This is a genomic window from Streptococcus sciuri (genome assembly GCF_024814375.1).
Classification (GTDB): Bacteria; Bacillota; Bacilli; order Lactobacillales; family Streptococcaceae; genus Streptococcus; species Streptococcus sciuri.
In genome coordinates this window covers 1-57,671 of sequence record NZ_JANUXX010000007.1, presented here as the reverse complement: position 1 = coordinate 57,671, position 57,671 = coordinate 1, and the positions used below count along the sequence as shown (strand labels likewise).

General features: G+C 38.8%; 54 protein-coding genes, 1 other RNA gene and 5 pseudogenes (1 of these 60 running past the window's edge). 54 read left to right on the top strand and 6 right to left on the bottom strand.

Features of this window, described 5'->3' with window-relative positions; all coding sequences use genetic code 11:
- Nucleotides 1–423: the end of an aminopeptidase C gene (pepC, locus tag NXS10_RS06535; RefSeq protein WP_259138990.1), read on the top strand. 915 nt of this gene lie to the left of the window's left edge; only the last 423 of its 1,338 coding nucleotides appear in the window; its start codon lies beyond the left edge, outside the window; the stop codon is at nt 421–423.
- Nucleotides 424–579: 156 nt separating this feature from the next.
- Here pepC and pbp1a read toward each other — a convergent pair whose 3' ends face one another.
- Together pbp1a and recU are read right to left on the bottom strand one after the other, a co-directional pair.
- Nucleotides 580–2,775: a penicillin-binding protein PBP1A gene (gene pbp1a, locus NXS10_RS06530; RefSeq protein WP_259138988.1), complete on the bottom strand. Its 2,196-nt coding sequence runs from the start codon at nt 2,773–2,775 to the stop codon at nt 580–582.
- A pseudogene (recU, locus tag NXS10_RS06525) lies at nt 2,762–3,372 on the bottom strand (Holliday junction resolvase RecU). The gene pbp1a and the pseudogene recU overlap by 14 nt, the downstream one beginning before the upstream one ends.
- Before the next feature lie 81 nt (nt 3,373–3,453).
- On the opposite strand from recU, the gene NXS10_RS06520 reads away from it, so the two are divergent.
- From NXS10_RS06520 to NXS10_RS06500, 5 genes are all read left to right on the top strand, one after another.
- Entirely contained in the window at nt 3,454–3,975 is a 522-nt protein-coding gene (locus tag NXS10_RS06520) for an SLOG family protein (protein ID WP_259138986.1), read from the top strand.
- Between the two features lie 126 nt (nt 3,976–4,101).
- On the top strand, nt 4,102–4,443 hold the full coding sequence (gene gpsB, locus NXS10_RS06515) for a cell division regulator GpsB (RefSeq protein ID WP_259138984.1): 342 nt from the start codon (nt 4,102–4,104) through the stop codon (nt 4,441–4,443).
- A gap of 13 nt (nt 4,444–4,456) precedes the next feature.
- Nucleotides 4,457–4,824, top strand: an RNA gene (gene rnpB / locus NXS10_RS06510) — RNase P RNA component class B.
- 72 nt (nt 4,825–4,896) lie between these two features.
- A complete protein-coding gene (locus tag NXS10_RS06505; protein WP_259138982.1) occupies nt 4,897–6,057 on the top strand; it encodes a THUMP domain-containing class I SAM-dependent RNA methyltransferase in 1,161 nt (386 codons plus the stop codon).
- 11 nt (nt 6,058–6,068) lie between these two features.
- A complete protein-coding gene (locus tag NXS10_RS06500) occupies nt 6,069–7,508 on the top strand; it encodes a cell division site-positioning protein MapZ family protein (RefSeq protein WP_259138980.1) in 1,440 nt (479 codons plus the stop codon).
- A 34-nt stretch (nt 7,509–7,542) separates the two neighbouring features.
- Here the strand turns inward: NXS10_RS06500 and NXS10_RS06495 are convergent, their stop codons facing one another.
- Nucleotides 7,543–8,025: an S-ribosylhomocysteine lyase gene (locus NXS10_RS06495; RefSeq protein WP_259138977.1), complete on the bottom strand. Its 483-nt coding sequence runs from the start codon at nt 8,023–8,025 to the stop codon at nt 7,543–7,545.
- Nucleotides 8,026–8,219: 194 nt separating this feature from the next.
- Between NXS10_RS06495 and NXS10_RS06490 the strand changes: the two genes are divergently transcribed.
- The 17 genes from NXS10_RS06490 to NXS10_RS06410 all read left to right on the top strand — a co-directional run bounded on the left by NXS10_RS06490 (nt 8,220) and on the right by NXS10_RS06410 (nt 26,456).
- A complete protein-coding gene (locus tag NXS10_RS06490; protein WP_259138976.1) occupies nt 8,220–9,827 on the top strand; it encodes a ribonuclease Y in 1,608 nt (535 codons plus the stop codon).
- Nucleotides 9,828–9,958: 131 nt separating this feature from the next.
- A complete protein-coding gene (locus NXS10_RS06485) occupies nt 9,959–10,831 on the top strand; it encodes an ABC transporter ATP-binding protein (protein WP_259138974.1) in 873 nt (290 codons plus the stop codon).
- Nucleotides 10,828–11,568, top strand: a complete 741-nt coding sequence (locus NXS10_RS06480; protein WP_259138972.1) for an ABC transporter permease — start codon at nt 10,828–10,830, stop codon at nt 11,566–11,568. The genes NXS10_RS06485 and NXS10_RS06480 overlap by 4 nt, the downstream gene beginning before the upstream one ends.
- Nucleotides 11,565–12,659 (top strand): sensor histidine kinase, encoded by a 1,095-nt coding sequence (locus tag NXS10_RS06475; RefSeq protein ID WP_259138970.1) that lies wholly within the window; start codon nt 11,565–11,567, stop codon nt 12,657–12,659. Before NXS10_RS06480 ends, NXS10_RS06475 begins: the two co-directional genes overlap by 4 nt.
- A complete protein-coding gene (locus NXS10_RS06470) occupies nt 12,656–13,252 on the top strand; it encodes a response regulator transcription factor (RefSeq protein ID WP_259138968.1) in 597 nt (198 codons plus the stop codon). Before NXS10_RS06475 ends, NXS10_RS06470 begins: the two co-directional genes overlap by 4 nt.
- 555 nt (nt 13,253–13,807) lie before the next feature.
- On the top strand, nt 13,808–14,431 hold the full coding sequence (gene gmk / locus NXS10_RS06465) for a guanylate kinase (RefSeq protein WP_259138967.1): 624 nt from the start codon (nt 13,808–13,810) through the stop codon (nt 14,429–14,431).
- Between the two features lie 26 nt (nt 14,432–14,457).
- A complete protein-coding gene (rpoZ, locus tag NXS10_RS06460) occupies nt 14,458–14,772 on the top strand; it encodes a DNA-directed RNA polymerase subunit omega (RefSeq protein WP_259138965.1) in 315 nt (104 codons plus the stop codon).
- Between the two features lie 114 nt (nt 14,773–14,886).
- Nucleotides 14,887–17,232: a primosomal protein N' gene (locus tag NXS10_RS06455; RefSeq protein ID WP_373318048.1), complete on the top strand. Its 2,346-nt coding sequence runs from the start codon at nt 14,887–14,889 to the stop codon at nt 17,230–17,232.
- Between the two features lie 12 nt (nt 17,233–17,244).
- Nucleotides 17,245–18,180, top strand: a complete 936-nt coding sequence (gene fmt, locus NXS10_RS06450) for a methionyl-tRNA formyltransferase (protein WP_259138961.1) — start codon at nt 17,245–17,247, stop codon at nt 18,178–18,180.
- A complete protein-coding gene (gene rsmB / locus NXS10_RS06445) occupies nt 18,170–19,486 on the top strand; it encodes a 16S rRNA (cytosine(967)-C(5))-methyltransferase RsmB (RefSeq protein WP_259138959.1) in 1,317 nt (438 codons plus the stop codon). Before fmt ends, rsmB begins: the two co-directional genes overlap by 11 nt.
- Before the next feature lie 38 nt (nt 19,487–19,524).
- On the top strand, nt 19,525–20,265 hold the full coding sequence (locus NXS10_RS06440) for a Stp1/IreP family PP2C-type Ser/Thr phosphatase (protein ID WP_259138957.1): 741 nt from the start codon (nt 19,525–19,527) through the stop codon (nt 20,263–20,265).
- Nucleotides 20,262–22,202 carry a Stk1 family PASTA domain-containing Ser/Thr kinase gene (gene pknB / locus NXS10_RS06435; protein ID WP_259138954.1) on the top strand — a complete coding sequence of 647 codons (1,941 nt, stop codon included), beginning with the start codon at nt 20,262–20,264 and terminating at the stop codon, nt 22,200–22,202. The genes NXS10_RS06440 and pknB overlap by 4 nt, the downstream gene beginning before the upstream one ends.
- 82 nt (nt 22,203–22,284) lie before the next feature.
- Nucleotides 22,285–22,980, top strand: a complete 696-nt coding sequence (gene liaF / locus NXS10_RS06430) for a cell wall-active antibiotics response protein LiaF (protein WP_259138953.1) — start codon at nt 22,285–22,287, stop codon at nt 22,978–22,980.
- Nucleotides 22,977–24,011 carry an envelope stress sensor histidine kinase LiaS gene (locus NXS10_RS06425; RefSeq protein ID WP_259138951.1) on the top strand — a complete coding sequence of 345 codons (1,035 nt, stop codon included), beginning with the start codon at nt 22,977–22,979 and terminating at the stop codon, nt 24,009–24,011. The genes liaF and NXS10_RS06425 overlap by 4 nt, the downstream gene beginning before the upstream one ends.
- Complete coding sequence (locus tag NXS10_RS06420) at nt 23,998–24,639, top strand: response regulator transcription factor (RefSeq protein ID WP_308445764.1); 642 nt, start codon at nt 23,998–24,000, stop codon at nt 24,637–24,639. The genes NXS10_RS06425 and NXS10_RS06420 overlap by 14 nt, the downstream gene beginning before the upstream one ends.
- A gap of 50 nt (nt 24,640–24,689) precedes the next feature.
- Entirely contained in the window at nt 24,690–26,090 is a 1,401-nt protein-coding gene (locus NXS10_RS06415; RefSeq protein ID WP_259138946.1) for a Cof-type HAD-IIB family hydrolase, read from the top strand.
- Nucleotides 26,091–26,456 (top strand): S1 RNA-binding domain-containing protein, encoded by a 366-nt coding sequence (locus tag NXS10_RS06410; protein WP_259138945.1) that lies wholly within the window; start codon nt 26,091–26,093, stop codon nt 26,454–26,456. It begins immediately after the preceding gene.
- Between the two features lie 25 nt (nt 26,457–26,481).
- Here the strand turns inward: NXS10_RS06410 and cysK are convergent, their stop codons facing one another.
- Both cysK and NXS10_RS06400 read right to left on the bottom strand, forming a co-directional pair.
- Nucleotides 26,482–27,411 carry a cysteine synthase A gene (gene cysK, locus NXS10_RS06405; protein WP_259138943.1) on the bottom strand — a complete coding sequence of 310 codons (930 nt, stop codon included), beginning with the start codon at nt 27,409–27,411 and terminating at the stop codon, nt 26,482–26,484.
- A gap of 75 nt (nt 27,412–27,486) precedes the next feature.
- Nucleotides 27,487–28,143 (bottom strand): YigZ family protein, encoded by a 657-nt coding sequence (locus NXS10_RS06400; protein WP_259138942.1) that lies wholly within the window; start codon nt 28,141–28,143, stop codon nt 27,487–27,489.
- Nucleotides 28,144–28,196: 53 nt separating this feature from the next.
- Between NXS10_RS06400 and NXS10_RS06395 the strand changes: the two genes are divergently transcribed.
- The 7 genes and pseudogenes from NXS10_RS06395 (at nt 28,197) to nth (ending at nt 32,889) form a co-directional block, all read left to right on the top strand.
- Nucleotides 28,197–29,495: an ATP-dependent helicase ComFA gene (locus NXS10_RS06395; RefSeq protein WP_259138940.1), complete on the top strand. Its 1,299-nt coding sequence runs from the start codon at nt 28,197–28,199 to the stop codon at nt 29,493–29,495.
- A complete protein-coding gene (locus tag NXS10_RS06390; protein WP_259138937.1) occupies nt 29,495–30,157 on the top strand; it encodes a ComF family protein in 663 nt (220 codons plus the stop codon). The genes NXS10_RS06395 and NXS10_RS06390 overlap by 1 nt, the downstream gene beginning before the upstream one ends.
- A gap of 75 nt (nt 30,158–30,232) precedes the next feature.
- Entirely contained in the window at nt 30,233–30,781 is a 549-nt protein-coding gene (gene hpf, locus NXS10_RS06385; RefSeq protein WP_259138935.1) for a ribosome hibernation-promoting factor, HPF/YfiA family, read from the top strand.
- 125 nt (nt 30,782–30,906) lie between these two features.
- Nucleotides 30,907–31,318: pseudogene (locus NXS10_RS08725) on the top strand (IS3 family transposase); the annotation flags it as partial.
- A gap of 284 nt (nt 31,319–31,602) precedes the next feature.
- Nucleotides 31,603–31,871, top strand: a pseudogene (locus NXS10_RS06375) (hypothetical protein); the annotation flags it as partial.
- A 16-nt stretch (nt 31,872–31,887) separates the two neighbouring features.
- Nucleotides 31,888–32,145, top strand: a pseudogene (locus tag NXS10_RS06370) (IS3 family transposase); the annotation flags it as partial.
- A gap of 111 nt (nt 32,146–32,256) precedes the next feature.
- A complete protein-coding gene (nth, locus tag NXS10_RS06365) occupies nt 32,257–32,889 on the top strand; it encodes an endonuclease III (RefSeq protein WP_259138930.1) in 633 nt (210 codons plus the stop codon).
- Here nth and NXS10_RS06360 read toward each other — a convergent pair.
- Nucleotides 32,886–33,554, bottom strand: coding sequence for a prepilin peptidase (locus NXS10_RS06360; RefSeq protein WP_259138927.1), 669 nt, complete (start codon nt 33,552–33,554; stop codon nt 32,886–32,888). The genes nth and NXS10_RS06360 overlap by 4 nt on opposite strands.
- 134 nt (nt 33,555–33,688) lie before the next feature.
- On the opposite strand from NXS10_RS06360, the gene NXS10_RS06355 reads away from it, so the two are divergent.
- The 24 genes and pseudogenes from NXS10_RS06355 (at nt 33,689) to NXS10_RS06245 (ending at nt 57,413) form a co-directional block, all read left to right on the top strand.
- Nucleotides 33,689–34,222 carry a Dps family protein gene (locus tag NXS10_RS06355; protein WP_259138925.1) on the top strand — a complete coding sequence of 178 codons (534 nt, stop codon included), beginning with the start codon at nt 33,689–33,691 and terminating at the stop codon, nt 34,220–34,222.
- A 110-nt stretch (nt 34,223–34,332) separates the two neighbouring features.
- Nucleotides 34,333–34,557 carry a YqgQ family protein gene (locus NXS10_RS06350; RefSeq protein ID WP_259138923.1) on the top strand — a complete coding sequence of 75 codons (225 nt, stop codon included), beginning with the start codon at nt 34,333–34,335 and terminating at the stop codon, nt 34,555–34,557.
- Nucleotides 34,532–35,503 (top strand): ROK family glucokinase, encoded by a 972-nt coding sequence (locus tag NXS10_RS06345; RefSeq protein WP_259138921.1) that lies wholly within the window; start codon nt 34,532–34,534, stop codon nt 35,501–35,503. Before NXS10_RS06350 ends, NXS10_RS06345 begins: the two co-directional genes overlap by 26 nt.
- A gap of 9 nt (nt 35,504–35,512) precedes the next feature.
- Nucleotides 35,513–35,893 (top strand): rhodanese-like domain-containing protein, encoded by a 381-nt coding sequence (locus NXS10_RS06340; protein ID WP_259138919.1) that lies wholly within the window; start codon nt 35,513–35,515, stop codon nt 35,891–35,893.
- 180 nt (nt 35,894–36,073) lie between these two features.
- On the top strand, nt 36,074–37,921 hold the full coding sequence (gene typA / locus NXS10_RS06335) for a translational GTPase TypA (RefSeq protein WP_259138917.1): 1,848 nt from the start codon (nt 36,074–36,076) through the stop codon (nt 37,919–37,921).
- Nucleotides 37,922–37,993: 72 nt separating this feature from the next.
- The gene (locus tag NXS10_RS06330; RefSeq protein WP_373318040.1) at nt 37,994–38,215 is read left to right on the top strand and encodes a DUF3165 family protein; all 222 of its coding nucleotides are present in this window, start codon (nt 37,994–37,996) and stop codon (nt 38,213–38,215) included.
- A gap of 120 nt (nt 38,216–38,335) precedes the next feature.
- Nucleotides 38,336–39,700 (top strand): UDP-N-acetylmuramoyl-L-alanine--D-glutamate ligase, encoded by a 1,365-nt coding sequence (murD, locus tag NXS10_RS06325; protein WP_259138911.1) that lies wholly within the window; start codon nt 38,336–38,338, stop codon nt 39,698–39,700.
- A complete protein-coding gene (locus NXS10_RS06320) occupies nt 39,693–40,769 on the top strand; it encodes a UDP-N-acetylglucosamine--N-acetylmuramyl-(pentapeptide) pyrophosphoryl-undecaprenol N-acetylglucosamine transferase (RefSeq protein ID WP_259138908.1) in 1,077 nt (358 codons plus the stop codon). The genes murD and NXS10_RS06320 overlap by 8 nt, the downstream gene beginning before the upstream one ends.
- Nucleotides 40,770–41,852 carry a cell division protein FtsQ/DivIB gene (locus NXS10_RS06315; RefSeq protein WP_259138905.1) on the top strand — a complete coding sequence of 361 codons (1,083 nt, stop codon included), beginning with the start codon at nt 40,770–40,772 and terminating at the stop codon, nt 41,850–41,852.
- A gap of 186 nt (nt 41,853–42,038) precedes the next feature.
- A pseudogene (gene ftsA / locus NXS10_RS06310) lies at nt 42,039–43,233 on the top strand (cell division protein FtsA); the annotation flags it as partial.
- Complete coding sequence (locus NXS10_RS08655; protein ID WP_373318047.1) at nt 43,206–43,430, top strand: cell division protein FtsA C-terminal domain-containing protein; 225 nt, start codon at nt 43,206–43,208, stop codon at nt 43,428–43,430. The pseudogene ftsA and the gene NXS10_RS08655, both read left to right, overlap by 28 nt.
- A 21-nt stretch (nt 43,431–43,451) precedes the next feature.
- Nucleotides 43,452–44,738: a cell division protein FtsZ gene (gene ftsZ, locus NXS10_RS06305; protein WP_259138901.1), complete on the top strand. Its 1,287-nt coding sequence runs from the start codon at nt 43,452–43,454 to the stop codon at nt 44,736–44,738.
- Nucleotides 44,738–45,415, top strand: coding sequence for a YggS family pyridoxal phosphate-dependent enzyme (locus tag NXS10_RS06300; protein ID WP_259138899.1), 678 nt, complete (start codon nt 44,738–44,740; stop codon nt 45,413–45,415). The genes ftsZ and NXS10_RS06300 overlap by 1 nt, the downstream gene beginning before the upstream one ends.
- Before the next feature lie 8 nt (nt 45,416–45,423).
- Entirely contained in the window at nt 45,424–46,041 is a 618-nt protein-coding gene (locus NXS10_RS06295; RefSeq protein WP_259138896.1) for a cell division protein SepF, read from the top strand.
- A 1-nt stretch (nt 46,042) separates the two neighbouring features.
- The gene (locus tag NXS10_RS06290; protein ID WP_259138893.1) at nt 46,043–46,309 is read left to right on the top strand and encodes a YggT family protein; all 267 of its coding nucleotides are present in this window, start codon (nt 46,043–46,045) and stop codon (nt 46,307–46,309) included.
- Nucleotides 46,310–46,323: 14 nt separating this feature from the next.
- Nucleotides 46,324–47,097 (top strand): YlmH family RNA-binding protein, encoded by a 774-nt coding sequence (locus NXS10_RS06285; RefSeq protein WP_259138891.1) that lies wholly within the window; start codon nt 46,324–46,326, stop codon nt 47,095–47,097.
- A 49-nt stretch (nt 47,098–47,146) separates the two neighbouring features.
- Entirely contained in the window at nt 47,147–47,974 is an 828-nt protein-coding gene (locus tag NXS10_RS06280) for a DivIVA domain-containing protein (protein ID WP_259138888.1), read from the top strand.
- Nucleotides 47,975–48,220: 246 nt separating this feature from the next.
- Nucleotides 48,221–51,007, top strand: coding sequence for an isoleucine--tRNA ligase (ileS, locus tag NXS10_RS06275; protein WP_259138887.1), 2,787 nt, complete (start codon nt 48,221–48,223; stop codon nt 51,005–51,007).
- A gap of 115 nt (nt 51,008–51,122) precedes the next feature.
- Nucleotides 51,123–51,506, top strand: coding sequence for a RidA family protein (locus tag NXS10_RS06270; protein ID WP_259138885.1), 384 nt, complete (start codon nt 51,123–51,125; stop codon nt 51,504–51,506).
- A 168-nt stretch (nt 51,507–51,674) separates the two neighbouring features.
- Nucleotides 51,675–52,562, top strand: a complete 888-nt coding sequence (gene rapZ, locus NXS10_RS06265; protein WP_259138863.1) for an RNase adapter RapZ — start codon at nt 51,675–51,677, stop codon at nt 52,560–52,562.
- On the top strand, nt 52,559–53,533 hold the full coding sequence (locus tag NXS10_RS06260; RefSeq protein WP_259138861.1) for a YvcK family protein: 975 nt from the start codon (nt 52,559–52,561) through the stop codon (nt 53,531–53,533). Before rapZ ends, NXS10_RS06260 begins: the two co-directional genes overlap by 4 nt.
- Entirely contained in the window at nt 53,530–54,441 is a 912-nt protein-coding gene (whiA, locus tag NXS10_RS06255) for a DNA-binding protein WhiA (RefSeq protein ID WP_259138859.1), read from the top strand. The genes NXS10_RS06260 and whiA overlap by 4 nt, the downstream gene beginning before the upstream one ends.
- An 18-nt stretch (nt 54,442–54,459) precedes the next feature.
- Entirely contained in the window at nt 54,460–55,857 is a 1,398-nt protein-coding gene (locus NXS10_RS06250; protein ID WP_259138857.1) for a C69 family dipeptidase, read from the top strand.
- Between the two features lie 269 nt (nt 55,858–56,126).
- Nucleotides 56,127–57,413, top strand: a complete 1,287-nt coding sequence (locus NXS10_RS06245; RefSeq protein WP_259138854.1) for an LPXTG cell wall anchor domain-containing protein — start codon at nt 56,127–56,129, stop codon at nt 57,411–57,413.
- The last annotated feature ends 258 nt before the right edge of the window (nt 57,414–57,671 follow it).

The window sequence follows — 57,671 nt, the reverse complement described above, 5'->3', positions numbered from 1 at the left end:
GCTCAATTGCAATCAGGTGAAACAATCTGGTTTGGTTCTGACGTTGGTCAATCAAGCGATCGCCAAGCTGGTATCTTGGCAACAAATACTTATGACTTTGCCTCAAGCATGGACATCCATTTGATACAGGATAAGGCAGGACGTTTAGACTATAGCGAAAGTCTCATGACACATGCCATGGTCTTGACAGGCGTAGACTTAGATGTATCTGGCAAATCGCTTAAATGGAAAGTTGAAAATTCATGGGGAAACAAGGTGGGTCAAAAAGGTTATTTTGTCGCTTCTGATAGCTGGATGGATGAATATGCATATCAGATTGTCGTTCGAAAAGAGTTCTTAACTGCAGAAGAACTAAAGGCATATGAATCAGAACCACAAGTTCTATCAGCTTGGGATCCGATGGGTTCTTTAGCGAGTCGTTAATGTTGTTTTTAGATAAAAATAGCATCAACATAAATAAAAGACTAAAAAGAAATGACTTTATAGTCATTTCTTTTTAGTCTTTTATGTTATCAACCATTTGTTCTAATAGGAATGAATACTGAGAAAAGGTTTCTAAAAAACTCTAGAGTTGTTGTTTTAAGGATTATTCGAATGATTGTTATTGTTGCTTACTGTAGCATTACCCTCGCTATTTTCATCAGCATCTATTTGTTGAGAGTCTATGCTGGCTGAACTTTCAGTGTTTGTATGATCGTCATCCTTATCTTGACTCTCAACAGTAGAAGAATTGCTGGTTGTTGATGAATTAGAGCTACTGCTATAAGTGGTAGCTGTGCTAAGATAACTTGGTGTAGTTCCACTTAGGTAAAGGTAACCACCGCTACGATAGAGACCGCTTGGCATAGTGAAATCTGAACTGTAACCATTTGTGAGGTAAGTCATCATTGCTTTGTAGACATCTGTTGCAACATAGAGTCCGTTACCATAAATTGGTGTTAGGCGATCCTTATATCCTGTCCAAACAGCCATAGCGTACTTGTTGGTGTAACCGACAAAGTTTTCATCTGGTGCCATAGTACCAACAAAACTATTATAGATACCGGTGGAAGCTTCTATTTGAGATAATTCAGCATCACTATAATTTGAGGTTCCAGTCTTACCTGCCTGTATAACACCTGATATACTAGCACGCACTCCTGTTCCATAGGTTAGGACAGTTTTCATCATATCTGTCATCATATAAGCAGTTGTTTCACTCATTGCCTTGCTACCTTTAGCATCATAAGTCTCAGTAGTACCATCGCTAAATTCAATTTTATTGACATACTGTGGTTCGTAGTAAGTACCACCATTAGCAAAGCTAGCATAAGCAGCAGCCATTTTTTCTGAACTTGCGCCGTATTTTTGCTCTGTGCTACTTGTATTACTTGATATAGCATTGGAGTAGAGTAGCTCTGGATAATCAATACCCAAACCATTTAGGAATTTGAGAGCATAGTCAAGTCCTGTTGCTTCCAGAGCCCGCACTGCAGGGACATTTCGAGATTGTTGGATAGCTGTTTGCATGGTCATCCAACCAAGATATTGTCTATCCCAGTCATAGATTTGTGTGCTAGTACCTGGCCAGTAGTAGACGGAGTCATTGAGACGTTGAGCAGTCGAAGTGTACTTTTTACTCTCAATAGCTGGTGCGTAGTCTGTGATAGGTTTCATCGTTGAACCCCAATCTCGATCTGTTAGAACCGCTTGATTGGTACCAAAGGATACGTTGGTATCTTGATTACGTCCACCTAATTGAGCGATGACTTTACCGTTTGTTACATCCACAACAGTTGATGCAACTTGTAATTCATCATCTGGGTAGTCGACATAAAGATCGGTGTTATAAATATCATAGAGTTGTTGTTGCGCCTCTGGTATGATATTGGTGTAAACTTTGAGTCCAGCTGTAAAGATGTCTTGTCCTGTTTTATCTTTGACTTGCTCAATCACTTGCTTAAGGTAGTTATCCATGTATTTAGGATAGCTTGTGGATTCTTTTAGTTCTTGTAGACCATCTGTTACAGGTGTTGCGATGGCTGTGTCGTATACTGTTTTAGTGATACTGCCATCTTTGTACATCTCATGTAAAACAGTGTCACGTCTAGTCTTAGCTGCTTCTGGTTGATCATAAGGATTGTATTGACTTGGTGCTTGTGGTATACCAGCGAGTAGTGCCAGCTGAGCAATGGAGAGCTCTTTTAAATCCTTACCATAGTAAGATTTAGCAGCGGTTAGCATACCATAATTGCCATTGCCCATGTAGACCTTATTGACGTAAAAAGTAAGGATTTCTTCTTTGGTGTATTTGCGTTCCATCTGGATAGCCATCCAGACTTCTTGCGCTTTACGTTTTAGGGTTTGGTCGGATTCTTTTGTGGAGAAATAAGCTAGCTTAATTAACTGCTGATCAAGTGTAGACCCTCCTTGAGTACTTGAACTTGTCAAGTTATGAAAAGCTGCTCCTAAGATGCGATAAATATCAACACCTCGGTGCTTAAAGAAACGTTTATCCTCGATGGAGGTAATTGCTTTTACTAAATCGAGAGGAATATCACTTGTCTTAGCACTTTCACGTTTTTCAGAACCAAGATCAGCAATTAAGTTGTCATTGGCATCGTAGACCAAGCTAGAGTTTGCTGAGTTGAGCGATTTTTCGGACAATTTTGGTGCTGTACTTGCGTAATAAATAAATAGAGCAGTACCAGCCATAACTGCAACAATGAAGAGACTGATAGCAATACCAATACCGTATTTCAGCCATTTAAATACTGTTTTTTTAATGATAATCACCGCCTAAAATAAATGATTTTCCACAACTTCCAAATATGGGACTTGCGGATAGGCGCCCAAACCAATTTCAAATCCATTTTTTTTGATATAATCAAGAGGCATGGATTTGGTTCCTAAATCAATTTGATAAAAATCAATTAAGAGCTTGGCAGGCAGTAGATAGGTTTCTTTTAAAGTTGAAAAATGCAAAAGTACAAAGCAAATCCCATCTTGTTCGATAACATTGACCATGTGCTTAATCTGATGCTGATGAAAATTTTTCATAGGCATAACTGTCTTTTGCTGGGTCTCTTTGGCTTCAAAGTCAATATAGCGTCCTTTATAAACGCCGGAGTAGTCGGTTGTTGAGGCTTGTCTAAAATAAGCTTCGACAATCTTAGCACGACTGCGCTTTGGATAGTCAACCTTTACGATTTGAATAGGGGTTGGCTTTTTATGGATGACAGCTATTTTGCGCGAGAGATAGTAAGCATTGGTTGCGTTGATAGCTGCCTCAAAGCTCATACCACGATTAGCAAAATCAACTGTCTGACGCTCAGATTTATCAGAACGAAGAGGTGTGCTTTTACGAATAAGTCCATGAGGATAGTTCACCATTGTTGAAAACTCCTAGTACCATTTTCCTTATAAGTTATAAGCCATTCTATTATACCATACTTTTAGAGAGGATTACATCAAATGACTGCAGTTTTAATCTCAGGCTATAAAAGTTTTGAATTGGGTATCTTTACAGATACTGATCCTAGGATTGCTCTTATTAAGAGAGCGATACAAAGAGATTTTATTCGTTTTTTGGATAATGGGGTAGATTGGTTCATTTTTATGGGAAATCTTGGTTTTGAGTATTGGGCGCTTGAGGTAGCAAAAGGTTTACAAGAAGAAGGATATGTATTTAGTATGGCGACACTATTTCCTTTTGAAAATCATGGGCATAACTGGAATGAGCGAAATCAGGAAAAGTTACAAGCTTTTAAAAACGTTGATTTTATTAAATTTTCATATCCTAGCTATAACAACCCTGACCAATTTGCCAAGCACAATCACTTTGTAATTGCCAATACAGACGAGGCTTATCTTTTTTATGACGAAGAGTTAGAGACTAATCTCAAGTATCTCTTAGCTAGTATGAAAAATGAGGTAGATTATCCTATCACTTATCTCACTTTTGAGCGTTTAAATGAAATAGCAGCAGAAGATTAGGAAAAATATTTTTCGCCTAACGGTTTTATTTAGCTTGATTTTTGGAGCAAGTTTAGGTATCATTAAGAAGCGCTTAGTATACTTAGTGCGTGGATGAATTGAATGTGTAAGGGAGACTTGAGTTGTATGAATGTGAAATATGTCCCTAAGGATATCTTTGAAAAAGACTTTAAAGTTACGATGCGTGGCTATGATCGCCGTGAAGTAGATGAATTTTTAGATGTTGTCATTAAGGATTATGAAGCCTTTATGGCGGAGATTGAACGCTTGAAAGCAGAAAATTCTAGTCTTAAAAAAACAAAGTCTGAGCAAGCAAAAGAGACTGTTTCATCTTATCGTAAGACTAATTCTTTTTATGGCGCTCAACCTAAGGTTATTAAAAGTTCACAAACAGCTACAAATTTAGATATTTTGAAGCGTATTAGTCGCTTAGAAAAAGAAGTCTTTGGTAAACAAATCAAAGAATGACGAGAACTGTGCAATTTTTGGATAATCGCGTGGTGGTTAAACACTATGAGGAAAGTCCATGCTAGCACTGGCTGTGATGCTGGTAGTGTTTGTGCTAGGCGAAAAAATAAGCCTAGGGAGGTAGTGATGCCTTACGGCGATCAAACGGGCTAAGTCTTTTGATAAGCTCAAGTAGATCTGAAAAGTGCCACAGTGACGTAGTTTTTAGGGAAATCTAAAAAGTGGAACGCGGTAAACCCCTCAAGCTAGCAACCCAAACTTTGGTAGGGGCATGGGATAGTTGGAAACGAACAATCTATCCTGACTGCTTTTGCAGTAGACAGATGATTATCGAAGGTGGCAAGGCCTAGTTGCCACTGGAACAAAACATGGCTTATAGAAAATTGCATAATAGGTTTTTAGGAGTTGAGCTATAGGTTCAGCTCCTCTATTTTTGAAAGTAAGGATAAGAAGATGAAAGAGCATTTTAATTTAGTAGCAACAGCTGCGGCTGGTTTAGAAGCGGTAGTTGGGCGCGAGATAAGAGCGCTTGGAATGAATTGTCAGGTAGATAATGGTAAGGTTTATTTTGAAGGAGATGTCAAGACGATTGCTAAGACCAATCTTTGGCTACGTTCAGCAGACCGCATCAAGATTATTGTTGGGCGTTTTCCAGCCAAAACTTTTGAATCGTTATTTCAGGGTGTCTTTAAGCTAGATTGGGAAAATTATCTGCCACTTGGTGCGACTTTTCCTATCACTAAGGCAAAGTGTGTCAAGTCACAATTACACAATGAACCGAGTGTCCAAGCTATCACTAAAAAAGCAGTGGTTAAGAAACTACAAAAAATTTATCATCGTCCAGAAAATGTTCCTTTGCAAGAAATTGGCGCAGAGTTTAAAATTGAAGTATCTATTTTGAAAGATCAAGTGATGATTATGATAGATACCACAGGATCTAGTCTTTTTAAACGTGGCTATCGCATGGATAAAGGCGGTGCTCCAATTAAGGAAAATATGGCAGCGGCTATTTTAGAACTGTCCAACTGGTATCCTGATAAACCCTTGGTTGACCCAACTTGTGGCTCAGGAACCTTTTGTATTGAAGCAGCATTGATTGGGAAAAATATAGCACCTGGTTTGATGCGCCACTTTGCTTTTGAAAGTTGGGAATGGGTGGATCAAGCAGTTGTTGCTAGTGTTCGCACAGAAGCTCAAAGAGCCATTAATGAGGCTGTAGAGCTTGATATTTCAGGGTTTGATATTAATATTCGTATGGTTGAGATAGCAAAAGCAAATGCTAAAGCAGCCGGTGTAGATGATGTTATCACCTTTAAGCAGATGCGTTTGCAGGATTTTAGAACGGATAAGATTGGTGGTGTCATTATCTCTAATCCACCATATGGTGAGCGCTTACTTGGTGACAAAGCTGTGGATATTTTGTATAATGAGATGGGTAAAACCTTTGCGCCTTTGAAGACTTGGAGTCAGTTTATTTTAACTAGCGATGAGCAGTTTGAAAAAAACTTTGGACGTCAAGCAGACAAAAAACGCAAATTGTATAATGGAGCGTTAAGGGTTGATTTGTATCAATTCTTTGGACAAAGGGTTAAAAGACAAGGCAAAACGAACTAGGAGAGCTTATTGTGACAAAAGACACCGATAAACAACAAGAAAGCAAGCGACCTGACGGCATTGACTTTGAAAAAGCACAAAATATGACCGTTGGAGAGGCAGCTAGAGCAGAAGCGGATATGAAAGCTGGTATCACTGAGAAAGACGGTATTTTAGATCGCTACATCAAACAGCATCGAGATGAAGTGGTAGCAGAGAAGTTTGATACCAAAGTGGCTGAGCTTGAGCAGTTAGACACGGCATCGCTTGATGCGTTTATTGAAAAGAAAAAGCAAGAATTGCAAGAATTAGAAGAGATTGAAACACAAAACCAAAAAGAAGAGCAGCAATCTCTTGACGCAGAAGAAGTCAAAACAACGATTGAGAGCAGACCTGTTATTGACGAGATAGAGTTGTCACCTGTTGAGAAAAGGGAAGAAAAAAATAGTGAGATAGCTCAAGAGGTAGGATTTTTATCTGAGGAGAGTTTTGTTGAGAAAAGCAATCCAAAACGGATGCGTCGTATTGTCTGGGGTGTTTTGACAGTTGCTGTGTTAGCCATTATAGCTTTTTGTTTCACGTGGTTTAGTCACAATAAGAAGCAATCGCCAACAAATGTTAATAAGTCTTTAACGGTAAAGACCAGTAAATCAAGTACTACAACAAGTGCAAAGGCAGCTAAAGAGGCTAACAGCGTCTTTACTAAGGCTTATGACGCTTTCTTTACAGACAGTACACAAACAGCACTAAAAAACAGTCAATTTGATCAATTATCTGATTTGCAGACAAAGTTAGCTGCTTTGAAAAATACTAGTTATTATAAAGCAGCTAAAAGCAAGTATGATCGGTTAGAGGCGCAAATTAAAGCTATTCAAGCAGTCAATGATAAGTTTGATTCAGCCAAGGTTGTCGATGGGAGTCAAACGGATGCGGCGGTTAAATCGGATGCAAATTTTGATGACCTAGATAGTAAAACTTTAAATACAGGAAATAGTACTCTTGATAAAGTTTTGCAAGCAGCTGTTACAGAAGGACGTGGGCAATTGGCTAGTGGTCAGGAGACATCAGTTACTACGACAGCACCATCTCAAGCACAAACTGCAACAGATAGCAATCAAGTATTGAATGCTCAAGAAGTTTCAGCAGCTACCAGCTATGGTATTACGAACTATGACCCTGCTATCTTGCAGCGTGATCGCAGTCGCGTACCGTATGATTTTGGTAAGATTGCTGATAGTACAAACCCTGCTTGGACGTTTAATGCTGGTGTGCTTGAGAAGATTTTAGAGATTTCTCGTCAACGTGGCTATATCACAGGTAACAATTTTATTTTAGAGCGTGTTAATATTATTAATGGTAATGGTTATTATAATATGTTTAAGCCTGATGGCACTTATCTCTTTTCTATCAATGCTAAGACAGGTTACTTTGTTGGAAATGCTCCTGGTCATTCTGATGCGCTTGATTATTGACAAAAAATATCAGACGAATTTCGTCTGATATTTTTTAAACGACATGGCGGTTGAAAGGATCATCTGAAATTCCTTCAGAGAGAATGCGTTTTGCCCATTCCTTAGCGGAGAAGAGACTGTGGTCTTTGTAGTTTCCACAAGATTCAATGGTTGTTCCTGGAACGTCTTCCCAAGTGGTGGTGTTCGCAATTTCTTCTAGACTCGATGTGATGACTTTGGCAATGTCGGTGCTAGTATGTTGTCCCCACATAATCATATGAAAACCTGTACGACAACCAAATGGGGAGCAGTCAATCATACCATCAATACGAGAACGAATCAATTTGGCTAGTAGATGCTCAATTGTGTGAAGCCCAGCAGTAGGAATGGCGTTTTCATTAGGTTGAACCAAGCGAATATCAAAGTTTGTAATAATATCTCCAAGTGGACCCTTTTCTTCAGAAATAAGGCGGACATAAGGTGCTTTGACAGCGGTGTGATCAAGCTCAAAACTTTCAACGATAACTTCTTTTGACATATTTTCCTCCTGTGAAATGTCTCAGCAAAGCCTAGTAGCTTTGTTTTTATGAAAGGTTGTCTTTAAGCTATCATATCATAAAATCTTGAAAAATGCTTACTAATTTTAAATTGAGAATTGTAGAATTTTATGATAGACTGTTAGATGGGCTTTCGTTTAATGAAAGCTAGTAATATTTAGATTGAGGTATAAACATGCTTAATGTGATTATTGCTGTTGTTTGTGCCCTCATTGGTTTGATTATAGGCTATGTAGTGATGACGATGCGCTTAAAGGCATCTCAAACAGCTGCAGAGCAAACTCTTTTAAATGCTGAACAAGAAGCTGTTAATGTTCGCAGTAAAGCTGAGCTGGAAGCAGAACACATTCGCCAGTCAGCAGAGCGTGATAGCAGAGCTCAAAAAAAAGAATATCTCTTAGAGGCAAAAGAAGAGGCTAGGAAGTATCGTGAAGACGTTGATAAAGAGTTCAAATCTGAAAGACAAGAGCTAAAGCATATGGAAACACGTTTGACAGAGCGTGCAGCGACTCTTGATCGCAAAGATGAAAAGCTCTCAGATCGTGAAAAACTCCTCGGAAGTAAGGAGCAGAGTCTAACAGATCGCACTAGACATATTGATGAGCGTGAAAAACAAGTCGCAACTTTAGAGGAACAAAAGCATCAGGAGCTGGAACGCTTAGCCGCTCTCACGCAGAGCCAAGCACGACAACTTATCTTGGAAAAAACAGAAGAAGGTCTTACTCATGAGATAGCAGCACGTGTTCGTGAGGCGGAGCGTGATATCAAGGAACGCTCGACAAAGATTGCTAAAAATCTATTGTCTCAAGCTATGGAGCGTTTAGCAGGAAACTTTGTTCCTGAGCAAACTGTAACGACGGTTCATCTTCCTGATGATAGTATGAAAGGGCGGATTATCGGACGTGAGGGTCGTAACATAAGAACACTTGAGAGCTTAACTGGGATTGACGTTATTATTGATGACACTCCTGAGGTAGTTATCTTGTCAGGGTTTGATCCTATTCGTCGGGAAATCGCTCGCATGACACTTGAGATGCTTATTCAGGATGGTCGCATTCACCCAGCTCGTATTGAAGAGTTGGTGGAGAAGAATCGTTTGGAGATGGATGAGCGCATTCGTGAATATGGAGAATCTGCAGCCTTTGAAGTGGGGGCTCCTAACTTACATCCTGATTTGATCAAGGTAATGGGACGTTTACAATTTCGCACTAGCTATGGGCAAAATGTCCTTCGTCACTCAGTTGAAGTTGCCAAACTAGCAGGCTTATTGGCTGGTGAGCTTGGTGAAAATGTGGCTCTTGCTAGACGAGCAGGTTTTTTACATGATATGGGAAAAGCTGTAGATAAGGAAGTCGAAGGCAGTCACGTTGAGATTGGTACTGAATTGGCACGCAAGTATAAGGAACATCCTGTAGTGGTCAATGCTATTGCTAGCCACCATGGAGATGTTGACCCTGAGACGGTTATTGCAGTGCTTGTAGCTGTTGCTGATTCACTTAGTTCAGCTCGTCCTGGTGCTAGAAATGAATCTATTGAAAATTACATCAAACGTTTGCGTGACCTTGAGGACATTGCTAATAGCTTTGATGGTGTTCAAAATAGCTTTGCCTTACAAGCAGGACGTGAGATTCGTATTATGGTGCGCCCTGATCAGATTTCTGATGATGAAATGGTGATTTTATCGCACAAGGTACGAAAGAAAATTGAAAATAATTTAGACTATCCAGGTAATATCAAAGTAACTCTCATTCGTGAGGCGCGTGCTATTGCCTATGCTAAATAAAACACTTAGAACTTTTGTTCTAAGTGTTTTTTGATGGAGTGATAAAAGTCATCTCACGTAATGACAAACTGGTCTATAAGGAAATGTCGTTTCTTGCTATACTGGGAGTGTATCTTAGAAAGGAGTTTGACATGATTCGTGTAGAAAGTTTAAACAAATCAGTAGCAGATAAGAGCATTTTAAAAGACATCAGTTTTCAGATTGAAGATGGTGAGTGTGTAGCGCTCATTGGACCAAATGGGGCGGGTAAGACCACTCTCATGTCCTGTCTTTTAGGCGATGTCAAGATGACAGGTGGCAAGATTCGTATCCTCGGGCAGTCGCCACAGGCAAAGGACTTAAAGTCAAAAGCGACTGTCCTTTTTCAGGAAAATCTGGTCCAAGAAAAGATGAAAGTGCGTGAGCTTATTGCTTTTCAAAAAGCCATCTACAAGGACACCCTCTCTGATGAGGAGATAAAAGCCTTGCTGCGTTTTTCAGACAAGCAGTATGACAGTTTTGCAAGCACTCTATCTGGCGGGCAAAAGCGCATGTTGCAGTTTGTTTTGATTTTGATTGGGAAGCCTGACATTCTCTTTTTGGATGAGCCGACAGCGGGCATGGATACAGCTACACGTCAGTATTTTTGGCGATTGATTGACGACTTAAAAGCGCAAGATAAAACCATTATCTACTCTTCTCACTATATCGAGGAGGTGGAGCAGACAGCAGATAGAGTGCTGGTGCTAAAGGAAGGGCAGTTGCTTCGTGACACGACACCGTATGCCCTCAAAAAAGAAAAGCGTCAGAAAATCTTTACAGTGCCCATTAGCTACCGCTATTTGTTAGAGAAGATAGACGACGCTTCAGCTATTGAGGAAAAAAGGGACAATATCAGCTTTACAAGCAACGACGTTGAAGGAGTCTGGCATTTGCTTGAAGAAGCAAAATGTCCGATTGCTGATATTGAGATGACCAATCGCAGTTTGATGGATAGTATTTTTAATGATGGGAGTGTGAAATGACGATGTTTAGAGCTTTGATGCGGAATGAATGGTTGCTAACCAAACGTAACCTTGTTTCTTTTGTAACGGCAATTATCTTGCCCTCTTGTTTCTTTCTCTTTTTCTCGCAGGGAGTTGGGACGAGCTCAGCTGAGCAAACCGTTTTACGAGACTACCTGATGACGATGACAGCCTTTGCTAGTCTTAGTCTTGTTTTCTTCACTCTGCCTTTTTCTCTAGTAGAGGATAGAAAAACCAACCGCCTGCGCCTCTTAAAGCACACACCAGTTCCTATGCCGCTTTATTATCTGGCTAAGATGTTGCGGATTGTTCTCTTTTACCTTGTAGCGATTGTGGTGAGTTTTTCAGTGGGGCACTTTGTGCGTGGGGTTGATCTGCCTACGTCAGAGTGGCTGATGTCAGCGGTTTTACTTATGTTTGCCATGCTGTGCTTTTTGCCTTTTGGTCTGCTGCTATCTACCGTAAAATCCAGCGAAGCCCTATCGACTGCTGGCAACCTTCTCTACATCGGCTTAGCCATGCTTGGTGGCATGTGGATGCCTTTAACTATGTTTCCTGACTGGTTGCAGGCAATCAGCAAGTGCATACCGACCTATCACTTTTATCACTTAGTTACAAGCTACCTCAAAAATGGTACAATAATAAACACATCATTTTTTGTCCTCATTGCTTATGCACTTGGTGCCTTGCTACTGCTATTTTGGACGAGTCAGAAAAAGGAGTTTGGAGACCGTTGAAAAAACACCCCTTGTCATTTATTCGCTACGATGCCGCTTTACTGTTTCTTGTCTTTGCGCTGAGTTCCATCTATGACTGGAAGAGCGCTATTCTTGTGATTCCTGCGACCGTTTTGTTTGCCATAGCTTACTTCTTTTTGGTACGAGATATTTTAGCGAAATGCAACTGGCTGTTTTGGCTTCTTATCCTTGCTTACATCTATGGCATGGTGGTTTTTGGCGATGTCAACTTTGTCTGGTACTTTTTCTTTGCGACTAATCTTTTGGTCTACAAGTTCAATGCTAGCTGGTTTTCTTGGCAATTCATTCTCTTTTATCTGACCCTTTTTGGCGCTGTTGCGACGGTGGTTGTGAGAGATGGTATGAGCGTGGCAAATGCTATGCAGCTTTTGTTTGTGCTTGTCTTTATCATGGGGATTACAGTAGCCTCTAAAAAAGACCATCAGGCACGTCTCATCAAGCAGAAGTTGGTGGAGAAGAACCGCACCATAAACATCCTGTCTGCTGAAAATGAGCGCAATCGTATCGGACGTGATTTGCATGATACGCTTGGGCACACTTTTGCTATGATGACGCTAAAGACCGAGCTTGCCCTAAAGCAGCTAGAAAACAAGCAGTATGACAGCGCCAAGCAGCAAATCGAGGACCTCAATCGTATTAGCCACGAGTCTATGTATGAAGTCCGAGAGATTGTCAATAATCTCAAGTACCGTTCTGTGGCTGAGGAGTTGCAGGAGATTGAGCGTTTGTTTGACCTGTCTGGGATTAGCCTGCAGTTGACAAATAAGCTAGAGCTTGAGAGCTTATCGCCTGTGCTCCAGTCAACGATTACCATGGTTTTACGTGAATTGACCAATAATGTGGTTAAACACAGTGAAGCTAAGCATTGTTACTTAACGCTAGAACGCCATCAAAATGGGAAAGTCGTTATTATCTGTGAGGATGATGGAATAGGCTTTGCCTCACTTACTGGAGATGAGCTAACAAGTATCCATGAGCGCCTGCGGTTAGTCAATGGCACAAGTCTTGTTGTTTCGATGAAAAATCCAACGATTGTTAGGATACAGTTACAAGAGGGAGGTAGAGTATGAGATTATTAGTAGCAGAAGATCAGTCTATGTTGCGTGATGCTCTGTGTCAATTACTCCTTATGGAAGAAAGTGTTGAGACGATTTACCAAGCAAGTAATGGTCTAGAGGCAATAGCTTTGCTTGAAAAAGAATCTGTTGACGTAGCAATTTTAGATGTTGAGATGCCTAAAAAATCTGGGTTAGAAGTTCTGGAATGGATACGTCAACACAGGGAGATAAAAGTTATTATTGTGACAACCTTTAGACGAAGAGGTTATTTTAAACGCGCTTTAGCAGCTAGGGTGGATGCCTATGTCCTAAAAGATCGCTCCACCTCAGAGTTGATGACCACCATAAATACCGTCCTTGCTGGAGGCAAAGAATATTCACCAGAGCTAGTTGAGGATATGGCTTATGATGATAATCCGCTTACCCAGCAAGAGCGTTTGATATTAAAACACATCGCACAAGGTCTGACTAGTAAGGAAATCGCAAAAAAACTCTATCTGTCTGATGGCACTGTCCGAAACTATACCTCTAGGATTTTGAGTAAATTGGGCGTTTCTAATCGCATGGAGGCTATTCAAAAATCATGTCAAAAGGATTGGCTATAAAATGTCTCTAAAGCATGCTATACTGAGTAAATTTAATACACTTGGGGATGTATCAGAGCAATTGTCGATATTGGTTTTGAAAATCAAAGCACTAACAAACAGCCATGATTTGAGCTTTTATTAGCTATATTGGGCTGTTTGCGCTGAACTTTACCATAATTTTCAACCCTTGGTATGAACGTGCTCTAAATGAATCTGACGCCGATAACGTCAATTGAAATTATTGCTTTGGATGACATTAATCTTCTTTTAATCTGTCTCATTTCTCTTATGACAAAGTGTCTGATGGATTGGGGAAATTGTTTGGTAGCTGTTGTGCATATGATTTTCTTAAAAATTTACCAGGCACAATTTCTAAGAAAAGTCTAGAACAACGTATCAAAGAGTGTATTGCTCGCAAAAATGGTTTGGTACTTCTTTTTTGCTGTGCTAGCTTATTTTTACCCATTGGAAGAAAAAGGAGAAAGTCGTACTATCTTCTCCTTTTTATCAATGCAAGCTTGAAATCTCTTAAGTTTTTTGGTAAACTAGAGGAGACGAATGTGGAGGTTTGACATGTCTGAACGTGGTTTGTTAATCGTCTTTTCTGGTCCATCTGGTGTTGGTAAGGGAACTGTGAGACAAAAGATTTTTTCAACATCTGACCATAAATTTGAGTATTCGGTCTCTATGACGACACGCCAACAGCGTCCTGGTGAGGTGGACGGTGTTGACTATCATTTTAGAAGTCGAGAGGAGTTTGAAGAACTCATCAAAAGAGGCGAAATGCTTGAGTATGCCGAATATGTCGGCAATTACTATGGCACACCTTTGACTTATGTCAATGAAACCCTTGACAAAGGAATTGATGTCTTTTTAGAAATTGAGGTGCAAGGGGCTCTTCAAGTTAAATCGAAAGTTCCAGATGGTGTTTTCATTTTCCTGACGCCACCTGATTTGGAGGAACTTCATGATCGTTTGGTTAGTCGTGGAACAGACAGCCAAGAGGTGATACAAAAACGTATAGAGCGTGCTAAAGAAGAAATTGCACTCATGAGTGAGTATGATTATGCCGTTGTAAATGACGAGGTTGCATTAGCTGCTGAGCGTGTCAAGCATATTATTGAGACGGAGCATTACCGTATAGAGCGTGTCATTGGGCGCTATCGTGATATGGTCAAATCAACCTCAAAACTGTAAAAAAAGATAGAAAGAGATAAAAGCTTATGATGTTAAAACCATCAATCGATACTTTGCTTGATAAAGTACCGTCCAAATACTCCTTAGTTGTTCTCCAAGCTAAACGTGCTCACGAATTAGAAGCCGGTGCAAAACCAACTCAAGAGTTTACTTCTGTGAAGCCTACACTTCGTGCTCTTGAGGAAATCGAGTCTGGTAATGTTACCCTTCACCCAGATCCAGAGGCTAAGCGTGTAGCCGTTCGTGTGAAAATTGAAAAAGAACGTTTACGCAAGGAAGAAGAAGAGCGCAAGATTAAAGAGCGTATTGCAAAAGAAAAAGAAGAAGGCGAAAAAATCTAAGGTTTTTAATCTTAGATTTTTCATATTCTTTGATATAATGAGTAAAATAGGTAAATAACTTAGAGTGGAGGTGTTGATGTGAGAGTTGCCCAAGTGATTGTGGATGCTGCGTTGATGCAGACAGACAAGCCTTTTTCTTACGTGATACCAGAGGAATTGGAGAGTTTTATTGAACGTGGTAGTCGAGTTCATGTGCCTTTTGGCGCTGGCAATAGGCTTTTGCAGGGATTTGTAATTGGGATAGAAGAGCGGGATTGTCTTCTTCAGTCTCTCAAGGAAATCGCAGATTTACTCGATCCAGATCCTGTCCTTAATGAAGAACAATTACAACTTGCAGATGCTATGCGACAGACGGTTTTCTCTTACAAGATTTCCATTCTCAAATCTATGCTACCAAATCTTTTGAACTCGCAATATGACAAGCTTTTCTCTACCACGCAAGAGACACCTAACGAGGTTATTGATACTGTTTTTTCTGGGCAGACGAGTGTTCGTTATTCACAGTTGGCAGATTGTCAAAAACAACTTCTAACGGGATTGGCAAGGCAAAAAAAAGTTGCGCTTGATTATGTAGCAAAAGATAAAAAGACAGTAAAAACGCAGAAAGATTATCGAGTCAAACCAAGTGTTTTAGAGCCTTTGAAAATTACTGCTAGAGCTAAAAAGCGCCAAGAATTAAAAGATTATTTAGCGGCGAATCCTACAGGTCATCTCAGTGATTTACGCAATAGGTATTCACGAGATGTCATTCGTTTTTTTGTGGAAAAGCGGGCGATTGAGCTAGTTGATCGTGTTGTTAGTCGTTCCAGTGTTTACTTTGAAACAGTTGAAAAAACTGATTTTCTGACTTTGAATGAGGAACAGGCAGCTATTGTTGAGACGGTGAGTGCCGCTATTGGAAAGGATAGTACGCCTTTTTTGTTGGAGGGGGTGACAGGATCTGGTAAGACTGAGGTTTATCTTCATATTATCGATAAGGTTCTAAAACAAAATAAAACGGCTATCGTTTTGGTGCCAGAGATTTCTTTGACCCCTCAAATGACACACCGTTTTATCTCACGTTTTGGCAAGCAAGTTGCGATTATGCATTCTGGTTTGTCTGATGGAGAAAAATATGATGAGTGGTGCAAAATAAAATCAGGAAAAGCGCACGTTGTTGTAGGTGCACGATCAGCTATCTTTTCACCACTAGAGAATATAGGAGCTATTATCATTGATGAGGAACATGAGGTAAGTTATAAGCAAGAGTCTAATCCTAGATACCATGCAAGAGATGTGGCTTTTCTCAGAGCAAATTATCATAAAGCAGTTGTTGTGTTAGGATCTGCGACACCGAGTATCGAAAGTAGAGCGAGAGCTAGTCGCAAGGTATACCATTTTTTACACTTAACCAAGCGTGCTAACCCTAAAGCCTCCTTACCTAAGATTGAGATTGTAGATTTTCGAGATTATCTTGGACAAAAAAATCCTAGTAACTATACACCACCGCTGTTAGAGAAGATTGCTAACCGTCTTGAAAAAGGTGAGCAGAGTGTTTTGATGTTGAATCGTAGAGGCTACTCGAGTTTTATCATGTGTCGTGAGTGTGCTTATGTAGATAACTGTCCTAATTGTGATATTTCTTTGACGCTACACATGGATACCAAAACAATGAATTGTCATTATTGTGGCTTTGTCAAAAGAATTCCAAGAGCTTGTCCAAATTGTCATAGCCAAAGTATTGCTTATTATGGTACAGGTACACAGAAAGCTTATAATGAATTACAAGAAGTCTTCCCAGAGGCTAGAATTTTACGCATGGATGTGGATACGACACGTCAAAAAGGAGCTCATGAGAAAATTTTGAAGACTTTTGGGAATGAAAAGGCAGATATTTTGCTGGGCACACAGATGATTGCTAAAGGACTTGACTTTCCAAATGTGACTTTGGTTGGTGTTTTAAATGCAGATACGTCACTCAATTTGCCTGATTTTCGCAGTTCAGAGCGTACTTTTCAATTGCTAACGCAAGTGGCAGGACGTGCAGGACGTGCAGATAAGGCTGGCGAAGTGGTAATTCAGACTTATAATCCTGATCATTATGCCGTTCAATTGGCTAAAAATCAAGATTATGAAACCTTTTACCGTTACGAGATGAGTATGCGTAGGGCGATGGAGTATCCTCCTTATTATTATACGGTTGCTATCACTTTATCCTTACCTGATGAGCGTGAGCTGATAAGAAAGTCTTATCAAGTGTTATCTATGTTAAGAGAAAGTTTGAGTGCTAAAGCCAAACTACTGGGTCCAACACCAAAACCTATTGCCAGAACGCATAATTTATATCATTATCACATCATTATCAAATATCGCTTTGAGGATCAGCTTGAGACATCTTTAAATCGTATCCTTGATTGGACACAAGAAAAAGAAAATAAACAACTACGTGTGCAGATTGATAATGAGCCACAAAACATATAGAAAAGAGGTCATATGACAAAACTGATTTTTATGGGAACGCCAGACTTTTCAGCTACCGTGCTAAAGGGGTTATTAGCTGATAAACGTTATGATGTTATAGCTGTCGTGACACAACCAGATCGTGCTGTTGGACGAAAAAAAGAAATTCGCATGACACCTGTCAAGAAAACAGCACTTGAACATCAGTTGCCCATTTACCAACCTGAAAAACTCTCTGGTAGTCAAGAGCTAAAACGCATCATAAATCTAGGTGCAGATGGTATCATCACAGCAGCTTTTGGGCAATTCTTACCAAGCAAGCTCTTAGATAGTGTCGATTTCGCTCTCAATGTCCACGCTTCACTATTACCTAAATACCGTGGAGGGGCTCCTATTCATTATGCTATTATCAATGGAGATGAGGAGACTGGTGTGACTTTGATGGAAATGGTCAAGGAGATGGATGCTGGTGATATGGTGGCTACTCGCAAAACAGCTATTACTGATGAGGATAATGTCGGTACTATGTTTGACAAACTAGCAGTGATCGGACGTGATTTGTTGCTTGATAGTCTGCCTGCCTATCTCTCTGGTCAATTAAAATCGGTTCCACAGGACACTAGTCAAGTGACCTTCTCTCCTAATATCACATCAGAAGAAGAGCGCATTGACTGGAGTCAGTCAGCTCGTTCTATTTTCAATCATGTGCGGGGGATGAATCCTTGGCCTGTGGCGCACACACTGTTTGGTGGCAAACGTTTTAAACTTTATCAAGTGCATGAGGTAGCAGGCGTAGGAAATCCAGGAGAGATTATTCAAAAAAGCAAGAAAGAGTTAATTGTGGCGACTGGTAAGGGTGCTTTGGCGCTTGACGTTATACAGCCAGCAGGTAAGCCTAAAATGGCGATAGCAGATTTTTTAAATGGTGTTGGTCGTAACTTGCAGGTAGGAGATTACTTTGGAAACTAAAACAAAACAGACACGTTTGGTGGCTCTTGAAATATTGGAACATATCTTTAGCGAAGGGGCTTATTCGAACATTGCTCTTGATAAACAGCTAAGAAAAGATCAGCTATCATCAAAGAATAAAGCACTTGTTACAGAGATTGTCTATGGTACGGTTGCACGAAAATTGACGCTTGAGTGGTACTTATCTCACTATATCGCTAATCGTGAGGAACTTGAAAAAAAAGTTTACACACTTTTGATGTTGAGTTTATATCAATTGTTGTATCTGGATAAAATTCCCCACTATGCCATTGTCAATGAGGCCGTTAATCTTGCGAAAAACATAATCAGTCTAAAGAGTAGCAAGCTAGTCAATGCAGTGCTACGTCGTATCCTTAGAGAAGGTTTGCCAGATCTATCTAGTATTAAGCGTAAAAATAAACGCTTATCCATTACTTACTCTACACCAGTCTGGTTGGTCAAAAAATTGATAGATGAGTATGGTAAAGAGCGCGCAGAATTGATTTTAGCTAGCCTTTTTGTTCGCAGTAAAGCCAGTGTACGTGTTACGCATTTGGAGGAAAAAAATAATATCAAAACCGCTCTTGGGCTTAAAGAGTCGCTAATTGCTGACACAGCCTTGGTGTCTGAGACAGGGCATTTTTCAGCATCACACTATTTTCAAGAAGGACGAATCACGATTCAAGATGAGTCTAGTCAACTGGTAGCACAGACCTTAGATATCACAGGAGATGAATCTATTCTTGATGCTTGTAGTGCACCTGGTGGTAAGACTAGTCACATGGCATCTTATCTTACGACAGGACACATCACAGCACTTGACCTTTATGACCACAAGCTTGCCTTAGTGCGTGCTAATGCAGATCGTCTGCATGTTGCTGATAAAATCACGACGAAAAAACTAGATGCTACAAAAGTTCACCACGTTTTTCCGCAAGATAGTTTTGATAAAGCGTTAGTTGATGCGCCATGCTCAGGTATTGGACTGATAAGACGAAAACCTGACATCAAATACAATAAAAATAACCAAGACTTTGAGCGATTAGCCAAAGTCCAGCTAGAAATCTTAAATAGTGTTTGTCAAACCATACGAAAAGGTGGTATAATAACATATAGTACTTGTACGATTTTTGGAACTGAAAACCATCAAGTTATTAAACAGTTCCTAAAAGAACATCCTCATTTTACACAAGTAAAACTGACACACCCTTGCCAAGAATTGGTAGAAGATGGTTGTATCACCATTACTCCAGAGCAGTATGGTTGCGATGGCTTTTTCATCGCTCAACTTAAACGCATGGCATGAGTGTTTAGAAAGAATAGACAACAGTCGGAAGAAAAACTATGGAATTATCACTGTTAACGGACGTTGGGCAACGTCGAACGAGCAATCAAGATTATGTAAGCCATTTTGAAAATAAAAAAGGTGTTACTCTTGTGGTGTTAGCAGACGGCATGGGAGGACATCGTGCTGGAAATGTCGCCAGCGAGATAACAGTCCTAGATCTTGGTAGACTTTGGAGTAAAACTCATCTGATAGAATTAGTGGATATTCGTGATTGGTTGATTAATGTCGTTGAAGAGGAAAATCAAAAAATTCATGACATGGGACGACAAGAAGAGTACCGAGGTATGGGGACAACTGTTGAAGCCGTAGCTATTGTTGACAATAATATTATTTTTGCCCATGTTGGTGACTCTAGGATTGGGCTTGTTCGAGGGAGTGATTATCACTTGTTGACCAGTGATCATTCTTTGGTTAATGCGCTAGTAAAAGCAGGTGAAATTACTGAGGAGGAAGCAGAAGTGCATCCGCAAAAAAATATCATTACTCAGTCTATCGGACAGGCAAACCCAGTGGAGCCTGATTTAGCCACTCATGTTCTTGAAGCAGGCGACTATCTTGTTATCAATAGCGATGGCTTGACCAACATGATTTCAAAAGAGGACATCACTACTATCTTAGCAAAAGACATGTCCTTAGATGATAAGAGTAGAGCTTTGGTTGCACTTGCAAATGAGCGTGGAGGCTTGGATAATATTTCTGTCGCTTTGGTTCATTTTGAAAGTGAGGCAAGCACATGATACAAATTGGAAAGTTGTTTGCTGGTCGTTATCGGATTTTAAAATCCATTGGACGAGGAGGTATGGCAGATGTTTATCTAGCACGTGATCTCATCTTGGATAATGAAGAAGTTGCTATTAAGGTTTTGCGTACCAATTATCAGACAGACCAGATTGCAGTTGCACGTTTCCAACGTGAAGCGCGTGCCATGGCGGAGCTTAGCCATCCCAATATCGTAGCGATTCGTGATATAGGTGAGGAGGATGGACAACAGTTTTTGGTTATGGAGTATATTGATGGCTTTGATCTTAAGCGCTATATTCGAGAAAATGCTCCTCTTTCCAATCCATTTGTGGTGCGCATCATGGAAGAAATCCTCTCTGCGATGGCCTTGGCTCATCAACAAGGAATTATTCATCGTGACTTGAAGCCACAAAACATTCTCTTGACACATGATGGCACTGTTAAAGTTACAGATTTTGGTATTGCAGTTGCTTTTGCTGAAACTAGTCTGACGCAAACAAATTCTATGCTAGGCTCTGTGCATTACCTCTCACCTGAGCAAGCACGTGGTTCAAAGGCAACTGTGCAAAGCGATATTTATGCTATGGGAATTATGCTTTTTGAGATGCTAACAGGGCATATTCCATACGATGGCGATAGTGCAGTTACGATTGCTCTTCAGCATTTTCAGCAGCCTTTACCATCTATTATTGCAGAAAATAAGGCAGTTCCACAAGCTTTAGAAAATGTTGTCATTAAAGCTACAGCTAAAAAGTTGACAGATCGCTATACATCTACTGTTGAGATGAGTCGTGACTTAGCAACATCTCTTAGCAATAGTCGAAAAAATGAGTCTAAAATCATCTTTGGGGATAATGAGACGACAAAAACATTGCCAAAATTTTCTCAAACACAGACTATTTCTCCCACAGACCAGCTTTTAGAAAAACAAGAAACAACTAGAGAACATAAGGAACAAGATTCTTCTCAAGTAGCAGCTAATATTGCTGATACCAAAGCAACAAGTAAGAAAAAAAAGAAAAAGTCCTTACGCAGACGTTTGTCAAGGGGGCTAGTGAAAGTTTTCATAGCTTTATTGGCAATTGTTATTGGAACGATTGCTTATCTCACATTTACATCGCCTACGACTGTAAAAGTTCCTAATGTTTCAGGGATGAGCTTATCACAAGCAAAGACTAAACTAACCGATATGGATCTTAGAGTAGGCGAGGTTAAGGAGATAGAAAGCTCAGACATAGACAGCGGTCAGGTGGTTAAAACAGACCCAGTTGCAGGAACAACAAGAAAGCAAGGCTCAAAGATAAACATCTATGTTGCTTCGGCTACCAAGATTATCACAATGCAAGACTTTATAGGTGATAGCTACAGTTCAGCTGTCTCGACGCTAAAGAGCAAGTATGGTGTCAAGAACTCGCAGATCACAAAGAAAACCGTGCCTACTACTGAGTATGAAAATGGCACCATTATTAGTCAAACACCTAGCTCTGGTGAAAGTTTCACTGTTGGTGGTACGAGCAAGATTACTTTTACCGTCGCCAAAAATAATAGTGTTGAAATGCCAAATCTCTATCAAATGACCTATGCAGATGCGTTAGCGACGTTAAAGAGTTTAGGAGTCAAGACCAGTCGTATCAAGACTTATGTGTATGATAGCAACACAGCTAGCTATATGTTTGGTAGCGTTAGCCGATCAGATATCGTCATAGCACAGGAACCATATGCTGGCAATCGTATTGACCTCTCTTCAGATGAGATTATCCTCTACTTTGGTAGTGCAGATAACCGTGATACCAATACACAAAGTTCATCCACACAAGAATCTGAGCAAAGTAGTCAAAGTAGCTCACAAAGTAGTTCAAATAGCAACACTAGTGAGACGGACGCTTCACAAGAAGCAAGCAGTAGTACAGAATCGCAATCTTTTTCTGACTAAAGAGAGCGAATATAGATAGAATGAATGAGGCTGGGACATTTGTCTCAACCTCATTTTTAGCTTTTAAAAAGAAAGGTGGGTTATGCGAAAGTTTCAATTTTTTGTGATTGTTGAGCTTGTTTTATTGACACTTGCTTTGCTGACTATTTTACGAGAAGATTTATCACGTTTTATTCTCCTTGTCGCAGCACTTTTGATAGTGTTACGTTTTTACAATCAGGATAATAGGGGAGATTTCCTTTTGAGTGCTAGTCTTTTGCTGTTGCTTTTCATTTTTATGCTCAATCCCTATATTATCCTCATGGTGGTGTTTGCTGTAATTTATGTAGTGCTTAATCATTTTTCGCAAGTCAAAAAGAAAAATCGCTATGCACTTGTTCAATTCCAGAAAGCTTCGCTTTCAGCAAAACATCGACGTAATCAATGGATTGGTAGTCATGATTATGAAAGTGATAGCTATGCTTTTGATGATATCAATATTATCCGTATGGTAGGAAGTGATACGATTGATTTAACGCAGGTCATTGTAAAAGGGATGGACAACGTGATTCTTATTCGTAAGGTGATTGGTCCAACGACTATTATTGTTCCAATTGACGTTGCGATTAAAGCAGAGGTGAGTTTGATTTATGGTAGTATTCGTTATTTAGACTTTGAACAATATGATTTACGCAATGAAACGATTAGACTTTTTAAAGAGAGTGATTGTAAAAAAGTAAAGCAAGTCAAGCTAGTGATCAATACTTTAGCAGGAGATGTGGAGGTCAAACGGCAATGAAAAAGCATTATTATCTACTTCTTCTCTTTTATGCCTTTTTAACGGTATTAGCGATTGTCTTTGTGACCCTTGATAGTCTTAAGATTGACCTCATACGTTCTTTTAAAAATATTTGGTTAGTAGAACGCTTCATCTTTTCTATGTTTTTCATCACTATATCTCTGACGCTGTTGCTATTTTTGTTCTGGGTTATTCTGGATGATTTGAGTAAACGTCAGATTAATCTAAATCTTCGGCGTATTTTGGCCAATACACCACTAAAAGTTGAAGAAGATACAGAACTTAATACAAATTTAAAACGCTTGTCTAAGAAAATGGAACAGTTGACAACGAGTCTCCAAAATACAGAAAATATAGGTTTATTAAATGGTGAAGAAATCATAAAAAAAGAGCGTGGACGTATTGCTCGTGATTTGCATGATACAGTGAGTCAGGACCTGTTTGCCTCCACTATGATTTTATCAGGACTTATCCAAACAGTTAGCCATGTGGATAAGAAAGTCATGACTGGACAGCTTCAAATTGTGGAAGAGATGCTTGAGAAAGCACAGAATGATTTACGAATTTTGCTACTGCATTTACGTCCTATTGAGCTTGAAAATCGTACCTTATCTGAAGGCTTTGACCTCATTTTAAAAGAACTGACTGATAAAAGCAATATCCAAGTAGTTTACGAAAATAATGTGACCATACTCCCTAAGAAAGTTGAAGATAATGTTTTTCGTATTGGACAGGAATTTATCAGTAACACTCTAAAGCATGCCAAAGCGACTCGTCTTGAGGTTTATCTCCATCAGACAAAAAATAATTTGCAGCTTAAAATGGTTGATGATGGCATTGGTTTTGATATTGATGAACATCATGAGTTGAGTTATGGTCTAAAAAACATCAGAGACCGAGTGGAAGACTTAGCAGGGACTGTTCAGTTGCTTAGCCAAGTAGGTAAAGGTACGAGTTTAGATGTACGCCTGCCTTTAATAGATGAAAAAGTACACAAAGATATACAAGAAAGTGAGAATAACGATGATTAAGGTGATTTTAGTAGACGATCATGAAATGGTTAGACTTGGCTTAAAGAGTTTTTTAGATTTACAAGAGGACGTTGAGGTTATCGGTGAAGCAAGCAATGGTCAAGAAGGTATTCATCTAGCTCTAAAGAAGCGTCCTGATGTGGTAGTGATGGATCTTGTCATGCCTGAAATGGATGGTGTTGAGGCAACGTTAGCATTGTTAAAAGAATGGAAAGAAGTTAAAATTTTGGTGTTAACCTCTTATTTAGACAATAGCAAGATTTATCCTGTCATTAAAGCGGGCGCAAAAGGCTATATGCTCAAAACCTCTAGTGCATCAGAAATTTTAAATGCCGTTCGAAAGGTTGCTAAAAATGAGCTAGCAATTGAAACAGAAGTTGATAAAAAGATAAAAGCTCATGACAGTCAGACAGAACTTTATGAAGAGTTGACTGCTAGAGAACGTGATATTTTAGCGCTTTTAGCTAAAGGTTACGACAACCAAACGATTGCAGATGAACTCTTTATCTCTCTAAAAACGGTCAAAACACATGTCTCAAATATTTTAGCCAAGTTAGAAGTGACAGATCGCACTCAAGCCGTTGTTTATGCCTTTCAACATCATCTTGTCCCACAAGATGATTATTAAATGGTATAATAAAAATATATGAATAATTTAATTATTAAAAGGAGTCTATTATGGATGCGAAAGTAAAATATAAAGCTAAAAAAATAAAAGCTGTTTTTTTCGATATCGACGATACTCTTCGTAGGAAAGCAACAGGTTTTATCCCAGATACGATTCAGACGGTTTTTGAAGAACTCAAGAAAAAAGGCATTGTTGTTGGGATTGCCACAGGACGTGCTTATTATGGTGTGGTTCCAGAAATTCGTTCCTTAGAGCCTGATTATTTTGTGACGATAAATGGTGCTTACATCCTTGATAAGAAAGCAGAGCCAATTCAAAAGCATCCTATTTCAAAAGACATTATTAAAGACTATATCTCTTGGGCAAGAGAAAGCAAGATTGCCTATGGTTTTTGTGGTGCTGATAAGCCGATTGTATCAGAGCGTTCAAAACTTATTGATGATGCCATGGTGCCAGTCTATGGAATCTGTGACGTTGATTCTGACTATTATAAGAATAATGATGTCTATCAAATGTGGACTTTTGAGGAAGTTGGTGATAGTTTACAGCTTTCAACTGAATTACAAGAACATTTGCGCTTAGTGCGTTGGCATGAAAATTCATCTGATGTTGTTCAATCTCATATTTCAAAAGCAACAGGTGTCAAAGAAGTTGCTGATAAGCTTGGATTGCGTTCTGAAAATATTCTTGTCTTTGGTGATGGACCAAATGATATGGAAATTTTTGATTATGCTGGTCTTTGTGTCGCTATGGGAGATGGGGTTTCTGAGTTAAAGGAAAAAGCAGATTACGTGACAACTACTCTTGAAGAACATGGTATTTATCAAGCTTTGGTTGCACTTGGTCTCGTAGATAAAAAACGTTCTTTTCCACAAGTTGATATCGAAACATTTGATGGGCCAGTGGCGACCATCAAGACAAACCTTGGTGATATGATTGTGAAGCTTTTTGCTGACCATACACCCAAAACAGTCGCAAACTTTCTTGGTCTTGCTAAACAAGGATATTACGATGGTATTACTTTTCATCGTGTTATCAAGGAGTTTATGATTCAGGGGGGAGATCCTACTGGTACTGGTATGGGGGGAGAGTCTATTTATGGAGAGAGCTTTGAAGACGAGTTTTCAGAAGAACTTTATAATATTCGTGGCGCACTTTCTATGGCAAATGCAGGACCAAATACTAATGGGAGTCAATTTTTCATTGTTCAAAATAGTAAGATACCTTATGCTAAAAAAGAACTCGTACGTGGGGGCTGGCCAGAGGAAATCGCAGAAATCTATGCCACAAATGGTGGAACTCCTCACTTAGATTACCATCACACGGTCTTTGGTCAGTTAATCGGTGAAACGTCTTATCAAACTTTAGATAAAATTGCTTCTGTAGAGACAAAAGAACAAGATAGACCAGTTGAGGATGTTGTTATTGAGACAATTGAGGTTAAAGAGTAGATGAGAATTGGTGAAAAATACGAAGGAACAATCACAGGCATTAAGCCATATGGAGCCTTTGTTTTACTAGAGAATGGTGTGACTGGTCTGATCCATATTTCTGAGATTAAGACGGGATATATCGACAACATCTATAAAGTCTTGTCTATAGGTGAAGAAGTCTTGGTGCAGGTGGTTGATTATGATGAGTTTAGCCAAAAAGCTAGCCTTTCTATGCGTACTTTGGAGGAGGAGAGGCATCGTTTTCCTCATCGCCACCGTTTCTCAAATAGTCGCTATAAGATTGGCTTTAAACCCTTTGTCGAGGAATTACCCGCTTGGATAAGAGAAGCAAAAGTCTTTTTGAAGCAACAAAAACATAACTAAAAAGAAGTCTCGTTTGAGACTTCTTTTAGTTATTAAAATTATATAGACTGGTTGATAGGTAGCGTTCCCCATTATCAGGTAAAAGAGCAAGAACTTTTTTTCCTTCCCCCAGTTCTTTAGCAACTTTGATTGTTGCAGTAATGGCTGCCGAAGCAGAAATCCCTGCTAAAAATCCCTCTTTGACACCTATGGTACGTCCAGTTGCTAAAGCATCGTCAGACTTAATACGAATGATTTGGTCGTAAGCATTGGTATCAAGCGTATTTGGAATAAAACCGGCAGAGATACCTTGGATTTTGTGTGGTCCAGGTTGCTCACCAGAGAGGACAGCAGACTCATCTGCTTCAACAGCGTATATTTTGATATTTGAATTTGCTTTTTTGAGAGCACGAGAAACTCCTGTTATCGTTCCACCTGTACCCACACCTGCTACAAAAGCATCTAAGCCATCTTTACCAAATGCTTTTAGAATTTCTTGACCCGTTGTTTTTTCGTGGATAGCAGGATTGGCTGGATTTTCAAATTGGCTTGGGATGAACCCATTACGCTCTTTAGCGATTTCTTGAGCTTTGATGATAGCACCTTTTGTGCCTTCATTTCCTGGTGTCAAGACTAGCTCAGCGCCGTAAGCTTGGATAATTTTCCGACGTTCAATAGACATAGTATCAGGCATGGTAATAACCACTTTGTAGCCTTTGGCACTCCCAACCCAAGAAAGTCCGATGCCGGTATTTCCAGAAGTTGCCTCGACGATAGTATCTCCAGGTGTAATAATACCACGTGCTTCAGCATCTTCAATCATAGCAAGTGCGATACGGTCTTTGACAGAAGAACCTGGATTGAATGCTTCAATTTTGACGTAAACGTCAGCTACTCCTTTAGGGACAATACGGTTGAGTTTAATAATTGGTGTATTTCCAATCAATTCAGTAATAGAATTAAAAATCGTTGACATAAGGGAACCTCTCTCTTTAGGTTTGTAACTTTAGTATAAACGCCGTCTCTTTGATTGTAAAATACACATTTTTTATCATTGTGATAGGTCTTTTTTATCACCAAGAGTGATAGGGACTTCGATAATCTGTGAATCTATTTTTTTAGTAGTAATTTTTCCTTGGTAAAAATCAATCAGTTGTTCGCATGTTGTTTCAAGAAGGTCAGGATCAACATAAAATTCTGTTGTGACTTGTTCTAAGAAACGTGTATTTCGCTCAGTGAGTGCTTTTTGATTCAGAAAGTTATTCAAGACTTGATATTGTGGGTAAGTCAGTGTGACTTTAAGACCAGCTTGTTCTTTGACGTGTACTAGTCCTATTTTTTTAGTAGCGTGAGCAATACTACCAGAATAAGCACGAATTAATCCTCCAGCTCCTAACTTGATACCACCAAAATAGCGTGTCACCACAGCAATAACATTAGTGAGCTCTTGTTTTTCAAGTACTGTTAACATGGGGACACCAGCTGTTCCACTTGGTTCACCGTCATCGCTAGAACGTTTAATTTCTCCTCTTTCTCCTATAATCATTGCCGAGCAGGAGTGATTTGCTTTGTAGTGTTTTTTTTTAATTGTAGCGAGATAGTCCCTGCCTTCTTCTTCGCTAGTGATTCGTTTTAAGTGGCAGATAAAGCGTGATTTTTTGATGATGTCCTCAATAACACCATCCTCTCTTATTGTTTTATAGTCCATATCAAAATTGTACCAAAAACTTTACTTTTAGCAAGTTTTCCGAATAGATAGATATGGAGAAACAACAGGATTTTTACGGACGACGTTTACCTAAGGAAAGAGTACCAGAAACTTTTTGGGATCAAGCAGATCTGATACCTGCTTTTAGACAACTTGGTCATTGCGACGTTTGTATACGTTGTGGGCAGGCTGTTCCTAGAGAAAATTTACTTCCGACAGGAAACTATTATTGCAGATTCTGTTTGGTTTTTGGACGTTTGACAAGTGAGAGTCAACTTTGCTCTTTTCCGCAAAAACTCTTTCCAGCTACGAAGTGTCTTCGATGGTCTGGTCAACTAACGCCTTTTCAAAAAGAAGTTTCAGATGCTCTCGTTAATGGTCTGATAAAAAAAGAAAATTTACTTGTACATGCTGTAACAGGAGCAGGAAAGACAGAGATGATATATCAGGTTATGGCACGTGTTATTGATAAGGGTGGCGCCGTTTGTGTAGCAAGTCCTAGAGTAGATGTTTGTATAGAATTGGACAAGCGTTTTAGACGTGATTTTTCTTGTTCCATTAGCTTGTTACATGGTGAGTCAGAAAATTACCGACGTTCACCTTTAGTTGTTGCCACGACACATCAGCTGATGACTTTTTATAGAGCTTTTGATTTATTGATTATTGATGAGGTAGATGCCTTTCCTTTTGTGGATAATGCTTGTCTTTATCATGCTGTAGAGCAAGCGACAAAATCAGATGGTATTAATATCTACTTAACAGCAACCTCGACAGATGCTCTAGAAAAATTAGTTAAAAAAGGAAAACTCAAAAAACACCACTTAGCACGGCGCTTTCATGCTAATCCCCTCGTTGTGCCAAAGACGATTTGGCAGGAAAATAGCTGGAAATCTCTTGCTAAACAGCAACTGCCAAGACCTTTGTATCATTATCTTAAGAGGCAGAGAAAAACGGAATATCCCCTCTTAATTTTTTATCCTAATATCAAGGAAGGAAAGCAGTTTGCTGAGTGTCTGCAAGGCTATTTTCCAGAAGAAAAAGTTGGTTTTGTTTCCAGTAAAACCGTTAATCGATTGGAATTGGTGGATGCTTTCCGAACACAAGAGATCACTATTCTTGTGTCAACAACTATTTTGGAGAGAGGGGTGACGTTTCCTTGTGTAGATGTTTTTGTGATAGAAGCACATCACAGGATATATACTAGAAGTGCTTTAGTGCAAATCGCTGGTCGTGTCGGAAGAAGTAAGGAGCGTCCGACAGGTGAATTGCTATTTTTCCACACAGGTCTCACAACAGCTATAAAACAATCCATAGCAGAAATTAAAGAAATGAATCATAAGGGAGGCTTTTAATGACGTGTTTACTATGCGGACAATATCGCAAAGAGGCGGTGCGGTTTTCAGATATATTATTCTTAAAACCAATAGAGTATGGATTGTGTAAGGACTGTCATCAAAGTTTTGAGAAAGTATCAAAAGTCCATTGTCCTAATTGTTTTAAACCAGATATAAATGAGACATGTCGTGATTGTAAAGAATGGGAACAAAAGGGACACACCGTCATTCACCAAGCACTCTATCAATATAATGATAGTATGAAAGCTTATTTCTCTTCCTTTAAGTTTGAGGGAGACTACTTATTACGTTATGCATTTGCAAAAGATATGAAAGCGCATTTACGAACCTATAAAGGCTATACTGTTGTCCCAGTTCCTATTAGTGTTAAGCGCTATCAAGAGCGTCAATTTAATCAAGTCACTGCTTTACTAGATGCAGCTAAAATAACATATAAAGAACTTCTTCAAAAAGAACACGTCACTAAGCAATCCAGTCTTTCAAGACAAGAACGTTTATCTCACATCAATCCCTTTTCTGTAGTATCAAAAGCTCAACTTCCTGATAAGGTTGTGGTGGTTGATGACATCTATACAACAGGTGCCACGCTTGCTGACATTGTCTTTTTATTGAGAGAAAAAGGGGTCAAACAGATAAGGACTTTTTCATTGGTACGCTAAACGCTTGCAAACTTTCATGAAAGCGGTTATAATGATAATAAAGAAAGCGTGATGAGCGCAAGAAAGAGGTACTTTATGATTAAATTTAGTATTCGCGGAGAAAATATCGAAGTTACGGATGCCCTTCGTACCTATGTTGAAAACAAGTTAGCTAAGATTGAAAAGTATTTTAATGAAAGTCAAACACTGAATACACGTGTCAACCTAAAGGTTTATCGTGAGAAATCTTCAAAAGTTGAGGTGACCATCTTGGTGGATGGAGTTGTATTACGTGCTGAGGACGTTTCTCAGGATATGTATGGCTCTATTGACTTGGTTGTTGATAAGATTGAACGTCAAATTCGCAAAAACAAGACTAAGATTGCCAAAAAACATCGTGAAAAAGTGTCAGCTGGACAAGTTTTCACGACTGAATTTGAAGCAGAGGTAATCGAGCAGGTTCCAGAAACAAAGGTTGTTCGTACTAAACATGTTAGTTTAAAACCGATGGATGTTGAAGAAGCTATTTTACAGATGGAACTTTTGGGGCATGATTTCTTTATCTATACAGATGGCGAAGATGGTACAACAAACGTTCTTTATCGTCGTGAAGATGGTCAACTAGGACTTATTGAAGCAAAATAAGAAAGCGAATGTTGGCGTCTTAAGAGATGGTGTTTCAAGAAATTTATAATAAAAAAACGCTTTGGAATAATTGTAATGCGCTCCAATCGTTAGATTTTATATCTAACGATTGGAGCGCATTTTTTATGAAACTAACCTATGAGGATAAATTAGAGATATATAAGTTGAGAAAACAAGGAGTTAGTTGGTCACAGATTTGTAACCAATTTGATGTCAACGTTAGTGAACTGAAGTATATGGTTCGCTTGATGGATTAATATGGTACTGAGGTGATCAAAAAAGACCAAAATTCTTACTACTCTCCTGAGTTAAAGAAATAACGAATAAAGTGTTCCTTCAGAGCCATTTTTAAGACAAGTTTCACTCGATTGCACTCTCCCAAATTGGATAGTGTAATACAAAAAATGGGTATACTATTGTTTAGAAAACAAGAAAGAGACCACAAAAAATGAGACGTAAACCAAAAAAACAGTAGAAGACATGACTGAACTAGAACGCTTGCAATATGAAAATGAGTACCTAAGAGCAAAGAACGCTGTGCTTGCAGTATCTTGTTGTTAATCGCTTAGTCGCTAGCTCCTTGTTCTTAGACAAGCCTTACAGGTATATTCGTTTCGTACGACTATCGCCAAAAAGTTGAGAGAATACCACTTGAGGGACGCAGAAAAGATCAGAGAGCAGTTTTGAAGTATGAAGCATATCAAGAGTAGCTAGATGAACACGAATTTGATGAGTATTTATACCTGCCTAACTATCCCTTTGATAGAAAAAATTATCAATAATAGGTATTTTAGGATTGAAATGAACATGGAGTTTGAATGATGGAACAATATATTTCTGAGGCACTGGTTGAAGCTGGTATTGATTTAGCGACCTTAACTTTAAAGGGAACAACATTAGTGAATAGTAAAATTCAATCCTTAAAAGATGAAAGAAATGCTGAGAAATTGCGTAATACATATGATGAAATAATAAATGAGTTGCTTTCTGAAAGAGAACAGGCAATAAGGATAGCTTACAAGCATATAAAGAGGAATATGAACGTGTAAATATTGAAGATGAGGACATAGAGTATTTGTATAAAATTTTGATTTAAGTCATTTCAGTATCATTATTTCCTTAAAAGTAAAGGAATGAAACCTTTTGTGTTTCGTAAGGGGAATAGTCCTGACAATGGGATAATGGAATCCTTCTTTGGCATTTTGAAGACCGAGATGTTCTATGGCAAAGAATCGTCATTTAAGACTATCGAACAGTTGAAGCAAGCTATTTCAGACTGTATTGATTATTACAACGATAAAAGAATCAAAATAAAATTAAAAGGACTGAGTCCTGAGCAAGACAGGATTCAATCTTTAGCATAAATTAATTGTCTAACTTTTTGGGAAACAGTACAAAAGTTTAGAGTTTTGTACAAGCTTTTAAATGTTTGGTTGACTTTTGACGTGGTATAATAAGAAGTAAAGGAGTTGACCATGTTATCAAAAGCTAAATCAAGATATGTTATTCGAGAGATTATCAAGCTCTTTCCAGACGCTAAGCCAAGTTTAGATTTTACATCTATTTTTGAGCTTTTAGTTGCTGTTATGCTATCTGCACAGACAACAGACGCTGCTGTTAATAAAGTGACACCTGCTTTATTTGAGCATTTTCCAAGTCCAGAAAGCTTCGCCAAAGCAACTCCGACAGAGATTGAACCTTACATCTCAAAATTAGGACTTTACCGCAATAAAGCTCGTTTTCTTCATAAATGTGCTATTCAGTTATTAGAAAATTTTGATGGTCAGGTTCCAAAATCAAGAGAAGAACTCGAGAGTTTATCGGGTGTTGGGCGCAAGACTGCGAATGTGGTATTAAGTGTTGGCTATGGTATACCTGCTTTTGCTGTAGATACACATGTGACACGCATTTGCAAGCATCATCAGATTTGTAAATCGGATGCGACACCTCTTGAGATTGAAAAGCGCGTTATGGATGTTTTACCAAAAGAGGAGTGGCTAAAAGCTCACCAAGCGATGATTTCTTTTGGGCGAGCAATTTGTCATCCCAAAAATCCAGAATGCGATAAATATCCACAGCTTTATCATTTTCCAAAAGGTTTGTCCTAAAATAGTTGGTTAAGTTGTTGAATGAGAAGGATAGTAGCAAAACCAATAGCTAAAAAAGGAACAAAAGCAATGGGCTTTTTCTCTTGTTTCTGTTTTATAATGTAGATAATACCTAGCCAAGATCCAATTTGGATAATCCATAGGAGACTCACCTTATCTGATATAAGACTGAGAGAGGCAAGATAGAGAAAGTCACCACTCCCCATTTTCAGAGGAAATAGATAAGCTAAAATACCAAGCAGACATAAGATAATAAAAAGAGTATAATCATGAGCTAATGGTAGCAAAAGCATGGTAAAGATTAGCCATACAAGTACAGGATACTCTTGTTGATCATAATCATAGAGGGCAAGTGTTAGACTCATAAACAATGCTAATAAGGTCGCTAATTGCAAATACCCAAGTCCAAAAAGGACAAATGCTACCCCAGAAGCTGCTTCAATAACCATATAGCGTTTTGGGATTATGTACTGACAATGTTTACAACGGCTATTGTAATACATTTGTGAGAGTATAGGAATCATCTCGCAAACGCCTAATCGCTTTTGACAATGATTGCAGTGACTAGCAGGCAGTATAATCGATTGTTCAGGAAAACGATCCACAACAAGACCTAAAAAAGAAGCAATAGATGCCCCTAGGCTAAAGTATAATAGAATATTCATATCTTTTTATTCGTAAAAAATGTTATGACTTGCAATTCATTTCAAAAAAGGTATAATGATAATATAAATAATAATCATTCTAAAAAAATAATGATTATTATAAAGCAGTCATTTTATAATTAGGAGGACGAAATATGACTCAAATTTTAGACAAAGAAGCTATTCACACTGCTGTTACACATAATGTCACAGCTCCAGGTTCAAAAAATGCTAAGACAAAGGCTGTCTTAAATCAAGCAGTTGCCGATCTTTCAAAAGCTTATTCTATTGTGCATCAAGTGCATTGGTATATGCGTGGCGCAGGTTTTTACTACTTGCACCCCAAAATGGATGAATTGATGGATAGTCTTAATGCAACTCTGGATGAAATGAGTGAGCGTTTGATTACGATTGGTGGTGCTCCTTATTCAACACTCAAAGAATTTGATGAAAACTCTCGTTTGAGTGAAATAAAGGGTTCTTTTGATAAACCAATAACAGATTATTTAGCACGTTTGGTAGATGTCTACACTTATCTATCAAACCTCTATCAAGTGGGACTCGATGTTACTGATGAAGAAGGTGACAACCCAAGTAATGACCTCTTCTCAGATGCACAAGCTGACGTTGAAAAGACCGTCTGGATGCTTCAGGCTGAGCTTGGCAAAGCACCAGGACTTCGTAAATAAGTTTTAAGGCTAGAGGTTTACTTTAGCCTTTTTAAAATGGAAGTCAAAGAAAGTGCAAACGATTGCACAGAGCTGTTGAAAACTCTCTATATTTTTGGTAAAATAGCAATATGAAAACACTTTATGATGTGCAACAACTATTGAAAAGTTTTGGTATTTATGTTTATGTCGGTAAGCGTCTTTACGACATCGAAGTGATGAAGATAGAGCTTGAAAAGCTTTACGAAAATCATCTCATTGCAAAAGATGATTATCTTAAAGCAGAATTGATCTTAAGACATGAACATCGTATAGAGGAGGAGAAAGTAAATGGCAAAAAAACTTTTGGGTATTGACCTTGGTGGAACGACAATCAAGTTTGGTATTCTAAAGCAAGACGGTACCGTCCAGGAAAAATGGGCGATTGATACCAATACTTTAGAAAATGGGAAACATATTGTTCCTGATATCGTGGCGTCCCTGAAACACCGTATGAGTTTGTATGGTTTGACAAAAGATGATTTTATTGGGATTGGTATGGGTTCTCCTGGTTCTGTTGATCGAGATAAAAAAACGGTAACAGGTGCTTTTAATCTAAATTGGGCAGATACACAGGAAGTAGGCTCTGTCATCGAATCTGAGTTAGATATTCCATTTGCCATTGATAATGATGCTAATGTTGCAACACTTGGTGAGCGTTGGGTTGGTGCGGGTGCCAATAATTCGGATGTTGTCTTTGTGACGCTTGGTACAGGTGTAGGTGGCGGTGTGATTGCAGGTGGCAATCTAATACACGGTGTTGCTGGTGCTGGAGGTGAAATCGGACATATCGTTATTGAACCTGAAAATGGCTTTGAGTGTACTTGTGGCAATATCGGTTGTCTTGAGACAGTTGCTTCAGCAACAGGTGTTGTCCGTGTTGCACGTCGAATTGCAGAAGAGTACGAGGGAGATTCTTCTATAAAAACTGCTATTGATAATGGAGATGTGGTAACAAGTAAAGACATTTTTGATGAGGCAAAAAATAGCGATACTTTTTCTTTGTTAGTTGTGGATAAAGTATCTCAATGTTTAGGTTTAGCGATTGCAAATATCTCAAATATCCTAAATCCTGATTCTATCGTTATTGGTGGTGGCGTCTCAGCGGCGGGCGAATTTTTGCGTAGTCGGGTTGAAAAATATTTTATACGCTATGCTTTTCCACAAGTGCGTAAATCAACTAGGGTTAAAATTGCAGAGCTAGGCAATGACGCTGGAATTATCGGAGCAGCTAGCCTTGCTAGCAAGTTTGTAGCAGATTAGGAGGTAGTCATGCTTATCTGGGTTTTAGTTGCCATTATGGTCTGTATCATGCTTTATACAGCATGGAACTATTTTCGAGTACGTCGGTCAGCGATTTTTTTGGATAATCGTAGCTTTGAAGAGAGAATGCATTCTGGACAGTTGATTGATATTCGGGAATCAAGTGCTTTTCAGAAAAAGCACATTTTAGGTGCACGAAACTTACCTGCTAGTCAATTGAAAAATAGCCTTTCTGCTATCCGCAAGGACAAGCCAGTACTCATCTATGATAATAATCGTAGTCAGTCGCTACCTCGTATTATACTTATACTGAAAAAGGAAGGTTATCAAAATATTTACGTCTTAAAAGATGGACTAGATTATTGGGATGGTAAGATAAAACAAAGATGACAGCAAAAGAGGTCGGGTAAGAAGTATCCGGCTTTTTGATAGGAAGATTTAAAGTGTTTATCAATAACAAAGCAAAGGAGTCTACATCTTGAAAACATTTACAATTGTCATTAGTCTGTTTTTTGTTGCGATTTATGGTATAATTCATAAGTTAAATATTTTAAGATGGCAGAGGAAATCATGACTAAATTAAGAGAAGACATTCGTAATGTGGCGATTATAGCCCACGTTGACCATGGGAAGACAACCCTTGTTGATGAATTATTGAAACAATCACACACACTTGATGAACGTAAAGAATTGCAAGAACGTGCAATGGACTCAAACGATCTTGAAAAAGAACGTGGTATTACAATCCTTGCCAAAAATACTGCAGTTGCTTATAACGGTGTCCGTATCAATATCATGGATACACCAGGACACGCAGACTTCGGTGGAGAAGTTGAACGTATCATGAAAATGGTTGATGGTGTTGTGCTTGTTGTCGATGCTTACGAAGGAACTATGCCTCAAACACGTTTCGTGTTGAAAAAAGCTCTTGAACAAAACTTAACACCAATCGTTGTTGTTAACAAAATTGATAAACCATCAGCTCGTCCAGCAGAAGTTGTTGATGAAGTTCTTGAACTTTTCATCGAGCTTGGTGCTGACGATGACCAATTAGAATTTCCAGTTGTTTACGCATCAGCTATCAACGGTACGTCATCACTTTCAGATGAACCAGCCGATCAAGAACATACAATGGCTCCAGTCTTTGACACTATCATTGGCCACATTCCAGCGCCAGTTGATAACTCAGAAGAACCACTTCAATTCCAAGTATCGCTTCTTGATTACAATGATTTCGTTGGACGTATCGGTATCGGACGTATTTTCCGCGGTACTGTTAAAGTTGGTGACCAAGTTACTCTTTCAAAACTTGACGGTACAACTAAAAACTTCCGTGTTACTAAATTGTTTGGTTTCTTCGGACTTGAACGTCGTGAAATCCAAGAAGCAAAAGCTGGTGATTTGATTGCTATCTCTGGTATGGAAGATATCTTCGTTGGTGAAACAATCACTCCAACAGATTGCGTCGAACCGCTTCCAATCCTTCACATTGACGAGCCAACACTTCAAATGACATTCTTAGCAAATAACTCACCATTTGCAGGTCGTGAAGGGAAATACGTCACATCTCGTAAAGTTGAAGAACGCCTGCTTGCTGAATTGCAAACGGACGTCTCACTTCGTGTTGAAGCAACTGATTCACCAGATAAATGGACTGTATCAGGTCGTGGTGAATTGCACTTGTCTATCCTTATCGAAACAATGCGTCGTGAAGGATACGAACTTCAAGTATCACGTCCAGAAGTTATTGTCAAAGAAATTGATGGCGTGAAATGCGAACCATTCGAACGTGTTCAAATTGATACACCAGAGGAGTATCAAGGGGCTGTGATTCAATCGCTTTCTGAGCGTAAAGGTGAAATGCTTGATATGCAATCAACTGGAAATGGACAAACACGCTTGATTTTCTTGGCGCCAGCGCGTGGTTTGATTGGATACCCTACTGAGTTTCTTTCTATGACACGTGGATATGGTATTATGAATCATACTTTTGATCAATACATGCCAGTTATTAACGCAGAAATTGGTGGACGTCATCGTGGTGCACTTGTTTCTATTGATACGGGTAAGGCAACGACCTACTCTATCATGTCTATTGAAGAACGTGGAACCATCTTTGTTAATCCAGGTACTGAAGTTTACGAAGGAATGATTATTGGTGAAAACTCTCGTGAAAATGACTTGACAGTTAACATCACTAAAGCAAAACAAATGACCAATGTGCGTTCTGCTACTAAAGATCAAACAGCAGTGATTAAAACACCGCGTATTTTGACTCTTGAAGAATCACTTGAATTCTTAAATGATGATGAATACATGGAAGTTACTCCAGAGTCTATCCGCTTACGTAAACAAATTTTGGATAAAAATGCACGTGCTAAAGCAGCTAAAAAGAAAAAAATGTCTGCAGAAGAGTAATTTTCTATCGAAGGGATAGCTATGGTATTTTACTTGATATTGCTGTTTTTGATTTTGCTATACTACTTTTTTATGGCACCAAGAACGATTAAAAATACACTCAATCCGATTGGGATAGTAGGAATTCTTGTATTTTTTATGGTAGCTTTCGTTTTTGGTGTGCTGGCTTTTCTTGATATGCCGTCTGAATTTTACGTAGCTCTTGTGATGTCCTTGTTAGGTTTTTTGGGAATGCGAGACATGCTGAAAATGCCAACTAAAAAGAAAGTACAATCCAAAGATATGACAGAATAAAAGCGCTTATATAGACAAAAAGAGAGCCTCTAGGTTCTCTTTTTGTCTATGGCAATACCTTGAAAATCCTAGCAATTAACGGTACAATAAAAGATATTATAAAATGAATTGGAACGAATAATGAAAAAAATAACACAGTTTGAAAATCAAAAAGTTCTTGTTTTAGGTTTGGCACGCTCTGGAGAAGCAGCAGCGCGTCTCTTGAGCCAGTTAGGTGCTATTGTTACTGTTAATGATAGTAAACCTTTTGATGAAAATCCAATGGCACAATCTTTGCTAGAGGAAGGTATCAAGGTTATCTGTGGTCACCATCCCCTAGAGTTGCTTGATGAAAATTTTGCCTTAATGATTAAAAATCCAGGGATTCGTTATGATAATCCTATGGTTAAAAAGGCTTTGGAAAAAGGACTTCCTGTTTTAACAGAAGTTGAGTTAGCTTACTTAATATCAGAAGCACCAATCATTGGTATTACAGGGTCTAACGGTAAAACAACCACAACAACTATGATTGCTAATGTTCTCAATGCTGCTGGTAAACATGCACTTCTTTCTGGGAATATTGGTTTTCCAGCCAGTGAGGTCGCAAAAACAGCTACAGAAGAAGATAGTCTTGTGATGGAATTGTCCAGTTTCCAGTTGATGGGAGTTCAAAAGTTTCATCCCCGTATGGCAGTGATAACGAATCTTATGCCAACTCATATTGATTATCATGGTAGTTTTGAAGACTATGTGGCTGCTAAGTGGCATATTCAAGACCAAATGACAATAAATGATTATCTCATTTTAAATGCGAATCAAGAGTTGTCAGAGACTTTATCGCAAAAGACACAAGCAACAGTTGTCTTCTTTTCAACGCAAAAAAAAGTTGATGGAGCTTACCTTGAGAATGGTTTTCTTTGTTTTAGAGGTGAAAAGATTATGGAAGCTAGTCATTTAGGTGTTCCTGGCAGTCACAACATCGAAAACGCTCTAGCGACTATAGCGGTTGCAAAATTATCTGGTATTTCAAATTCTATTATAGCTGCAACTTTAGGTGTTTTTGGTGGTGTGAAACACCGTTTACAAAAACTAGGTAGTATTAATGGAGTCCTTTTTTACAATGACAGTAAATCTACTAATATACTAGCTACTCAAAAAGCTTTGTCAGGATTTGATAACAGTAAGGTTATCCTGATTGCAGGTGGTCTTGATCGTGGCAATGAATTTGATGAGTTGGTAGATGATATCAAGGGGCTCAAGCAAATGATTATCATAGGAGAGTCTGCTCCACGTGTAAAAAAAGCAGCGCTTAAGGCAGGCGTGCCTTATTGTATTGCTAGTGACGTCAAAGAGGCAACAATCCGTGCTTTTGATTTAGCGGATGAAGGAGATGTTGTTCTTCTTAGCCCAGCTAATGCCAGCTGGGACATGTATCCAAATTTTGAAGTGCGTGGTGATGAGTTTATCTCAACTTTTGAAACATTAAAGGGAGCGCAACATGACTAAAAGGATTGTCTTTACAGGTGGAGGAACTGTCGGTCATGTGACCTTGAATCTTATTCTTATCCCAAAGTTTATCAAAAATGGCTGGGAAGTGCATTATATTGGTTCTAAAGGTGGCATAGAGCATGAGCAGATTAAACAGTCAGGATTGGATGTGACTTTTCATGCTATAGCAACTGGAAAATTACGTCGGTATTTTTCTTGGAAAAATATATCTGATGTCTTTAAAGTGTGCTTTGGAATTATTCAGTCTATTAGTATTTTGGCGAGAATCAAACCGCAAGCACTTTTTTCAAAGGGCGGTTTTGTAGCAGTTCCACCCGTTATCGCTGCTAAAATATTAGGTATTCCAGTCTTTATACATGAGTCTGACTTGTCTATGGGTTTGGCCAATAAAATTGCTTATCGCTTTGCGACGACCATGTATAGCACTTTTGAGCAGAATGCCACACTAACCAAGGTGAAACATGTAGGAGCCATTACAAAAATTACAGAAAAAAAAGGCTTAATGTCACCTAGACTTGAGGATATTAAAGCCCACTTTAATCCAGAACTAAAGACTATTTTATTTATCGGTGGTTCAGCTGGGGCTAAGGTTTTCAATGATTTTGTGAGTAAAGAGACTGCTTTAACACAGCAATTCAATGTTATCAACATCACTGGGGATCCTAGTCTCAATGTTTTGAAAGATAACTGTTATCGTGTGGACTATGTGACAGATCTTTACCAACCTTTGATGAATATGACAGATGTTGTCATTACACGAGGGGGTTCCAATACGATTTTTGAATTGTTGGCTATGCAAAAGTTACATATTATTGTACCACTAGGACGTGAAGCGAGTCGTGGAGATCAACTTGAAAATGCGTCTTACTTTGAGAAAAAAGGTTATGCAAAGCAATTGTTTGAGGATGATTTCACTTTAGATCACCTCAAGGAAGTCATAGATGATTTACTTAATCGTAAGGATGACTACATAAATCACATGAAAGCAAGTCGTGAGCTAAAAACCCCAGATGATTTTTACCAATTGTTGACCGATGACATTTCAAAAACAATGAAGGAACGCTAAATGTCTGAAAAAAAACAAGAACATGAAGAAAAAGTAAAAGAGCCAAAAACTTCCGAACACAAAGAGGGCAGAGCTCCTTTGACAGAGTGGCAACAGCTAAATCTAGAGTTTTTAAAGAAAAAAAAGCAGAAAGAGGCAGAAAAAGAGAAACAGAAAAAAGAAGAACGTCTTGAAAAGTTAGCACGCTATGGTAAGATTCCGCCAAAAGAAAACATAGAGACAAAAGAGGACAAAAAAGAAAAAGTTAAAAAAAAGATTAAGAAGCCTAAAAAGGTTAAAGTAAAAAAAGGGTTGACCAAGCGTCAAAGAGCGGTCATTAAAGCTTTACCAGTCATAATCGTTTCGTTTCTTTTGTTTATGGCTTCGCTTTTTGCTATTTCACCTTACAGTAAGAAAAAAACGATCATCGTTAAGGGTAGCTCTCACACACCATCTAAGACAGTTCTCAAAGAAGCACACATCGAGTCATCGGACTATATTTTTTCACTTCTGCTACACCCTAAAACTTATGAGAATCGCTTAAAAGTAGCAAATCCTTGGGTATCCTCAGCGAAATTAAGTTATCAATTTCCTAATTATTTTACCTTGATGATTAAGGAATATTCAGTAGTGGGCTACATACAGACCGATACAGGATATCAACCCCTTCTTTCAAATGGAAATGTGGTTGTTGCAGCACCTGTTTCGGAGTTGCCAGAAGCTTCCCTTACCATTTCATTGACAGATCAGAAAATGCTCAAAGAGTTGGCTAAGGATTTGTTGGCACTTGATAAGAATCTACGTGACAGTATTCAAAGTATCAGCCTAGCAGGTTCAACGTCGACTAGTGATTTATTAATCTTAGCTATGCGTGATGGTAATACTGTACGTGTTCCTTTATCTGAAATGATAATGAAATTGCCTTATTATAGTAAGATTAAGGACAAGCTTACCCCACCTGCTATTGTGGATATGGAAGTTGGCATTTATGCGACTACATCCGAAATTGAAGCAAAACAGGCAGAGAAAACTTCAGATAGTTCTGAAACGCAACAGACAGAGGAAGCGACAGCTGAAAGCCAAGAAGAAACAGGTCAGCAGTAGAAGATAACAGGGGAAAATTTTTCTGTTTACAGGGAATTGAGGATATTTTTGTAAAAAGATAAAATAAAGAACGTAAAAAAGAACTTTTTTACGTTCTTTTATGGTATAATATTTCCTGAATAATTCTGTTTAGAGGCAGATTTTTTGATAATTGTATAGAATGTATAGAATAGAGAGGTCGAGTGAATGGCTAGGAATGGCTTTTTTACTGGTTTGGATATAGGAACGAGCTCGATAAAAGTCTTGGTAGCAGAGTTAATTTCTGGTGAGATGAATGTCATCGGTGTTAGCAATGTCACAAGCAATGGAGTGAAAGATGGTATCATTGTTGATATTGAGGCGGCTGCAGAAGCAATTAAAACAGCAGTAGAGCAAGCAGAAGAAAAAGCGGGCATCAAGATTGAAAAGGTAAATGTCGGCTTGCCAGCTAATCTTTTGCAGATCGAGCCTACGCAAGGGATGATTCCTGTGTCAAGCGAGTCAAAAGAAATAAAAGACGAAGACGTTGAGAGTGTTGTCAAATCAGCGTTGACAAAGAGTATTACACCTGAGCGTGAGGTCATTTCTTTAATTCCAGAGGAATTTATCGTCGATGGTTTTCAAGGTATAAGAGATCCACGAGGTATGATGGGAGTTCGTCTGGAAATGAGAGGACTTATCTATACTGGACCAACCACTATTTTACATAATTTACGCAAAACAGTAGAGAGAGCAGGTATTGAGACTGAAAACGTTGTTATTACACCGTTAGCTATGACAAAGTCTGTCCTAAATGAGGGCGAACGGGAATTTGGTACGACCGTAATTGACATGGGTGGTGGGCAAACAACCGTTGCTTCTATGCGTGCGCAAGAACTTCAATATACTAATATTTATCCTGAAGGTGGCGAGTATGTTACAAAAGACATCTCTAAAGTGTTAAGAACCTCCATGCAGACGGCTGAGTCTTTAAAGTTTAACTTTGGTCAGGCGGATATCTCAGAATCTAACGAGGGTGAGACGGTGAAGGTGGATGTCGTAGGGAGCGATGAGCCGATTGAGGTTAATGAACGCTTTTTATCAGAGGTTATTTCAGCGCGTATCCGTCATATCCTTGACCGTGTAAAGCAAGACTTAGAGCGAGGACGTTTGCTTGACTTGCCTGGTGGTATTATTCTAATAGGTGGTGGTGCTATCCTACCTGGAATTGTTGAAGTAGCTCAGGACGTTTTAGGTGTACCTGTCAAACTTCATGTACCTAACCAAGTGGGAATTCGTAATCCAATGTTTGCTAATGTCATCAGCATTGTCGAATATGTAGGAGTGATGTCAGAGGTTGATGTGATTGCTCAAGCTGCTGTATTTGGCGAAGAGTTGCTGCGTCGTAAGCCAGATGACTTTACGTCACGACTTGATGAGACTCGTCCAAGTTATACAACGACAGCGCCTTTACCAACTTTTGGTGGTGAGGAGTCAATGACGAATGATTTGCAACCTTTACCAACAGAAGAGGTATTGCAAGAAAAGCAATCGCCCAATAGGGCTCGTCCGACGTTAACGGAGCGTATTCGGAATATTTTTGGAAGTATGTTTGACTAATTTATTAAGCGAGGGAGAAAAATGGCATTTTCATTTGATTCAGCATCTGTCCAAGGTGCAGTGATAAAAGTAATTGGTGTCGGAGGTGGTGGTGGGAACGCCATTAACCGCATGATTGATGAAGGTGTGGCAGGTGTTGAGTTCATTGCTGCCAATACAGATATCCAAGCACTTTCGAGTTCTAAAGCGGAGACAGTTGTTCAACTTGGACCAAAATTAACACGAGGTCTGGGTGCTGGAGGTCAACCTGAGGTTGGTCGTAAAGCAGCAGAGGAAAGCGAAGAAACCTTAACAGAAGCCTTGACTGGAGCTGATATGGTCTTTATAACAGCAGGCATGGGTGGTGGCTCAGGTACTGGAGCAGCTCCTGTTATTGCTCGTATTGCCAAAAGTCTAGGAGCTTTGACAGTAGCAGTTGTAACACGACCATTTGGTTTTGAAGGGAATAAACGTAGTTCTTTTGCTATGGAAGGTATCGAAGAATTACGCGATCAAGTAGATACTTTATTGATTATTTCAAACAATAATTTGCTTGAAATTGTTGATAAAAAAACACCACTTCTGGAAGCACTTAGTGAAGCGGATAATGTTCTTCGTCAAGGTGTTCAGGGGATTACTGATTTGATTACAAATCCAGGGCTTATCAATCTTGATTTTGCAGATGTTAAGACTGTCATGGCAAATAAAGGTAATGCTCTTATGGGAATCGGTATTGGAACGGGTGAAGAGCGCATCACAGAGGCTGCTAGGAAAGCTATCTATTCACCACTTCTTGAGACTACTATTGACGGTGCGGAGGATGTTATTGTTAATGTCACTGGTGGTATGGATATGACTTTGACAGAGGCTGAGGAGGCATCTGAAATTGTTGGTCAAGCAGCAGGCAAGGGCGTCAATATCTGGCTCGGTACTTCTATTGATATGGAAATGAAAGATGAAATTCGTGTGACAGTTGTGGCTACAGGTGTTCGTAAAGAAAAAGTAAAAATACCGCAGAATGCTAGTCGCCAAAACCCTCAACAATTGGCAGGTGCAAAGTACGCACAAGAAGCACGTCAAAATTCAACTTTTGATCGCCAGCAAAACTTTGATATGCCTGTGCAACATGATATACCTACACCACAGCAGAATCAAAATACGGCAACAAATCAACAATCTAGTGCTTTTGGAAATTGGGATTTGCGTCGCAATGATATTTCCCGTCCGACAGAAGGTGAGCTTGATAGTCAACTTTCTATGTCAACTTTTTCTGATACGGATGATGTTGATGATGAGCTAGAAACACCGCCATTCTTTAAAAACCGATAATGATGAATTTAAAAAAGAACAAAGAAACTGTATTTGAACGTGTCAATCAATCAATAAAAGCAGCTAATAGACCAGCAGATAGCGTTCAGATCATTGCTGTTACGAAATATGTTGATGCTAGTGTAGCAAGAGATCTTTGTGAGACAGGAATTAAACATATTGCAGAAAATCGTGTTGATAAATTCTTAGATAAGTACGAGACTCTTAAGGAGAAAAAACTTACCTGGCATCTTATCGGCACGCTTCAGCGTCGTAAAGTCAAGGAAGTTATCAACTATGTCGACTATTTTCATGCATTAGATTCGGTAAAACTAGCAGCTGAAATTCAAAAGCGTGCTGCGCATCCGATAAAGTGTTTTCTGCAGGTTAATATCTCCGAAGAAGAAACAAAGCATGGCTTTAAAGTGAGCGAAGTTGAGCCTGTTCTTTCTGAGCTTGAAGCTTTTGATAAGATTGAACTTGTCGGATTGATGACTATGGCACCGTTGCTTGCGACAAAAGAAGAAATAGCTGATATTTTTGCTCGAGCACAAGAACTTAATCAGAGATTGCAAAATTTACGTATACCGCACATGCCTTTCACAGAACTGAGCATGGGGATGAGTGGCGATTACGATATAGCCATCCAAAAGGGAGCAACTTTTGTAAGGATAGGCTCAGCATTTTTTAAAGAATAGGAGGACTTATGGCTTTTAAAGATCGCATTGAGAGACTTATTGCTTATTTTGATACGGATGATGTGACAGATGCTGAAAGCAACATGGATTTGTCTCATCAAGTAGAACAGAAATCGGTTCAAACACAAAAAGAATCAAGAGATACTTCGCAGGTGATTAAGGAACAAGAAAGTGTGAGACAACCTCGTCAAATGTCTCAACAAAAACCAGAATATAGCCAATCTCATCAGCAAAGCAAATCATCAGTTACACAACGTAGAAAACCAACGAATGTGCCGAGCTATCATAATGCGCAACAACAGCATCGTGAAACTCAAGATGTCTCTGTCCCTCAATTGACGATTTTGTTAAAATATCCAAAGCTATATGATGATGCGCAAGATATTGTCGACTTGCTAAGCAGAGATGTCTGTGTTTTGATTGATTTTCAATATATGCTAGATGCGCAAGCAAGACGCTGTTTGGATTTTATTGATGGGGCAAGTAAAGTTCTTGAAGGAACCCTCAAAAAAGTGGGCAGTTCTATCTATCTGTTAGCCCCTAAGATTGTTTCTGTTAATTTTGAAGAGGCTGTTCATGCGGTTTCTCAAGAGGCAAACTTTGATTTTGATATGAAGAGACGATAAGATGTTACTGTTAATTATTGATATTTTATTGAGAATCATTCAAGTTTATTCTTATCTTTTGCTTGTTTATGCTTTGTTATCGTGGTTTCCTGGGGCTTATAATAGTGGACTTGGTCGTTTAATTACATTTTTTACAGAGCCTATTATTCAACCTTTTAGACGTTTTCCATTACAGTTTGCGGGCTTTGATTTTACTATATGGGCAGTGATAATTGCACTTAACGTATTGAGTGGACTTTTAGTAAGATTGATTGGGCTAATTATTTGATGCTTTCTAAGAGTATGTTACAACATTTTCATAAGGATGAGCTTATCTTTGTTGAAAAAACGACTGACATTATTAACCGTGTTGAAGATACTTATGCTATCTTTGTGACAGAGTTTTTAAATCCTAGAGAATTAGAGATAGTTGAGAGTTTGGTCGCTTCTAGTGAATTGATTTGCTATTCCTCTAATGATTACTTTGATACGGAGTATGGAAAAGCAATTATTGCTCCTAGTTATTATCAGTTTGATAAAGCGGACTTTCAACTTTCTCTTTTGGAAATTCACTACAATAATAAGTTCAATCGCCTAACACATGCACAGATTTTAGGGGCTTTTCTACATCAGCTAGGGGTTGAGCGCTCATTGATTGGGGATATTCGTCTTAACGACAATAGTGCGCAACTCTTTCTAACAAGTACTATGGTAAATCAAGCTCTGCAACAGATAACAAAGATTGGGCAATCTGGTATAACCATGGAGGAAGTTCCTTTTAGTCGGTTGATGGAACGCCAAGAAGAAACTCAAAAAATATTTCTCCAAGTGTCTAGTTTGAGACTTGATAAGATTTTAGCTAGTAGTTTTAAACTTTCACGACTTCAAGCTGTCAAACTGATTGAATCTGGAAAGGTTAAGGTCAATTATAGGACTGTGGAGAAAGGAGCAGAGCAATTATTGCTTGGTGATATGATTAGTGTGCGTGACTTTGGGCGAATAAGATTAATTGGTGAAGATGGATTGACAAAATCTGGTAAGCATAAGATTACTATTGAAAAGTTAAAACATAAATAGTACTATTTATAGAGAACAAACAAATTGAATTTTATTTAAGGAGACTAATATGACGCTGACTGCATTAGATATTAAAGATAAAACATTTAAAAGTGGTTTTCGAGGATACAATGAAGAAGAGGTTGATGAGTTTTTAGACATTATTGTTGATGATTATGAAACTCTCACTCGCCAAAAACGTACTTTGGAAGAAAAGGTGAAAGCCTTGGAAGAAAAAGTAGCATATTTTGATGAAATGAAAGAGTCGCTTAGTCAGTCTGTTATTCTTGCTCAAGAAACAGCTGAAAAGGTTAAAACATCAGCTAACGATGAGGCGAGCAACCTTTTAGCACGCGCTAATATTGAATCACAACAACTTTTAGATGAAGCTAAAATTAAAGCTAATCAAATCATTCGTGATGCTTCAGATGATGCTAAACGTGTAGCTGTTGAAACAGAAGATTTAAAACGTCAAGCTCGTGTGTTTCATCAACGCTTAATAGCCTCTATTGAAAGTCAATTAAGTCTTGCCAATTCATCTGATTGGGATGAATTGTTACAGCCAACTGCTGTTTATGTCCAAGATTCAGATGAAACTTTTAAAGAAGTTGTAGAAAAAGTCTTGGATGAGCACCTTCCTGCAACTAGTGAGGCAGCAACCTTTGACGTGACACGGCAATTCACGCCAGAAGAAATGGATGAATTACAACGTCGCGTTGAGGAGAGCAATAAAATAGTTGATGAATTAGAGTCTGTTAAACAAAAAATGGAAGCACCTTCAGATTTAGATTCTGTTTCCTCTTCGACAGATATATTGGAGACTTCAAGCGAAGAAGATTCATTGGAAGAAGATTCATTGAATGAAACACAGACTTTCAAATTGAATATTGGCGAATAAGAAAAATTAGGCGTAGAGTATGATACTTTCAGCGAGTAGACGATGGTGAGAGGTCTATAGTTCCTCAACTCTATGTTATCCTTTTCTTCGATTTCATCTGAATAAGTAGGATGAAAGGTTTGACGAACCTTACCAGTCATCAAGGGAATAGGAGACCTATCGGTGTTTTTTATTCTAAATTAAGGTGGTACCACGAGCTTTCGTCCTTTTGTGATGGAAGCTTTTTATAATATAAAGGAGTTAGAAATGAAACTTAAAGATACCCTCAATCTTGGAAAAACAGCTTTTCCGATGCGTGCTGGGCTTCCTAATAAAGAGCCTCAATGGCAAGCTGAATGGGAAAAAGCAGAAATTTATAAAAAACGTCAGCAACTAAATGAAGGAAAGCCTTCTTTTAATCTCCATGATGGTCCTCCGTATGCTAATGGTAACATTCATGTTGGTCATGCTATGAATAAGATTTCAAAAGATATCATCGTACGATCTAAGTCTATGTCTGGTTTTCGTGCTCCTTATGTCCCTGGTTGGGATACACATGGTTTGCCGATTGAGCAAGTTCTTGCAAAGCAAGGGGTAAAACGTAAAGAGATGGACATTGTTGATTATCTTCAATTATGTCGCAAGTATGCTTTGGAACAGGTTGATAAACAACGCAAAGACTTTAAACGTTTAGGTGTCTTAGCAGATTGGGAAAACCCGTATATTACACTTCTTCCATCCTATGAGGCAGCACAAATCCGTGTTTTTGGAGCTATGGCGGATAAAGGTTATATCTACCGAGGAGCAAAACCGGTCTACTGGTCATGGTCGTCTGAGTCAGCTCTTGCTGAAGCTGAAATTGAATACCATGATATTGATTCGACTTCTCTTTACTATGCCAATAAAGTCAAAGATGGCAAAGGTATCTTAGATGAAGATACTTATATTGTTGTTTGGACAACAACACCATTTACTGTAACAGCTTCACGTGGTTTGACTGTTGGTCCTGATATGGATTATGTTGTCGTTAGACCAGAAGAAAGCAGGCGTAAGTATCTCGTTGCTGAAGGGCTTCTGGATACATTAAGTGAGAAGTTTGGTTGGAAAAGCCCAGAAGTGATTTCTCATCATAAAGGATCTGATCTTGAGATGATTATCACAGAGCATCCTTGGGATAGCGAGATTGATGAGCTTGTTATACTTGGAGATCATGTTACTTTAGATTCTGGGACTGGTATCGTCCATACAGCTCCAGGTTTTGGTGAAGATGACTACAATGTTGGAATCAAATACGGTCTTGAAGTCGTTGTTACTGTTAATGAGCGTGGTATTATGATGGAAAATGCAGGTAGCGATTTTGAAGGTCAGTTTTATGATAAGGTGACACCACTGGTTCAAGAAAAGTTAGGTGATTTACTGCTCGCTAGCGAAGTCATCAATCACTCTTACCCATTTGACTGGCGTACGAAAAAGCCAATTATTTGGCGTGCTGTTCCGCAATGGTTTGCTTCTGTTTCTAAATTCCGCCAAGATATTTTGGATGAGATTGAGAAAACTAGTTTTAATCCATCTTGGGGTCAAAAACGCCTCTATAATATGATTCGTGATCGTGGCGACTGGGTCATTTCACGTCAACGAGCTTGGGGGGTACCGCTTCCAATCTTTTACGCTGAAGATGGTACAGCTATTATGACCAAAGAAGTGACAGATTATGTTGCTGACCTCTTTGAAGAACATGGTTCAATTATTTGGTGGGAACGTGATGCTAAAGATTTGTTGCCAAAAGGCTTTACACATCCAGGTTCACCAAATGGTCTTTTTACCAAAGAAACAGATATTATGGATGTTTGGTTTGATTCAGGTTCTTCGTGGAATGGTGTTATGAATGCTCGAAAAGAGCTTTCTTATCCGGCGGATCTCTATCTTGAAGGGAGCGATCAGTATCGTGGTTGGTTTAACTCATCGCTCATTACCTCTGTTGCCGTTAACGGTCATGCGCCTTATAAAGCTATCTTATCCCAAGGTTTTACACTTGATGGTAAGGGCGAGAAGATGTCGAAATCTCTTGGAAATACCATCTTGCCAAGTGATGTGGAAAAACAATTCGGTGCTGAGATTCTTCGCCTTTGGGTGACAAGCGTGGATACGAGCAATGACGTGCGTATCTCTATGGACATTCTCAAACAAACTTCTGAGACTTACCGTAAAATCAGAAATACGTTACGCTTTTTGATTGCTAATACATCTGATTTCAATCCTAAGAGTGATGCTATTAGCTATGAAGAGTTACGTCCTGTTGACAAATATATGACCATCAAGTTTAATCAACTGGTGAAAACGGTTCGAAAAGCCTATGCAGCTTATGATTTTATGGGCATTTATAAAGCTATTATTAACTTTATCACGGTTGATTTATCTGCATTTTATCTTGATTTTGCAAAAGATGTCGTTTATATTGAGGCAGCAAATAGCTTTGAGCGTCGTCAAATGCAAACAGTCTTTTACGATATTCTCGTTAAATTGACGAAACTATTAACACCAATTCTCCCTCACACGACTGAGGAAATCTGGTCTTACCTCGATTATGAATCAGAAGAGTTTGTGCAATTAACAGAGTTACCAACTCATCAGGATTTTGTTGGACAAGAAACAATTTTAGAGGAATGGGAAGCCTTTATGACTTTCCGAGCGCAAGCGCAAAAAGCTTTGGAAGAAGCGCGTAATGCTAAAGTTATCGGAAAATCTTTAGAAGCACACATGACTGTATATGTTGCTCAAAATATTAAAACGCTCCTATCATCTCTTGATAGTGATATTGCACAACTCCTGATTGTATCTGGTTTGACTATTACAGACGAAGCTGCCCCTAGTGATGCTATCTGTTTTGACGGGGTTGCCTTTAGAGTCACTCATGCCTCTGGTGAGGTTTGTGATCGTTGCCGTCGCGTGGATGAAACAGTTAAAGAACGTCCTTATCACGCTACAATTTGCGATCATTGTGCTGATATTATCGAAGCAAACTTTGCTTCATCTCTTTCTGATGGATTTGAATAAATGTTAAATGGACAAGCAGGTGTTTACCTGCTTGTTTTTTTCAGAATAGCAAAAAACTTATATTAATTTTCTGAAAAATATGTTAAACTATTAGTATCTTTTGGAGGTAGACATTATGGTAAAAATCATTCAAACAGACCAAGCACCAAAAGCTATCGGTCCTTATGTTCAAGGAAAAATCGTTGGCGATTTCTTATTTGCAAGTGGACAGGTGCCTCTCTCACCGACAACAGGTGCTGTTATAGGTGAGACAATTGAGGAACAAACAAAGCAAGTTCTATCAAATGTAAAAGCCATTTTAAAAGAGGCTGGATCTGATTTTGACCAAGTGGTTAAGACTACTTGTTTTTTAAGTGACATCAATGATTTTGCTGCTTTTAATGCTGTTTATGAGACTGCTTTTAACGAGACATTCCCAGCACGCTCTTGTGTAGAAGTATCTCGCCTGCCTAAGGATGTTAAAGTAGAGATTGAAGTCACTGCTTATCTGGCTGACTAAAGAGAAGGGCTTGCCCCTTTTTCTTTAACTTTCAAGTGTCGCTAAGATACGGATGTGGTATAATAACATAGGCAAGCGTTATGACGATTTGTGAGGTAATGAGAAACGTTTTTTAGATAGACGTTCGGTGAGCAAGAAAATGAGGTTCATGAGAGAAAGGATAACGAAATGGCAAAAAACATTGAGTTAGTGATTGTGACAGGAATGAGTGGTGCTGGTAAAACGGTTGCTATTCAGTCGTTTGAAGATTTGGGTTATTTTACTATTGATAATATGCCGCCGACCTTGTTACCAAAATTTATCAAATTGGTTGAGCAATCTGGTGAAACCAATAAAGTTGCTTTGGTCATGGATATGCGTAGTCGCCTCTTTTTTAATGAAATTAGTACTATTTTAGACAAGATTGAGACTAATGAGCATGTCAAGGTAAATATTCTCTTTTTAGATGCAACAGATGGTGAATTGGTGTCACGTTACAAGGAGACAAGACGTAGTCATCCTCTAGCTTCGGATGGTCGTATTTTAGACGGTATTACGCTAGAGCGTGAGTTGCTAGCACCTCTAAAGAGTTTAAGTCAGAATGTAGTGGATACAACAGAGTTGACTCCTCGTCAATTGCGCCAAGTCTTATCAGGGAAATTTTCATCTGGTGATACTACAAGTACATTTCGGATTGAAGTGGTGAGTTTTGGTTTTAAATATGGCTTACCATTGGATGCGGATTTAGTTTTTGATGTACGCTTTTTACCAAATCCTTACTATAAACCAGAGCTACGTAATAAAACAGGAATAGATAGAGAAGTGTATGACTATGTCATGGGGTTTGAAGAGTCGGAAGACTTTTACCAAAAGCTTCTTAACTTGATTGTTCCTATTTTGCCTGGTTATCAAAGAGAAGGAAAAGCTATTCTAACAATCGCTATAGGATGTACAGGAGGTCAACATCGTAGTACTGCTTTTGCACATCGCTTGGCTGAAGATTTAAAAGGTGAGTGGTCTGTTAATGAGAGCCATCGAGATAAAGACCGTAGAAAGGAGACGGTGAACCGTTCATGAGAAAACCTAAGATTACAGTGATTGGTGGTGGTACTGGTATCCCTGTTATTCTGAATAGTCTGCGTTTCGAAGAGGTTGATATTACAGCTGTGGTAACAGTTGCTGATGATGGTGGTTCCTCTGGGAAATTGCGGGGTAGTATGCGACTGACACCGCCTGGTGATTTGCGAAATGTTCTAGTGGCTATGAGTGATATGCCACGCTTTTATGAAAAGATTTTTCAATATCGTTTTTCAGAAGGAGATGGTGATTTTGCAGGACACCCACTTGGTAATCTGATTATTGCAGGTATTTCAGAAATGCAAGGATCTACTTATAACGCTATGCAGATTTTAACCAAATTTTTTCATATTTCTGGCAAAATCTATCCATCAAGTGAGCAACCTTTGACACTTCATGCTATTTTTCAAGATGGGCATGAGGTAGTTGGAGAGAGTAGTATAGCTGATTATCAGGGCATGATTGACCATGTTTTCGTTACAAATACTTATAATGACGAACGTCCGAAGGCAAGCCGAAAAGTTGTGAAAACTATCATGGAAAGCGATATGATTGTTTTGGGACCTGGATCTTTGTTCACTTCAATTTTACCTAATCTCGTTATTCCTGAAATTAAAGAAGCTCTTCTTGCTACACCAGCTGAGGTTGCTTATGTATGCAATATCATGACACAGAGGGGAGAGACAGAACATTTTACAGATGCAAATCATGTGGAAGTGCTAAACCGCCATTTAGGTCAGGATGTTATTGATACTGTTTTGGTCAATATCGAAAAGGTGCCAGATGCTTATATGGTCTCAAACTGTTTTGATGAGTATTTGGTTCAAGTAGAGCATGATTTTCAAGGATTGCAAAAACAAGCAAAGCGCATTATCTCGTCTAACTTTTTACGTTTAGAAAAAGGAGGTGCTTTTCATCATGGGGACCTAGTTGTTGAAGAATTGATGAATTTGGTAGGAAAAAAACGATGAGTTTTACAACGACAGTAAAAGAAGAATTACTTGGGCTTTCTATTCACGACAAAAGTGAACTGTCTGCTATCATTAAACTATCTGGAAATCTTGGATTGACAAGTAATGGCTTGACGCTTTCTATTACCAGTGAAAATGCTAAAATTGCTCGTCATATTTATCAATTAATTGAGTGTTATTACACTAGTCAGCCTGAGATTAAGTATCACTACAAAACAAATCTACGTAAAAATCGTGTTTATACAGTTTTTGTAGATAGTGATGTGGAAACTATTTTAGCTGATTTACAACTAGCAGACTCTTTTTTTGGTTTAGAAACAGGTATTGAGACTCATATCCTAGAAGATGATAATAGTGGAAGAGGTTACTTGAAAGGAGCTTTTCTAGCTACAGGAACGATACGTGAACCAGACTCAGGGAAATATCAGCTGGAAGTTTTCTCGGTTTATCAAGATCATGCAGAAGATCTCGCTTCACTCATGCAGAAATTTATGCTTGATGCTAAAGTTATTGCCCATAAAAGTGGAGCAGTGACTTATCTTCAAAAAGCCGAGGACATTATGGATTTTTTGTTGGTAGTTGGTGCTCTTCAAGCAAAGGAAGCGTTTGAAGAAATTAAGATTTTACGTGAAACTAGAAACGATCTGAATAGAGCAAATAACGCAGAAACAGCTAATATTGCCCGAACGGTGACAGCCAGCATGAAAACAATTAATAATATCATTAAAATCATGGACACAGTTGGCTTTGATAGTCTTTCTAGTGACTTGCGCCAAGTTGCAAAAGTGCGTTTGGCACATCCTGATTATTCTATCCAGCAGATTGCAGATAGCTTAGACATCACTATTACAAAAAGTGGTGTTAATCATCGGTTGCGAAAAATTAATCAAATTGCAGACGAATTATAGAACGGAAAGGATAAACTTATGGCTTGTACGACGATTTTAGTAGGGAAAAAAGCATCTTATGATGGTTCAACACTTATTGCTCGAACGGAAGATTCACAAGATGGTGAATTTACACCTAAAAAATTTATTGTAGTTCATCCAGAGGAACAACTCCGCCATTATAAATCAGTATTGTCAACTTTTGAGATGAAGTTACCAGATAATCCAATGCGCTACACCGCTGTTCCAGATGCTCTAAGTAGAGATGGTATTTGGGGTGAGGCGGGTATCAACGCATATAATGTTGCTATGAGTGCTACTGAGACTATAACGACCAATGCTCGAGTGTTGGGAGCTGATCCTCTAGTGTCATCAGGCATTGGCGAAGAAGACATGTTGACTTTGGTTTTACCTTACATTCATAGTGCGCGTGAAGGTGTGGAGCTTCTAGGTTCTATTTTAGAGAAATATGGGACTTACGAAAGTAATGGCATTGCCTTTTCGGACAGTGATGAGATTTGGTGGCTTGAGACGATAGGAGGACATCATTGGATTGCAAGACGTGTCCCAGATGATGTATACGTGACCAATCCTAATCAATTTGGTATTGATTATTTTGAGTTTAATAATCCAACTGCTTATCTTCACTCTAGCGATTTACGTAAATTCATTGCTGAACATCATCTTGATTTGACGTATTCTAATGAGCATTTTAATCCAAGATACGCTTTTGGTAGCCAGAGAGACAAAGATAGACGCTACAATACTCCAAGGAGCTGGGCAATTCAACGTTTTTTAACGCCAGATGTTGAGCAAGACCCTAAAAGTTTTTTCATTCCTTGGTGTCAAAAGCCTTATCGTAAAGTTAGCATTGAAGACATTAAGTATGTTTTAAGTAATCACTATCAGGATACCGTCTTTGATCCATATGGTTCAGAAGGTACCTCTGTCAGTCAAAAAAAATTTCGACCAATTGGTATCAATCGAACTAGCCAAACAGCCATTTTACAATTACGCCCAAATCAACCACATGAAACAACTGGTATTCAATGGCTTTCTTATGGTTCTATGCCGTTTACGACAATGGTTCCGTTCTTTACACAAATTTCTAAGACTCCTGATTATTTTGCAAATACGACTGAAAAAGTATCAACAGATAATTTTTATTGGTCTAGTCGCTTAATTGCTGCTTTAGCAGATACACACTATCATTACCATGCAGGACATCTTGATGATTATATTGAGCAGACAATGGCACAAGGACATGCTATGTTATATAAAGTAGACGCTGCTCTTTCATCAGGTGAAAAGATTGACCTTGAAGCAGAAAATCAAGCTATGAGTGATTATATTCAAGATGAAACACAAAAATTATTAAATCAAGTGCTTTTTGATGCTAGCGATTTGATGACTAATCGTTTTTCTGCTAACGACTAACTTTGACCAACGGTCTTTCCGTTGGTTTTTGTTATATCTATTTCTTTTAATTATTTATGAAGTTGTTCAGCTTGTCAGAATCTATTCCAATCAAAAATAGATACAGTCTCATGCACATCTTTCAAATAGCAATACCACGTTCAGACTACTTATCTTATCCTATTCTTTTGTCATAAAAAGATAAAAAAACCCTAAAATCACTTGACAAAATCGGGGGGGGGGGGGGGTAAAATGTAGTTAGAAATATCCAAAAGGAGAAAAACACAACTATGAACAAAACACTCAAATCTCTTGCAGCAACTACTGCACTCGCGATCGCAGCGGTTGGTGCACCAGCTTTTGCTGATGAAGCAACACAAGCAAAAGCTGATACGCCTGATAAACCAGTTGTCACAGCTGAAGCACCAAAGACTGAAACAGCGCAATCATCTGATGCTAAAGCACAAGTTGCTACTGCACAAGATACAGAAAATCAAGCTGATAAAGCCGTAACAACTGCTCAAGCTAATGTAGACACTGCAAAAGAAGCTGTTAAAGACGCTGAAACAAACGTTGCAAATGCCACTCCTGAAAACATCGCAGCCCACCAAGCTGATAAAGCAACAAATCTTTCAGAACAAAAAGCAAACGCAACAGCAACAGCAACTGCCACAACTGCTAAACCAGCTCCAGCTGTTGACACTGCACAAAGTGAAAAAGATGCAGCAGATGCTGACGTTGCAACAAAAGAAGCAACCGTTCAATCAGCCCAAGCTGCTGTTGATGGTACAGGTAAGGCTGAAGCCCCTATTGCTCCAACTGATGACAAAGCAACTAAGGCAAAAGAACTCGACTTGTTGAAAACCATCCTAGCGACTAGTAATGATATCATGCTAAATAAGATACAAACATCTGATGAACAAGTATACTTTCTCGGTATGCCAACTGAAGAACAAAGTAAGAAGTTACATCAAGCCCTTGATGATTACAGTAAACTAACAGGTAAAACTGAATTGGCCATCAATGGACAACAATACTCTCGCCTTGGAGCTACTTTAGGTCTTTATTATAATGATTATACTAATTATGATGACCCAGTCCCAACTCTAAAAGAAAGACAAGTAGTTCAAGCTTATATCAAAAATGAAATTGCTCGTCTAGAAAAAGAATTATCTGATTCAAGCACTTCAACTTCAAGTACTCAAAATAACACTACTCAAAATAGCACTAAAGTAACTCTACCAAATGGAACCGTTATTAATGTACCAAACGGTAATTCACCTGTAAAACCAAACGGTACAAAAGACAGTACAGAAACACATGGTTCTCATGTAACAGGTTCTACTATCACAAAAGATGGTAAAACAACTGTCGTACCAACATCAGTTAAACCAACTGGTAAATCAGCACAACGTCATCAAGGTGAAAAAGGTGAAAAAGCGACTTACTCACGTGTCGCACGTCATCACCAATTACCACAAACAGGTGAGAAAGCTTCAGCCCTATCTCTATTAGGTCTTGGACTTGTCTCAGCCCTTGGATTTGCAGGTATGCGTAAAAGCAAAAAGGAAGTCTAAGTCAGAAAGAGCTTGCCCCCTCTTTATTGAAAGTAGAGAAGCTTTACAGGCAAACTGACCAAAGCAGTACCGTCAACCCTAATAAATGGTTTGACAGCATAAAAAGGCAGTCCTAGTAGTAGGACTGCCTTTTTTCATTGACAGGTATATCAAAATTTGATAGACTAATGGAGCTGTCGGACGTCCTGTATTTTGTTACTTTTTTTGGAAAAAGTTTCAAAAAAGGGTTGACAAGGCTTAGGTAGTTTGATAGAATAT

Coding starts and splice junctions, on each gene's coding strand:
- NXS10_RS06520 (WP_259138986.1), top strand. CDS start 3,454: ATGACTGCAGTTTTAATCTCAGGCTATAAAAGTTTTGAATTGGGTATC.
- gpsB (WP_259138984.1), top strand. CDS start 4,102: ATGAATGTGAAATATGTCCCTAAGGATATCTTTGAAAAAGACTTTAAA.
- NXS10_RS06505 (WP_259138982.1), top strand. CDS start 4,897: ATGAAAGAGCATTTTAATTTAGTAGCAACAGCTGCGGCTGGTTTAGAA.
- NXS10_RS06495 (WP_259138977.1), bottom strand. CDS start 8,025: ATGTCAAAAGAAGTTATCGTTGAAAGTTTTGAGCTTGATCACACCGCT.
- NXS10_RS06490 (WP_259138976.1), top strand. CDS start 8,220: ATGCTTAATGTGATTATTGCTGTTGTTTGTGCCCTCATTGGTTTGATT.
- NXS10_RS06485 (WP_259138974.1), top strand. CDS start 9,959: ATGATTCGTGTAGAAAGTTTAAACAAATCAGTAGCAGATAAGAGCATT.
- NXS10_RS06480 (WP_259138972.1), top strand. CDS start 10,828: ATGACGATGTTTAGAGCTTTGATGCGGAATGAATGGTTGCTAACCAAA.
- NXS10_RS06470 (WP_259138968.1), top strand. CDS start 12,656: ATGAGATTATTAGTAGCAGAAGATCAGTCTATGTTGCGTGATGCTCTG.
- gmk (WP_259138967.1), top strand. CDS start 13,808: ATGTCTGAACGTGGTTTGTTAATCGTCTTTTCTGGTCCATCTGGTGTT.
- rpoZ (WP_259138965.1), top strand. CDS start 14,458: ATGATGTTAAAACCATCAATCGATACTTTGCTTGATAAAGTACCGTCC.
- NXS10_RS06455 (WP_373318048.1), top strand. CDS start 14,887: ATGCAGACAGACAAGCCTTTTTCTTACGTGATACCAGAGGAATTGGAG.
- fmt (WP_259138961.1), top strand. CDS start 17,245: ATGACAAAACTGATTTTTATGGGAACGCCAGACTTTTCAGCTACCGTG.
- NXS10_RS06440 (WP_259138957.1), top strand. CDS start 19,525: ATGGAATTATCACTGTTAACGGACGTTGGGCAACGTCGAACGAGCAAT.
- pknB (WP_259138954.1), top strand. CDS start 20,262: ATGATACAAATTGGAAAGTTGTTTGCTGGTCGTTATCGGATTTTAAAA.
- liaF (WP_259138953.1), top strand. CDS start 22,285: ATGCGAAAGTTTCAATTTTTTGTGATTGTTGAGCTTGTTTTATTGACA.
- NXS10_RS06425 (WP_259138951.1), top strand. CDS start 22,977: ATGAAAAAGCATTATTATCTACTTCTTCTCTTTTATGCCTTTTTAACG.
- NXS10_RS06415 (WP_259138946.1), top strand. CDS start 24,690: ATGGATGCGAAAGTAAAATATAAAGCTAAAAAAATAAAAGCTGTTTTT.
- NXS10_RS06410 (WP_259138945.1), top strand. CDS start 26,091: ATGAGAATTGGTGAAAAATACGAAGGAACAATCACAGGCATTAAGCCA.
- cysK (WP_259138943.1), bottom strand. CDS start 27,411: ATGTCAACGATTTTTAATTCTATTACTGAATTGATTGGAAATACACCA.
- NXS10_RS06400 (WP_259138942.1), bottom strand. CDS start 28,143: ATGGACTATAAAACAATAAGAGAGGATGGTGTTATTGAGGACATCATC.
- NXS10_RS06395 (WP_259138940.1), top strand. CDS start 28,197: ATGGAGAAACAACAGGATTTTTACGGACGACGTTTACCTAAGGAAAGA.
- NXS10_RS06390 (WP_259138937.1), top strand. CDS start 29,495: ATGACGTGTTTACTATGCGGACAATATCGCAAAGAGGCGGTGCGGTTT.
- hpf (WP_259138935.1), top strand. CDS start 30,233: ATGATTAAATTTAGTATTCGCGGAGAAAATATCGAAGTTACGGATGCC.
- nth (WP_259138930.1), top strand. CDS start 32,257: ATGTTATCAAAAGCTAAATCAAGATATGTTATTCGAGAGATTATCAAG.
- NXS10_RS06360 (WP_259138927.1), bottom strand. CDS start 33,554: ATGAATATTCTATTATACTTTAGCCTAGGGGCATCTATTGCTTCTTTT.
- NXS10_RS06355 (WP_259138925.1), top strand. CDS start 33,689: ATGACTCAAATTTTAGACAAAGAAGCTATTCACACTGCTGTTACACAT.
- NXS10_RS06350 (WP_259138923.1), top strand. CDS start 34,333: ATGAAAACACTTTATGATGTGCAACAACTATTGAAAAGTTTTGGTATT.
- NXS10_RS06345 (WP_259138921.1), top strand. CDS start 34,532: ATGGCAAAAAAACTTTTGGGTATTGACCTTGGTGGAACGACAATCAAG.
- NXS10_RS06340 (WP_259138919.1), top strand. CDS start 35,513: ATGCTTATCTGGGTTTTAGTTGCCATTATGGTCTGTATCATGCTTTAT.
- typA (WP_259138917.1), top strand. CDS start 36,074: ATGACTAAATTAAGAGAAGACATTCGTAATGTGGCGATTATAGCCCAC.
- NXS10_RS06330 (WP_373318040.1), top strand. CDS start 37,994: ATGGCACCAAGAACGATTAAAAATACACTCAATCCGATTGGGATAGTA.
- murD (WP_259138911.1), top strand. CDS start 38,336: ATGAAAAAAATAACACAGTTTGAAAATCAAAAAGTTCTTGTTTTAGGT.
- NXS10_RS06320 (WP_259138908.1), top strand. CDS start 39,693: ATGACTAAAAGGATTGTCTTTACAGGTGGAGGAACTGTCGGTCATGTG.
- NXS10_RS06315 (WP_259138905.1), top strand. CDS start 40,770: ATGTCTGAAAAAAAACAAGAACATGAAGAAAAAGTAAAAGAGCCAAAA.
- ftsZ (WP_259138901.1), top strand. CDS start 43,452: ATGGCATTTTCATTTGATTCAGCATCTGTCCAAGGTGCAGTGATAAAA.
- NXS10_RS06300 (WP_259138899.1), top strand. CDS start 44,738: ATGATGAATTTAAAAAAGAACAAAGAAACTGTATTTGAACGTGTCAAT.
- NXS10_RS06295 (WP_259138896.1), top strand. CDS start 45,424: ATGGCTTTTAAAGATCGCATTGAGAGACTTATTGCTTATTTTGATACG.
- NXS10_RS06290 (WP_259138893.1), top strand. CDS start 46,043: ATGTTACTGTTAATTATTGATATTTTATTGAGAATCATTCAAGTTTAT.
- NXS10_RS06285 (WP_259138891.1), top strand. CDS start 46,324: ATGTTACAACATTTTCATAAGGATGAGCTTATCTTTGTTGAAAAAACG.
- NXS10_RS06280 (WP_259138888.1), top strand. CDS start 47,147: ATGACGCTGACTGCATTAGATATTAAAGATAAAACATTTAAAAGTGGT.
- ileS (WP_259138887.1), top strand. CDS start 48,221: ATGAAACTTAAAGATACCCTCAATCTTGGAAAAACAGCTTTTCCGATG.
- NXS10_RS06270 (WP_259138885.1), top strand. CDS start 51,123: ATGGTAAAAATCATTCAAACAGACCAAGCACCAAAAGCTATCGGTCCT.
- rapZ (WP_259138863.1), top strand. CDS start 51,675: ATGGCAAAAAACATTGAGTTAGTGATTGTGACAGGAATGAGTGGTGCT.
- NXS10_RS06260 (WP_259138861.1), top strand. CDS start 52,559: ATGAGAAAACCTAAGATTACAGTGATTGGTGGTGGTACTGGTATCCCT.
- whiA (WP_259138859.1), top strand. CDS start 53,530: ATGAGTTTTACAACGACAGTAAAAGAAGAATTACTTGGGCTTTCTATT.
- NXS10_RS06250 (WP_259138857.1), top strand. CDS start 54,460: ATGGCTTGTACGACGATTTTAGTAGGGAAAAAAGCATCTTATGATGGT.
- NXS10_RS06245 (WP_259138854.1), top strand. CDS start 56,127: ATGAACAAAACACTCAAATCTCTTGCAGCAACTACTGCACTCGCGATC.